29 protein-coding genes, 1 tRNA gene and 1 rRNA gene are annotated in these 46,576 nt (G+C 35.6%); 17 read left to right on the top strand and 14 right to left on the bottom strand.

What is annotated here, in order from left to right; genetic code table 11:
- The 15 genes from rrf to FDM27_RS15845 form a co-directional block, all read left to right on the top strand.
- A 5S ribosomal RNA gene (rrf, locus tag FDM27_RS15775) occupies window positions 1-87 on the top strand; the annotation flags it as partial.
- A gap of 635 nt (window positions 88-722) precedes the next feature.
- Window positions 723-5,003, top strand: a complete 4,281-nt coding sequence (locus FDM27_RS15780) for a DUF4979 domain-containing protein (RefSeq protein WP_140487935.1) — start codon at window positions 723-725, stop codon at window positions 5,001-5,003.
- Between the two features lie 578 nt (window positions 5,004-5,581).
- On the top strand, window positions 5,582-8,371 hold the full coding sequence (locus tag FDM27_RS15785) for a heparinase II/III family protein (RefSeq protein WP_140487937.1): 2,790 nt from the start codon (window positions 5,582-5,584) through the stop codon (window positions 8,369-8,371).
- Between the two features lie 62 nt (window positions 8,372-8,433).
- A complete protein-coding gene (locus tag FDM27_RS15790) occupies window positions 8,434-10,305 on the top strand; it encodes an alpha/beta fold hydrolase (RefSeq protein WP_140487939.1) in 1,872 nt (623 codons plus the stop codon).
- 44 nt (window positions 10,306-10,349) lie between these two features.
- Entirely contained in the window at window positions 10,350-11,762 is a 1,413-nt protein-coding gene (locus FDM27_RS15795; RefSeq protein WP_140487976.1) for a glycosyl hydrolase family 28 protein, read from the top strand.
- An 8-nt stretch (window positions 11,763-11,770) separates the two neighbouring features.
- Complete coding sequence (locus FDM27_RS15800) at window positions 11,771-12,967, top strand: DUF4861 family protein (RefSeq protein ID WP_140487941.1); 1,197 nt, start codon at window positions 11,771-11,773, stop codon at window positions 12,965-12,967.
- Window positions 12,967-16,926, top strand: a complete 3,960-nt coding sequence (locus FDM27_RS15805) for a glycosyl hydrolase (RefSeq protein ID WP_140487943.1) — start codon at window positions 12,967-12,969, stop codon at window positions 16,924-16,926. The genes FDM27_RS15800 and FDM27_RS15805 overlap by 1 nt, the downstream gene beginning before the upstream one ends.
- Window positions 16,927-16,971: 45 nt before the next feature.
- A complete protein-coding gene (locus FDM27_RS15810) occupies window positions 16,972-18,633 on the top strand; it encodes a glycoside hydrolase 43 family protein (protein WP_140487946.1) in 1,662 nt (553 codons plus the stop codon).
- Window positions 18,634-18,642: 9 nt separating this feature from the next.
- A complete protein-coding gene (locus tag FDM27_RS15815) occupies window positions 18,643-20,592 on the top strand; it encodes a glycoside hydrolase family 97 protein (RefSeq protein WP_140487947.1) in 1,950 nt (649 codons plus the stop codon).
- Between the two features lie 11 nt (window positions 20,593-20,603).
- Window positions 20,604-22,205, top strand: a complete 1,602-nt coding sequence (locus FDM27_RS15820) for a hypothetical protein (protein WP_140487948.1) — start codon at window positions 20,604-20,606, stop codon at window positions 22,203-22,205.
- 492 nt (window positions 22,206-22,697) lie between these two features.
- The gene (locus FDM27_RS15825; RefSeq protein WP_140487950.1) at window positions 22,698-24,629 is read left to right on the top strand and encodes a glycoside hydrolase family 127 protein; all 1,932 of its coding nucleotides are present in this window, start codon (window positions 22,698-22,700) and stop codon (window positions 24,627-24,629) included.
- 20 nt (window positions 24,630-24,649) lie between these two features.
- The gene (locus FDM27_RS15830) at window positions 24,650-25,891 is read left to right on the top strand and encodes a glycoside hydrolase family 88 protein (protein ID WP_140487952.1); all 1,242 of its coding nucleotides are present in this window, start codon (window positions 24,650-24,652) and stop codon (window positions 25,889-25,891) included.
- 32 nt (window positions 25,892-25,923) lie between these two features.
- A complete protein-coding gene (locus FDM27_RS15835; RefSeq protein ID WP_140487954.1) occupies window positions 25,924-27,303 on the top strand; it encodes a sugar porter family MFS transporter in 1,380 nt (459 codons plus the stop codon).
- Window positions 27,290-28,072 (top strand): gluconate 5-dehydrogenase, encoded by a 783-nt coding sequence (locus tag FDM27_RS15840; protein ID WP_140487956.1) that lies wholly within the window; start codon window positions 27,290-27,292, stop codon window positions 28,070-28,072. Before FDM27_RS15835 ends, FDM27_RS15840 begins: the two co-directional genes overlap by 14 nt.
- A 23-nt stretch (window positions 28,073-28,095) precedes the next feature.
- Window positions 28,096-28,611: a phosphoheptose isomerase gene (locus tag FDM27_RS15845; RefSeq protein ID WP_140487959.1), complete on the top strand. Its 516-nt coding sequence runs from the start codon at window positions 28,096-28,098 to the stop codon at window positions 28,609-28,611.
- Between the two features lie 169 nt (window positions 28,612-28,780).
- On the opposite strand, the gene FDM27_RS15850 is transcribed toward FDM27_RS15845, so the two are convergent.
- The 14 genes from FDM27_RS15850 to FDM27_RS15915 form a co-directional block, all read right to left on the bottom strand.
- Window positions 28,781-28,978: a hypothetical protein gene (locus tag FDM27_RS15850; protein WP_071183243.1), complete on the bottom strand. Its 198-nt coding sequence runs from the start codon at window positions 28,976-28,978 to the stop codon at window positions 28,781-28,783.
- 122 nt (window positions 28,979-29,100) lie between these two features.
- Window positions 29,101-29,185: transfer RNA gene (locus FDM27_RS15855), tRNA-Ser, on the bottom strand.
- A 155-nt stretch (window positions 29,186-29,340) separates the two neighbouring features.
- The gene (gene ribB / locus FDM27_RS15860; protein ID WP_071186008.1) at window positions 29,341-30,474 is read right to left on the bottom strand and encodes a 3,4-dihydroxy-2-butanone-4-phosphate synthase; all 1,134 of its coding nucleotides are present in this window, start codon (window positions 30,472-30,474) and stop codon (window positions 29,341-29,343) included.
- Between the two features lies 1 nt (window position 30,475).
- Window positions 30,476-31,945: an LptF/LptG family permease gene (locus FDM27_RS15865; RefSeq protein ID WP_140487961.1), complete on the bottom strand. Its 1,470-nt coding sequence runs from the start codon at window positions 31,943-31,945 to the stop codon at window positions 30,476-30,478.
- A gap of 8 nt (window positions 31,946-31,953) precedes the next feature.
- Window positions 31,954-32,595, bottom strand: coding sequence for a LolA family protein (locus FDM27_RS15870; RefSeq protein WP_140487963.1), 642 nt, complete (start codon window positions 32,593-32,595; stop codon window positions 31,954-31,956).
- A gap of 5 nt (window positions 32,596-32,600) precedes the next feature.
- Window positions 32,601-35,045 carry a DNA translocase FtsK gene (locus FDM27_RS15875; protein WP_140487966.1) on the bottom strand — a complete coding sequence of 815 codons (2,445 nt, stop codon included), beginning with the start codon at window positions 35,043-35,045 and terminating at the stop codon, window positions 32,601-32,603.
- A gap of 20 nt (window positions 35,046-35,065) precedes the next feature.
- A complete protein-coding gene (locus tag FDM27_RS15880) occupies window positions 35,066-35,440 on the bottom strand; it encodes a diacylglycerol kinase family protein (protein WP_071186004.1) in 375 nt (124 codons plus the stop codon).
- A 1-nt stretch (window position 35,441) separates the two neighbouring features.
- A complete protein-coding gene (gene tpx, locus FDM27_RS15885; protein ID WP_140487968.1) occupies window positions 35,442-35,939 on the bottom strand; it encodes a thiol peroxidase in 498 nt (165 codons plus the stop codon).
- 180 nt (window positions 35,940-36,119) lie between these two features.
- Window positions 36,120-36,377, bottom strand: coding sequence for a DUF6952 family protein (locus tag FDM27_RS15890; protein ID WP_071186002.1), 258 nt, complete (start codon window positions 36,375-36,377; stop codon window positions 36,120-36,122).
- 48 nt (window positions 36,378-36,425) lie between these two features.
- Window positions 36,426-36,734, bottom strand: coding sequence for a thioredoxin family protein (locus tag FDM27_RS15895; RefSeq protein WP_071186001.1), 309 nt, complete (start codon window positions 36,732-36,734; stop codon window positions 36,426-36,428).
- Window positions 36,735-36,883: 149 nt separating this feature from the next.
- Window positions 36,884-37,522 carry a peroxiredoxin gene (locus tag FDM27_RS15900; RefSeq protein ID WP_071186000.1) on the bottom strand — a complete coding sequence of 213 codons (639 nt, stop codon included), beginning with the start codon at window positions 37,520-37,522 and terminating at the stop codon, window positions 36,884-36,886.
- Between the two features lie 134 nt (window positions 37,523-37,656).
- Window positions 37,657-39,252, bottom strand: a complete 1,596-nt coding sequence (locus FDM27_RS15905) for a glycoside hydrolase family 3 protein (RefSeq protein WP_140487970.1) — start codon at window positions 39,250-39,252, stop codon at window positions 37,657-37,659.
- A 131-nt stretch (window positions 39,253-39,383) separates the two neighbouring features.
- On the bottom strand, window positions 39,384-40,658 hold the full coding sequence (locus FDM27_RS15910) for an MFS transporter (protein ID WP_140487972.1): 1,275 nt from the start codon (window positions 40,656-40,658) through the stop codon (window positions 39,384-39,386).
- A complete protein-coding gene (locus tag FDM27_RS15915) occupies window positions 40,645-42,207 on the bottom strand; it encodes a glycoside hydrolase family 10 protein (protein WP_140487974.1) in 1,563 nt (520 codons plus the stop codon). Before FDM27_RS15915 ends, FDM27_RS15910 begins: the two co-directional genes overlap by 14 nt.
- 450 nt (window positions 42,208-42,657) lie before the next feature.
- On the opposite strand from FDM27_RS15915, the gene FDM27_RS15920 reads away from it, so the two are divergent.
- Together FDM27_RS15920 and FDM27_RS15925 are read left to right on the top strand one after the other, a co-directional pair.
- Window positions 42,658-45,573, top strand: coding sequence for an FAD-binding and (Fe-S)-binding domain-containing protein (locus FDM27_RS15920; RefSeq protein WP_140487975.1), 2,916 nt, complete (start codon window positions 42,658-42,660; stop codon window positions 45,571-45,573).
- Between the two features lie 261 nt (window positions 45,574-45,834).
- A complete protein-coding gene (locus FDM27_RS15925; RefSeq protein ID WP_181161692.1) occupies window positions 45,835-46,329 on the top strand; it encodes a DUF4304 domain-containing protein in 495 nt (164 codons plus the stop codon).
- The last annotated feature ends 247 nt before the right edge of the window (window positions 46,330-46,576 follow it).

Consider the following 46,576-nt stretch of genomic DNA (forward strand, 5'->3'; position numbering starts at 1 on the left):
TCACCTCTTCCCATCCCGAACAGAGTAGTTAAGCCCGCCTGCGCAGATGGTACTGCAGTTTTGTGGGAGAGTATGTCGTCGCCTTTCTTTGAAAACCCTATCCTAATCAGATAGGGTTTTTTGTTTTATACTGTCTTGTCCTGATACAGAATGTTGAAATTGAGAATTTCAAAATTAAAGGAGAAGTTATTCAAAAGGACAAAGACCATAATTATATTATAAAATATTTTGTCCAAAATATTAACCTTAAATAAGGTAAGAGTAAAATTTATCTAAACCATTACCAATTTTTATAAGCCAAGATTGCGTTTTCTTAAGCGCAATCTTGGCTTTGTTTTTTATAATTATTGGTGAGTTTATTTCTGTTGTAAATGGTTTTAATTAAGTGTTTTACAGTGGAAAAATAAATTGTAAAATTTAACTGTGTTTTTAATGAAATAAATTTAAAAATGGGTGATAGTTTATGCAGAATGGTTGATAATTAGTATTCAGGGAGAATTCATGTAGGTATTTTTGATTGTAGATAAATAAAGAGAATTGAATTCTATTAATCAAATTAAAAGCCTATGGGGAAACAAAAAAAGATTAAGTGATATGTAATTCCTATTGATTGCATATCAAAATGGGATGATTAAAAACAAATTCAATTCAATCACAATGATTTGGAAAATAACCGAAACCACAAAAAAATAAATTATGAATTTATATTTAAAAACCAACCAATGAAAAATTCTAATCTAATAAATATTGACAAAAACTTTACTTTACCCCTGCCTGTTGAGATTGTCGCTACAGATGAAACAGCGAATGAAAAAATATATAATTTGTTCAATGCTATAGTCGTTATTCTGTTACTGTTTTTTCCTTTTATAAAAGCTGAGGCCCAAACAGGATTGATAAATGATGATTTTTCCACCGGAGCTACCTACAACTGGGTTGCAGCCACAGCAGGATCTACCGGGCAAATTGTAAATGGAAAATATAATGTGAACTTTCCGGCACCAGCAGGAGGAAAATACCGTGCAGACTTCAAAAAAAATGGAGGTATAACTTTTCATGCCGGAAGTTACCCTATTATTGCCATTAAGATTAATAAACCACCGCGTTGTAATTATTTCTTTGATACTAATTTAGGATCTTATAATGGTGTTAATAACAATGGGACTAAGATTATTACTGAAACCGGTAACGTTTTTTATTGGGATCTTTCAACCGGTAAATTGGGTAACACCACGATTTCAACTTCGCAGCCAACTACCTTGTCTTCATTTCAACTTAAAATTGCGGATATTGTCTTAACAGATGAAGAAATTGCTGCAAATAAAACTAATTATCAGGTGGACTGGGTCAAGAGTTTTGCTTCGGTAGATGCACTCCGTGCTTTTTTAAATCCTTCCGGAACGACTAATCCTCAATTTGAATTCAGCGGTACTTTTGTTCATCCCGGTTTGCTTCATAATGCGGCTGACCTTAACAGGATTAAGGATTTAGTAGCTCAGCAGGCGGGTCGTCCGTACCAGAGTTTTCAGGCTTTGGTTGCTTCGGGTAAAGCCTCTGCTACTTATGTTGTGAAAGGTCCTTATACTGCGCTTACAAGAGACCCTTCTATCACAGTTGGTGGGGTAGTGGGAGGAACAGTTAAAAATAATGTAGAAAGCGATTTTCTGGCGGCCTATTACAATGCATTAATGTATAAAATTAATGGTAATGAGGCACATGCTTTAAAAGCCATTCAGATATTAGATGCTTATTCTGCTACCACAACATCAATCGTTGGTGGTGATGCTGAGCTGAATGGCTTGTACGGATTTATGTTTGTTAATGCGGCTGAGATCATGCGTTCTGTTTATCCATCATGGCCGGCAGCCAAAGTTTTGCAGTGTCAAAATATGCTGAAGTCTGTTTTTTATCCTGTAATAGGGAATTTTAAGCCTTGTGCTCATGGTAATTGGGACATCATTTGTATGAAAGCCTTAATGGGAATTGCCATTTTTACCGAAGATGTTGCTATGTTCAATAAAACGGTAAACTACTATTATTACGGAGAAGGTAATGGAAGTATTAAAAACTATGTACTTACCGATACAGGTCAATTACAGGAAAGTAATCGAGATCAGCCTCATACGATGCTGGCTTTAGGTTCTCTTGCTGAATTGGCAGAAATGGCCTTAAAACAAGGTGTGGATTTATACTCTGCTAATAATAATGCCATTATGAGAGGTTACGAATACACTTCTCAATATAATTTAGGACAGGATGTTCCTTATCAAACCAGTTATGATTATTGCGAAAAAAATTACCAGGACTATACTCCAACCGCTATTTCTGCAAATGGTCGTGGTCAGTTAAGACCTGTGTTTGAAATTGCTTATAATCATTATGTGTATCGAAAAGGTTTGACTATGCCTCAAACAATGGCTGTATTAGGAAGAATGGGAGCTGAAGGAGCACCTGTTGGAGCGGATAACCCGGGTTATGGATCTTTATTGTTTTATTTGAATTCGTCCAATGATTATCCATTTGTAAATCAGGGATTAATTGATGATAATTTTACCACTTCAACAGGAACGTGGAAAGCGGTAACGACAGGATCAGTTGCTACTGCTGAAGACGGGCAATTAAAGATTACTACAGTAATTCAATCGAATGGAAAAGGAAGGGGAGATATGCAGAATAACATTACAACGGTTCATTCTGGTAATTATCCAATTTTAGCCATCAAGATGAAGAAACCTGTTAGTTGCAATTTTACTTTTGATACTAATTTAGGTAGTTATGGTAATGCTGCTAACAAATGGACAGGGAAAGTAGGAGATGAGATTTATTATTATGATATTTCTAAAACAGGTTTTGGTGCAACGCCTACTATGTTGTCAGCTACTGCTGCTACAACATTTTCAACTTTTCAATTTAAAGTAGCCGATATTGCCTCTGGTGAAACAAGCTATACTGTGGATTGGGTTAAAACGGTTAAAACAGTAGCAGAGCTTACAGCCTTTGATCCTACAACTGGTCTGATTAATGATAATTTTTCGACAACAACAGATGGATGGAACGTTGCTACCAGTGGTGCTAATTCCTTTGCCGATAACGGCCATTTACGAGTAGGTCTTGTCAAACAAACCAATGGATCTTATCGTGGAGATATCAAACGTACCGCTGGTGCAACATTGTATCCTGCCAATTATCCTATTGTAGCCATTAAATTGAAAAAGCCAATAGTTGCCAATATTATTTTAGATTCTAATTTAGGTTCTTTCGGTAATGGTAGTAACAAATGGACAGGCAAAGTGGGGAATGATATTTATTACTTTGATCTTTCTAAAACGGGTTTTGGTTCAAGTGGTATATTAACTACTCCAACCGCTTTAACAACTTTTCAATTTAAAATAGCTGATATTACATCAGGCGAAACGGATTATCAGGTGGATTGGGTTAAATCCGTGAAAACTGTGGCAGAGTTGCAGGCTTTGGTTGCTCCGGCTTATCAAACAATAACTTTTGCTGCTATAGACGTTATGAAAGTGGGAATGGCCGATTTTGGCTCAGCTGTATCCAGCTCAGGACTACCAGTAACTTTGTTAAGTTCTAATTCAGCTGTAGCAACTATAGTAAATGGAAAAATACATATTGTAGGATCGGGAACTTCCGAGATCTCAGCTACCCAAGCCGGAGATGCTAATTATTATGCTGCCGATGTAGTGAAACGAAATCTTGTTGTGGTTAAAAACGATCAGAATATTACGTTTAATAGCTTATCTGCAAAAACAATAGGGGATGCAGATTTTGATGGTGGTGCTATTGCAAGTTCAGGATTATTATTGAATTATACCAGTTCTAATCCGGCTGTAGCAACTATTGTTGATGGAAAAATACATCTTGTTGGAGTTGGAACAGCAACAATTACAGCTTCACAGACAGGAAATGAAATCTACAATGCTGCAATTTCAGTTACACAACCGCTAACTGTAAATAAGACATTTTATGTAGATGCAGATAAGGATGGTTTTGGATCAACTATAACTGCTTTGCTTGCTGTTAATGATGCTCCTGAAGGATATGCTACTAACAATACCGACTGTAATGATAACGATGCGACTGTTCATCAGCCAATTCAATATTATGTAGATGCTGATAAGGATGGATTTGGTTCAACTACAACGGTAATGTTATGTTCATCAATAGCACCTGAAGGATATGCAATTAATAATACTGATTGTGATGATACTAAAATATTGTATGCTGATGATGATGGTGACGGACTCGGAGCTGGATTTCCAACTGCTTGCGGTGTAGAAAACAATAATGACTGTGATGACACTAATCCGGTTCAATTGACCGCAACGATTCCTGATGTGTATGCGCTTAATTCGGCGGTAGATGAGAAGAATACTATTTATATTGGTTATGGAACCCCGTCGCTTACTATTGCTGCAACTCCATCCGGAGGTACAGCACCTTATACATATCAATGGAATGTAAGTACAAACCAAAACAAGCAAAGTGTTTCAGTGTCAGCAGCGGGAACCTATACTGTGGTAATAACTGATGCTAAAGATTGTCAGACAACAGCTTCTATTGTTATTAAAACACTCAATGTACAATGTGGCAATTCGGGTGACAAAGTGATGGTTTGCCATAATAACCAAGCAATTTGTGTGAGTTCAAGCTCAGTTCAGGCACATTTGAATCACGGAGATAAGTTAGGTTCATGCACAGTTGCCGGTAAACAAACCAGTAAAAATTTAATTACTGATGAAGATATAACAGAAGCTGTTGTAGTTTACCCTAATCCTGTTAGTAGTGATTTGAATATAAAAGTAAACGAAGTGCATACTGCTGCAAAATTAGAGTTGTTCAATGCCTTAGGAATTAAGCTTCGTTCTCAAGCTTTGATAAATACTTTGGAAGTAATGCCTTTGGAAGGATTAGCTACGGGAATTTATTCATTGTATATTACAAATGGAACTGAAATTACCGTGAAGAAAATTATTAAAGAATAACGTTATTTATTAAGTTATAAGCCGGCTACTTTTTTACAGAGTAGCCGGCTTTATTATTTATAGAAATTGATTTTTTAAAATAATGATTTGTTGAATTTTGTTAAGATTATGTATTTAATATAAAAAGGCAACAAAACAGAGGGTTTTCGATTGTTTATGGTTTATAATTTATAGAAAATGAACCATAATTTATCTTTAAAAACAGAGATTCTTAGTAATATTGAAAAACGGTTCAAGCTGTTTTATCCTATTCTAAAGACGGTGTATGCAGAGTGAATTTATAATAGAAATACAGGTTTGGTTGACTTGTAATTAGTGTGTTTATGATGTCAAAAACAGTTGCTGAATTGGTTACTCAGTAACTGTTTTTTAGAATTAAATAAGAACACAAATTGAAACTTAGATAAATGATTCTTGTATTTTTAGAACGAATTTAAACGTTTCAAAAATAGGGATGAAACAATACAAATTTTGGTTAGTTTGTAATTAGTTTGATTACTGTAGTATAGTTGCCAAAAATTACTTTGGCAACTGCTAATCAAATTTTCTGTAACTTGATAAAATAAAAAGAAATTAATATGCAAAATAAAATTCTGGTACTTCTTTTTCTATTGCTTTCAATAAGTAATGTGAAATCTCAAAATCTGCCTGTACCTCAAAATGTTGGGACACAGCATCCGCGTGTTTTTGGGAAAGAGATGTCTTTGAACCAGGTGAAACAATTGGTGCAAAAAGAAGATTGGGCTGCAGCTATTATTACAAAAACCAAAAATAATTTAGCACCTTATATTACTCATTACAAAACAGATAAAAGCTGGTTAGTTTCCCGACTTCAGATGTATTGGAAAACTAAAGCAACTCAGGTTTATATAAAAGGAGGAATTTATGATCATGCTGACGGGGAAGCACCAGTACCTACTGTTAAATTTATAGGAGGACGAGGAACACCTACAAATTATAAACATCCTAAATTAGTGGATGTTAAACCCTATATGGACGATCCAAGAGGATTGTATCTCCAAAACAAATCGACAAATGTATGGGAATGGGCACCAATACCTGCTACAAGTGGAATTTTAGGGGCTATTAACAGAGAGATTATGAGTATTGCCAGAGATGCTGCATTTATGTATTGGTTTACTGGCGAACAAGTGTATGGTGATTTGGCCTATTCCGTTTTGGATACTTATTTAGAAGGAATTTATTATCGTAAAGAACCAATCGATTTGAGTCGTGGTCACCATCAAACCTTGGTAGGTTATGCAGGTTTTGAAGTTATTCAAGAGCATATTTTGAATGAAATTAGTCAGGGGTACGATTTTCTTTATGGGTATATCGAAAAACAGCACCCTGAAAGATTGGATTTGTATGCTCAAACTTTGCAAAAATGGGCCGATTTAATCATCAAGAACGGAGTGAGTTTCAATAATTGGAATTTACTCGAGGCAGCTCACATTTCCCACATTGCATTGGTTTTAGAAAATAATTCGGTTTATAAAAACGCTAAAGGAGCCCAATATTATTTAGATCAAATCATGAATCAAACTTCTACCAGACAATGGTCGATGAATAAATTAATTGATTATGGTTATGATAAAAAAACGGGAGTCTGGAATGAAAGTCCGGGATATTCAATGAACGTTCTCGCTGATTTTATCTCTTTCGCTGAGTTTTATGACCGCAATTTTGATATCGATTTGTTAAAAGAAATGCCAATATTGAAACAAGCGGTAAAGTCAAGTGTACAATACCTTTATCCTAATAAATACATGGTTTCTTTTGGTGATGGACATTATAAAAAATTGCGTAGCGAACCCATTCTTTACATGATTGAAAATGCTCAAAAATATGGCAAAAAAGAAGACGAGGAGTATTTTACCCGAATGTATAAAACCATTTATGATGATAGTGCAACCGAAGGGAAATTTATAGGTAAAAATATTCAGGATCTTTTTGCAGAGAAAGCATTGACATTTGACAAAAATTGTGTTGCCGGAAAATTAACAGATTATACGAATCCGTTGTTTTATGTACCTCATAACAGTTGGTTGGTACAGCGTCAGGGCGAAGGAGATTCTGCTTTAATGATTAGTCAGATTGGTTCATTGGGAAATCACATGCACTCTAACGGAATTGCAATGGAATTGTATGGTAAGGGATTACCATTAGCTCCGGAAATGGGACACGGTTCCAGTTATTTCTCGATAGAGTATGCCGAATATTACACGCAATTTCCAGCCCATAATACTGTGATTGTAAATGGGAAATCCAAATATCCGGAGATGAAAAGCAATCATGCTTTTGAAGTAAATGCGGCTTATCCTAAAAGTGGAGCGAATGAAGGATTTGTTTCTGGAATCACTTTTTCGGATGTTTCTTTTTTGGAGCCGGAAACCAATAGCAATCAACGGAGAATAATGGGAATAGTAAAGAATGGTACTGAAGAAGGCTATTATATAGACATTTTTCGTTCTACGCAAAATAAAGGAGATAATGTAAAAAATGAATATTTCTATCACAATCTGGGGCAAAATTTAGAATTGACAACATCAGATGAAACTCCATTAGATTTAAAACCTACTACAAAATTAGCCTTTGGTGATGGCGATTTGATGGCTTATGATTATATGTGGGATAAAAAATCAATCGAAACCAGTCAGGATTTTAAAGGGAAATTTAATCTAGCCTTAAAAGACAAAACAGTAAACATGAACCTGTGGATGCAGGGTCAGGCAGATAGAGAAATATTCTCGGTTCTTTCACCAAAATCAACTGCTTTGAGTCATGGTTTGTTACCGGATGATATTAATAATAGTCCAATACCAACATTGGTTGTAAGGCAAAATGGAGAAGCATGGAATCGACCATTTGTGGCTGTTTATGAGCCTGCTTTGAATAATGCAACGAATATTCAATCGGTGGATTATTTTGGAAAAAATGAGTTTGTGGGGATTCATGTGACCAATAAATCTGGCAAAGAAGATTTTATTTTTTCGAATACTAATGCTGATACAAAATTAACAGAACAACAATTTTCGGTAACGGGAACTTATGCTGTCATCAGTAAAAAAGCGGCTGATTTCACACTCTTCTTAGGTAATGGAAAAAATATTTCAAATGGAAATTATACCGTTGATTTAGGAAACGAAATTGCTTCATCAGTATTAAAAAGCGAAAATGGAACAATCTCTTTCAGTGCTGATACACCATCAACGCTGACAGTTTCAGTAGAAGAAAGAATCAAGAACGTTACTTTGACCGATGCAGCAGGAGTTATATACAAAGGGAATTACAACAAGAAAGAAAAAACGCTAAGTTTTAAATTGCCGGCAATGAGCTATCAAACGATTAAAATAGCCGTGAAATAATGAAGGTGTTTGTTAATACATATTTCAGATTTTATGTAATTCTGATATTGTGTGGGTTGACAATGGGGTGCAGTAATTTATCCAAACAAACCCAACAACGCAAAAATAATAGCGGATATGATTTTTCAGTTGTTGAGCATAAGATTCAAACTTGGATGGACAGCAGTTATTATTCTGGGGCATCAATTATAATTGTGAAAAATGATACTGTTGTTTATGAAAATATTTTTGGAAATTATAATAAAGATACCCAGGTGTTTATTGCCTCAGCTGGCAAATGGTTAGCTGCAGCTACGATAGCCTCAGTTGTTGAAAAAACAAGTCTTTCATGGGATGATAAGGTGAAAAAATGGCTTCCGGAATTTAAGGATGTAAAAGGAGAAGCCACTTTAAGACAGCTTTTTTCGCATACTTCCGGTTTTCCGGATTATCAACCTAAAGATTCGGTTACAGATAATTATCAAACATTGGAAGAATCGGTAAAACACATCGTTAATTTACCGGCCGATGCACAACCAGGAACTTCTTTTCATTATGGAGGATTAGCAATGCAGCTAGCCGGAAGAATGGCTGAATTGGCAACTGGGAAAGATTTTGAAACTATTTTTCAGGAGAATATTGCTATGCCTTTGGGGATGAAAAACACCCATTTTGTGCCAGTGGATGATAGTGGCGGGCATAGTCCCATGCTTGGAGGTGGTGCTAAAAGTACACTTTATGATTATGCTCATTTTTTGGAAATGATTAGTCATGATGGAAATTACAAATGGAAACAAATTTTAAAAAAAGAGTCAGTAGCAGCAATGCAAACAGACCAAGTGGGAAATGCCAAAATTGTTGATCCTGAATATGTAAAAAAGGTGCGAGTCGAAAACCATAATGGTGTTTATGGACTCGGTGAATGGAGAGAAGAATTGGACGCAATAGGCAATGCAGTATTAATTAGTAGTCCAAGTTGGGCGGGTGCTTATCCCTGGATTGATAAAACAACCAATACCTATGGCTTTTTTTTGACTCATGTAAATGTAGAAAAGGCTAATAAAGCCGGTTTTTCATCTTTCTATAACAGTCCAGTTTTGCCGATAATGGTTCGGGATGTGTATAAAAATAAGGCTTTGCCTAAGGAGGTAAAGACTGGCTTTATAAATGTTGGAGGTGCAAAATTGTATTATGAGGAATTGGGAAAAGGAGAGCCCCTAATTTTTATTCATGGTCATTCTTTCGATCATAGTGAATGGGATCCTCAGTTTTTTGAATTTGCAAAAAAGTACAGGGTTATCCGATATGATTGTAGAGGATATGGTTATTCGGATAAACCCAAAGAAGATTTAGCCTTTTTGCATGCAGAGGATCTTTTAAAGTTAATGAACAAGCTTAAAATTAAAAAAGCACATTTGGTCGGACTGTCGATGGGAGGTTTTATCGCTACAGATTTTCTGGCTTTACATCAAAACCGACTTTTATCAGTAACAGCAGCTAGTGGTGATATTTTTCCGGTTTCCGGACCATCTGAACCTTGGACAAAAGAACAATTGGCTGTTCGAAGAGCAGAAATAGAAAAAGTGAAGCAAAAAGGAACGATGAATCAAAAATGGGATTGGTTAAATGCTTTGATGCGTAACGGAGGAACTAATTTAGAAGGAATAAGAAGAGCTGTTTGGGATATGATTTACAAATGGGATCAATGGCAACCACTTCATGCAGAGCCTCGTCTGGTTTTAGGTAATGATGCAGTTTCCATTTTAAAGAAACAAAAAATAACCGTTCCGGTAATGGTTCTAACAGCTGAAGCCGATAAAAATCGTGTCAATCAATTATTGGCTTGTGTCCCAACTGCTGTACAAGTTTTGGTTCCAAATGCGGGGCATGTTAGTAATCTTGAAAATCCGGTTGATTTTAATCGATTGGTTATAGAATTTTTAAAAAACAAATAAAAGAAACAATGGTATTTAAAGAAAAATTTTGGTCACTAATTACAATGCTACTATTTGTATTTTGTGGAACATTTAAAATGTTAGCTCAGGAATTAGTGGTTTATAAAACAACTGAGGATATTTTAAAAAGCATGCACAATGATGATTTTTCAGTAAAAGTAAGAAAGCCGGGTGGAGAATGGAAAGACTTATTTGAGTATGGTGTAAAAGTGGATCAGGTATTAGGAACTGGACATTCGGTACAAAAAGCTTCGATGGCTTCTTTTGATTTTTCAGGAACTGTGGAAGTTTCGGTGACTTCGAATAAAGGGGCAATAAACAAAGCCAGAATAAGACCCTTGTCTTATGGGATAGAACCACAAATAAATGGGAACACCTTGAGTTTTTCGTTATCCAATCCTGCAAATTTATCAGTAGAAATCAACGATGATATTTTTCATAACCTCCATTTATTTGCAAACCCAATTGAAAAAAATGCTCCTAAGCCAAAAGATCGCAATGTGATTTATTTTGGCCCCGGAATTCATGAAATACCCAATCAAAAATTAAAAGTAGCTTCTAATAAAACCATCTATTTGGCTGGTGGAGCTGTTTTGAAAGGACAAATTGCATTAGATAGTGTTTCCAATGTAAATATATTAGGCAGAGGAATGGTGGATCAGGAAATCAGACTTGGAATACATATAGCCAATTCTAAAAATGTGAATGTTGAAGGCGTTTTTGCTTCACAGTGTTTAGCCGGCGGATCTGACGGCGTAAAAATCAACAATGTTAAAACCATTAGTTTTTTTGGCTGGGGAGATGGCATGAACGTAATGGCAAGTAACAATGTTTTTTATGATAGTGTTTTTATCCGCTCTTCTGATGACTGTACCACGGTGTATGGGACTCGAAAAGGATTTTTAGGTGGGTGTAGGAATATTGCAATGCAAAATTCAACACTTTGGGCAGATGTCGGCCATCCTATTTTGATAGGTACACATGGAAATAGTGAAAAACCGGATGTTCTTGAAAATTTGAAATATACTAACATTGATATTTTAGATCAAAAAGAGATGCAGGTGGATTATCAGGGCTGTCTGGGCATTAATGTGGGAGATAATAATCTGGCTAAAAATGTACTCTTTGAAAATATAAGGGTAGAAGATTTCAGGGAAGGGCAATTGCTTAACTTGAGAGTATATTATAATACTAAATATTGTACTGCACCGGGTTTAGGTATCGAAGACGTGGTTTTTCGTAATGTAAAGTACAATGGTAAAAATGCCAACTTATCTATAATAGCAGGCTATAATGAACAAAGGAAAATTAAGAATGTAAGCTTTGAAAACCTGATGATAAATGGCGTTTTGATATATGATGAAATGAATGGAAAACCCAAATGGTATAAAACGGCAGACATGGCTCGATTCTTTGTCGGAGAACATGTAGAGGGCGTTTCTTTTAAAATTAAATAAATAAGATAATGAAAATACGTTCCAAATTAAGTGTTATTCTAGGCAGTTTTTTTGTTCTGGGATATGCCTCCGGATGTTCAGTAAAAAACAAATTCAAGGGAATTAATATTGAGGTGAAAAATAATCTGGATTTCAACCGTAAGGAAATTGTAGGTATTCCAAGCGGTAAATTAGCGGGTTTATTAAAAAATACTTCAGAGAAAAATGTTCGTATTAAAATTCAGGGAGCTAAAGATTATTTAAGAACCCAATGGATTGATTATAATAATGATGGCGTAGGAGATGAATTGCTTTTTGAAGTGGATGTTAAAGCCAATAGTGTAGCAAATTATTCGATAGTTTCCGATACTGCGAAAGTTCCTGAAAGTAAGGTAAGAACTTATTCCCGTTTTGTTCCGGAGCGTATTGATGATTATGCCTGGGAGAACAACAAAGTAGCTTTTAGGGCTTATGGACCTACAGCACAGCAATTGGTAGAGCAACACAAAGAAGGTGGTACACTTTCCAGTGGTATTGATCTTTGGCTTAAAAAAGTAGATTATTCTATTATTGATAGCTGGTACAAAAAAAATGTAGAAAGTCCGGGATATTACCACATCGAACACGGTGAGGGCTATGATCCCTATCATGTAGGAGCCAGCCGGGGTAACGGTGGAGCAGGAATTTGGGAAAATGACAGTTTACAGGTAGCTAAAAATTATATCAGTTATAAAACAATTGCAACAGGACCACTACGTACGGTTTTTGAATTGACTTATGCACCCTGGAGTAGTTATGGAGTTCAGGAAACCAAAAGGATTTCATTGGATTTGGATTCCAATTTTTCAAAATTTGAAATTAGCCTTCGTTCAGATAAAAAGATACCAAATTATACACTGGGAATTACGCTGCATGAGAAGAAAGGCGAAGTCAATATCAACAAAATTAACGGATGGTTTCGTCATTGGGAACCCATAGATAGTTCTTTTGTAGGCGAAGGTATCGTTGTTAATCCTGAAGTGGTAAACACAGCTTTTGCTAATGATTCTAAAACGCCGGACCAAAGTAATTTGTTAATAGTCACTAATCCTGCAGCTAAACTGACTTATTATGCCGGTTTTGCATGGACAGGAAGCGGACAGGTTTCAGATGTTACCCAATGGGACGAAATGCTTGCCAAGCAGGCAAAAATTATTGCTAATCCTTTATCAGTTATAATTAAATAATGAAAAGAAGAGCATTTATAGAACAAATTAGTTTAGGAGGAGCAGCAATGATGTTGCTTCCTTCTGGATTTTCTTTTGCCTCTACTAAGCCATTAGATTCAGCTGAATTGGCTGAATTTGATATGTTCTTTAAAAATCCACCTAATTCTTCTAAACCATGGGTTTTTTGGCAATGGATGAACGGAAACATTTCCAAAGAAGGTATTACGCTCGATTTGGAGGCCATGCAGCGTATGGGAATTGGTGGTGCTTTGTGTTTCAATAATGCAGTAGGAATTCCTCGTGGAGCTGTAGATTATGCCAGCGAAGAATGGTTAGAAATGGTGCATTATGCTACAGCCGAATGCCAACGATTAGGAATGTTGTTGATGCTTCACAATGGAGCAGGATATTCCGGTTCAGGAGGTCCTTGGATAACTCCAGAAATGAGCATGCAACAATTGGTCTGGACAGAAAAACAAGTTAAAGACAGTAAAAATATAGCGGTTGATCTTTTGCAACCTCAGGCCAAAGAAGGGTATTATTGTGATGCCTATGTTTTAGCTTATCCATCATTATCTGTTGAAAATGGTACCATGCGGGAGCAATTGAACAAAATGTTTTTGGATGGAAAACAAATAGATAAAACTATTTTATTAGATCAGGATTCGAATTCTAAAATTAGAATGGAGCCTACTAAACAGGAATCAGCTGTTTTACTGTTGGAATTTAAGAGTCCGTTTGAAGCCAGATCGATAACGATTACCCGTAAACCGGAAGAACCCAAAGATTTATTTGATGGACCTAGGGATTATCCTCCGAAATTTATTTTGGAAGCTTCTGTGGATGGGATTTTGTATACTGAAGTTTGTACTTTTAATACACCTGAATTAAGGGAAATGGATACGCCTGCTATGCAGAATTTTGAGGCAGTAAAGGCAAAATATTTCAGATTGTTGACTAAAGAAGCTACTTGGTTGTCCTCAATTGAATTGAGTTCAGGGCCAAGATTAGCCGGGTGGCCGGGTAAAGCCAATTGGACACATGGAAGTCCAGTAGCCAATCAACCTGAAGTTGAGCAGGGATTACTGATTCATCCCGAACAGGTAATTGATGTAACCTCTTTTCTGACGAAAGAAGGGCGTTTGCATTGGAATGCACCAAAAAAGACCAATTGGACTCTTGTCAGAATCGGACACACCACAACGGGGGAAATGCCTGCGGCTCATCCGGATTCAGCTGCCGGATTGGAAGTGGATAAATTTAGTATAGACGCGGTGAATTTTCATTATGAAAAATTTCTGTCCAAAATTATTAAAAAATTAGACCCTTATACAGGAAAGGCTTTTCAAGGTTTTACCACTGATTCATGGGAGGCAGGGAAACAAAACTGGTCGTTACAATTGCCGGAAGAGTTCCACAAAAAACGCGGCTATGAAATAGGAGCTTGGCTATTGACGATGACAGGAAGAATTGTAGGTTCTGTTGAAGAAAGTGAACGTTTCCTTTGGGATATGAATAAAACACAGGCAGAACTGCTTTCTGAAAATTATTATGGTCACATGCAAAAGCTATGTCATCAGCATAATCTACAGTACCATGCGGAATCTTATGGGGACGGAAATTTAGACAGTTTGCAGGCGGGACAGTATTTGGATGTTCCCATGGCAGAGTTTTGGACGCGATATATTTACGGAAGTGAAATGACTTCTAAACAGGCTGCTTCTATCGGACATGCTTATGGCAAAAAAGTTGTTGCTGCCGAGGCTTTCACAGGAATGCCGTTGACTAGTAAATGGACAGAATATCCGTATTCGCTTAAAGCGGAAGGGGATTTTTTCTATACGTTGGGAATTAACCGATTGGTTTTTCATGTTTTTGTGCATCAACCCTATACCACTGGATTTCCGGGGATGACCATGGGACCTTTCGGAACCCATTTCGACCGAAATAATACCTGGACAGAACAGGCTTATGGCTGGATTAACCATGTGAGAAGAGCACAGTATTTATTGCAACAAGGACTGTCCGTTGTAGATGTGTGCTATTTTAAGGGTGATGAAGCTGTTTCAGGAATTCCTGATTTGTATGCCAATGGTTATTTACCGGCAGGGTATCGAGGGGATGTAATTGGAAGAGATGCTTTGTTGACCCGATTTATGATTGACAACGGCAAAATAGTACTGCCTGATGGCATGCAATATAAAGTTTGCATACTCGCTAGTGTTAAAGGCTTAATGCCTGAAACAGCCCAAAGAATAAAGGAGTTGGTCGCTCAGGGAATGGTATTGATCGTACAGAATAAACCTGAAAAGTCTTTGGGACTTTTGAAAGGGGATTTAGTAGTACAAAATACCATAAATGAATTGTACGGTACACTTGATGGTGTTGCTGTGAAAAGAAGCACTTTTGGCAAAGGGAAATTGTTCTGGGGAATTCCGCTTAACGAAGTGTTCCAGGAATTAAATATAGAACAGGATTTTTATTATACCGCAGCACAACAAGATGCTACGATTCATTATACGCATAAAAAATTGGAGGACAAGGAGTTTTTCTTTGTGTCTAATCATAAACGAAGAAAAGAAGTAGTATCCTGCTCTTTTAGGATTTCAGGATTTGCTCCGGAACTTTGGGACAGTGAAACAGGAGATATTATTCAAGCGCCATTGTATGAGATAAAGGATGGACGAACCCATTTAACTTTAGAGTTTGAACCAGCCGGAGCTTATTTTGTGGTTTTCAGAAAGAAAATAACTGCATCAGGATTTGATGCTATTGCAAAAGATGGCCAGCTTTTATTATCTACTAAAGCTTTCGAAAAACCACAAGCGGGCAAATATAAAGAGGTAATTAACGATTTTGCCATCAGCTTCTGGGCCAAACCGGATACCTATGCCCACAATGGAAAGAGTATGTTTTTTCATCCTTTGGAAGGAGAAAAAGTATTTGGTAAAGGACATGCCACTTGCGGAATTAGTCTTGGCCAAAATGGAGTGAAAGTATATGAATGTGCTTCGGGTAAATCAACATTGGTTTTAGAATCACTAATGCCTATTGCAGGATGGACACATTTTGCATTGGCTTATAAAAATGGAAAACCACAGTTGTATATCAATGGAATTTTTGATAAAGAAGGAACAGCTTCACTGTATAAAGTACATCCAGGCATTGAGTCCATTCCGAATCCGAACCAATTTAGCAGTTATTTTGAAGGAAATGGCACCAAACCGGTTTTGCATCTAAGTAATGTTGAAAATAAAATACAATCAGAATATCAAAAAGGATTGCCCGATTTGGATTTAATCTCGCCGTTGATTTTTACCAATAAATCCAATACGTTCTTATTTACTCAAAATGGGGAATATGAATTTTCAGGAAAAAAGACAGCAAAAATTGTAATTAAGGATTGTAAACAACAACCCATTGAAACTAAATGGCAGGTTCAATTTTCAGGAAAAGCGGGAATCCCGAATCCTATTGAGTTGGATAAATTAAAATCATTGCGCTTTCATGATGATTTTGAAGTGAAGCATTTCTCGGGAACGGCGACCTATTTTAATTCGATACACTTGAAAAAAGCCGATTTTATCGAAGGAAGAAAATTGCTATTGGATTTAGGTAGAGTAGAGGTAATTGCCAAACTTTTTGTGAATGGGAAAGAAGTGTCTTTATTATGGAAAGAGCCTTATTGGGCTGACATTACCGCATTTGTGAAATCGGGAGAAAACGAGATAAGAATTGAGGTAACCAACTTATGGAGCAATCGATTAATCGGTGATGAATGGTTGCCAGCTGAAAATAAGTTTAGCAAACATAAATTCATAGAGAAATTACCAGATTGGTATGTTCATAATGGTAAGAAACCGGGAGACCGAAAAGCTTTTTCGGTCTGGAAAAATTTTGAAAGAACAGAGCCTTTATTAGAATCAGGACTTTTGGGGCCAGTGAAATTAAATTACGCAATGGAAAAAAAGATATGACATTCAGTAGGCTTTTAATGATGTTTAAATAGAATAAAAATATAGATGATTGATAAAAAATTTTTTTTTAGCGTTGGTATTTTAATTATTAGTGGATGTAGTTCTATTGATAAGAAGAATAGACTTGACATTTATCAAAATAAAAAAGGCTATTATATTTCCAAAGTTTGGCAATCAGACCGAGGTGATGGAACTTATACTAATCCCATTTTGTATACCGATTATTCCGATCCCGATGTGATTCGGGTAGGGAATGACTATTACATGACTGCCAGTAGTTTCAATTGTACTCCGGGTTTACCCATTTTGCATTCTAAAGATTTAGTGAATTGGCAGATTATCAATTATGCTTTGGACAAACAAATTCCTGAAGCAGTGTTTGATATTCCTCAACACAGTAAAGGAGTTTGGGCACCGGCGATACGTTTTCACAAAGGCGAATTTTATATTTATTGGGGCGATCCTGATTTTGGGGTTTACATGATTAAAACCAAAGATATTTATGGAAAATGGTCAAAACCAGTATTGGTAATGGCCGGAAAGGGAATCATTGATCCCTGTCCGTTTTGGGAGGGAGAGAATGCCTACTTGGTTCATGCCTGGGCTGGAAGTCGGGCAGGGATTAACAGCGTGCTTACTATTAATAAAATGAATCACGAAGGGACAGCTGTGTTGGATGAAGGGCAAAATGTATTTAATGCACACGATAAACATCATACCATGGAAGGGCCTAAATTGTATAAAAAAGAGGGCTATTATTACATTTTTGCTCCTGCTGGCGGAGTGGAAACAGGATGGCAGGTAGTTATGCGTTCCAAAAATATATACGGCCCTTATGAAGACAAAATTGTTTTGGAACAAGGCAGTACTGCTATCAATGGTCCGCATCAGGGAGCCTGGGTAACCACTCCGGATGATAATTCATGGTTTATTCATTTTCAGGATCAGGGAATTTACGGCCGTGTATTGCATTTGCAGCCTGTGCAGTGGAAAGATAATTGGCCTCTAATAGGGAAAGATTTAGACGGTAATGGAGTAGGTGAGCCAATACTTTCTGGTGCAAAACCCGTAATAGGGAAAAATTTACCGATAATACATCCGGTGGAAAGTGACGAATTTACAAACGGAAAACCGGGTTTACAATGGCAATGGTATGCTAATTCTTCTGTAAAATGGAGTGCCCAAATCCCGGGAACAGATTATTTGAGACTTTTTGCCATCAGTCAGAAAGAAGAACCTAATTTGTGGAACGTGCCTAATTTATTATTACAAAAATTACCGGCACCAAATTTTACTGCTACAACTAAAGTAAAATTGACAACCGAATGGCAAACTTCAGGCAAGAAAGCAGGCTTGTTGTTAATGGGAAAAACCTATACTTATTTGGCAATTGCTTTTCATGATAACCAATATTGGGTGCAACAAATAAGTTGTACCAATGCGAATAAAGGAACAGCAGAAAAAATAATAGCCGAAAAAGCTTTGGTTTCAAACGAAGTGCAGCTGCGTATGAAAATTACAGCTCCTAATGCTGGTTGCCGATTCAGTTACAGTGAAAATGGGACTGATTTTTTTGAAATAGGAGAAGAAGCTAAAGCTGAAAAAGATTTATGGATTTCGGCCAAAATAGGAATTTTTGCCATCAGTGAGCCCAATGTTAGAATGGGAGGTTATGCTGATTTTGACTGGTTTAGAATAACGAAATAAAAAACAAAAATGAAGACAAACAAATTTTATCACTTACTGGGATTATTCCTTTGTACGTTAGCTACTCAGGCGCAATTTATTCTTGAGGAAACTGTTCAAAAATTGAAGTCACCGGATGGGGCTTACGAGTTTACTTTTTATCAAAAAAAGAATCATTCCAATGATAAACAAATGTACTATACGCTTTCTTACAAAGGAAAATCGGTTGTATTGGAATCAGAATTGGGTGTTTTGATAGAAAATCAGACTTTCGAATCAGCTCTTGCAATACCCAATGATAGCTGTAAGGTTTGGGGAGAGAATTTGAATTTTATCGATGCTAAACGAAATACTACTAATGAAAGCTGGAGGCCGGTTTATGGTGAAAATTCGACTATTCGAAATAATTACAATGAGATGACCATCTCGTTTCGAAAAGGAGAAACTGTAAAGCAAGTTTCAACAGATGGTTACGATAAGAATAAAAGTTATTTTATGAACGTGATTGTTCGTTCTTACAATGAAGGAGTTGCTGTTCGATACCATTTTCCGGAACCAACGAATGGTTTGTTTCTTCATATTATAGGAGAACAAACGCAGTTTACCATGCCCGAAGGGACTTTGGCTTATTATGAACCTTGGGCACAGGGACCAATTTCATTACTTCCTTTAAAAGATTGGAAAGGGCAGAGCGAACGTCCGCTTACAATGAAATTAACCAATGGTTTAACTGTAGCCATTGCCGAAGCACAGATGACCGACTATGCCCGTATGAAATTCAGTCTCAATGCTGTAAAACCCAATACACTTCAGGCAACGCTTTACGGTAGTGTAGATGTAATTCCTGCTTATTTTACGCCTTGGCGTGTCATTATGGCTGCTGATAAAGGAACTGATTTAATCCTAAATAAAGATATTATTCTGAATTTGAATCCCGAAAATCAATTGAAGGATGTGTCATGGATTAAGCCGGGAAAAGTAATTCGAGTGGCCAAATTGACGCAGGCAGATGCCAAAAAATGTGTTGATTTTGCTACTGAACGCGGTTTGCAATACATTCATCTCGATGCGGGCTGGTATGGACCTGAAATGAAAATGAGTTCTGATGCTACTAAGGTTTCAGAAACAAAAGATATCAATATAGCTGAACTATCGGCTTATGCGGCTTCAAAAGGCATTGGGCTTTGGGTGTATGTAAACCAACGTGCTTTGATACAACAATTGGATTCCATTTTGCCTTTGTATAAAAAATGGGGGATTAAAGGAATTAAATTTGGTTTTGTGCAGGTAGGAAATCAACGCTGGTCGACCTGGTTGCATGAGGCGGTTAAAAAATGTGCAGAATATAATTTGATGGTGGATATTCATGATGAGTATCGCCCAACAGGTTTTAGCAGAACTTACCCTAATTTGATGACGCAGGAAGGAATTCGTGGCAACGAAGAAATGCCTGATGCCGATCATAATGCTATTTTACCTTTTACGCGTTTTTTGGCCGGAGCTGCCGATTATACCATTGCTTATTATAATAATCGTATTCAAAATACGCATGCGCATCAATTGGCTTTGTCGGTGGTTTATTATAGTCCAATTCAGTTTTTGTATTGGTACGACCAACCGTCAGCTTATCAGGGAGAACCGGAAATCGAATTTTTTGATAAGGTTAAAACAGTTTGGGATGAAACAAAAGTACTTAATGGAGAAGTGGGAGAATATGCAACTGTAGCGCGTAGAAGTGGTGCCGATTGGTTTGTGGGAGCGATTACCAATAAGCAAGCCCGAAAAGTAAGTATTCCAACCGCTTTTCTTGTAAAAGGGAAGAAATATATTGTGAAGTCTTTTCAAGATAATAATGCGATTCAAACCCGTACTAAGGTAGCGGTTTCAGAGCAAAAAATAAAAGGAGGACAAGTATTGACTTTTGATTTAAAAGCCAGTGGTGGTATAGCATTAATCATTTCTGAAGTTCCTAAAAACTAGCTTAGTTTAAGATGAAAAAGATAAATTATATACTTCTTTGTTTTAGTTTTTTTTGTCTCAGCAGTTATGCTCAGGTTTGGCAATGGAGCGTAAAGTTGAATAATACGATTTCTCCGGAAACCAATGATAATCCGCAAGCTTTTTTGTGGGTGCCAGAAAATTGTAAGCAAATTAAAGGGGTAGTGTTTGGACAACACAACATGATAGAAGAAGGGATGCTAGAAAATTCCTATTTCAGAAAAGTAATGACTGAACTTGGTTTTGCTGAGGTTTGGGTAACTCCTGTAGTTAGTTGGACTTATGATACCAGCAAAAATGAAGAAAAGATCATTGATGCAATGTTCAAATCATTGGCTGAGGTTTCGGGTTATCAGGAGTTGGCTTACGCACCGGTTGTTCCTATTGGGCATTCGGCAATGGCGAGTTTTCCCTGGAATTTTGCGGCTTTTAATCCGGATAGAACCCTTGCCTTGGTTTCTGTACACGGAGATGCACCCCAAAGTAATTTGACAGGAAGTGGTAAACCCAATCCTGATTGGGGCAATCGAAATATTGACGGAATTCCGTCGTTGTTTGTAATGGGAGAGTACGAATGGTGGGAGAAAAGGATACAGCCTGCTTATGCTTATATTGCAAAACATCCTGAGAGTGTAATTACCCTATTTGCCGATGCAGGACATGGTCATTTTGATTATTCGGATGGAATGGTTAAATATGTTGCAGATTACATTCGTGAAGCTGCTAAAAGGCGACTTCCTGCTAAAATGCCTTTGGCAAATTATCCAAATCTTAAAAAAGTAAAACCGGATTCGGGTTGGTTAATGGATAAATGGAGAAAGGATTCGGTTCCAAAATTCAAGCCTGCCCCTTTTAACCAATTTGTTGGTGATAGAAATACAGCTTCCTGGGTTTTTGATGAAAAAATAGCAAATGCAACCGAAGTTTTTTATGCTCAGGCCCGTGGAAAGAAAAAGCAGTATATTGGCTTTAAACAAAATGAGAAAATAGTAACGCCCGAAAAAACGCATGCTAATTTTCAGCTGAATTTCAAACCTTTAAATGACGGAATAAGTTTTGTAGTAGTCCCTTTTTTCTCGGATAGTTTAAGATTAAAACCAGTTAGTGATTTTGCCCAAACTAAACTTCTGATTGATCGGATTTGTGGTCCGGTGAAAAAAATAAACGATACCACTTTTCAAATTAGATTTGATAAACTGGGTTTCAATAATACAAAACGCAGTAATGATATTTGGCTTTTGACTCACAATAATGGCGATGTCATTTATAAAAGTGCTGTCCAACAACTGCATTTGCGATTTCCTATCGTTAACAAAGAAGGAAAACCACAAACGATTGATTTTTCTCCAATAGTTAATGTAAAAGCAGACGTAAGGACAATTGTGTTGAATGCCAAATCGAGTGCCGGAGCTAAAGTAAGTTATTATGTAAAAGAAGGACCTGCTTATGTGAAAGACAATAAACTGCATTTTACTAAAATTCCGCCAAGGTCAAAATTCCCGGTAAAAGTTTCTATCGTGGCTTGGCAATATGGAGTAGCAGGAACATTACAGTCAGCTCAGCCAGTCGAACAAAGCTTTTTTATTGTAAAATAACCGAATCCGAAATGATTTAAAGGAGCAGTTAATCTTAGTCAGATTAGCTGCTTTTTTGTTTTTAGGGACAATATTCTTTCTGTTTTAAAAGTCAATTAACGGTATTATGAGTTCATTTTAAATGGAACTTTTCATTTAAAATTTTGATGCTGTTTTTTCAGAATAGAATAACTCATAAAATAAGACAGAAAATAGTTGTTTTTACTCATGTATTTGATAGCCAAAAGATAAAAAATCTGTTAAGAGTAGCATTCCTTAGTTTTTTGTCTCATAAGAACTATAATTTATAGTGTTTGCATCATAATTTATCTATTAAGTTTTTAATTCTGACTAACATTGAATGTTTTTATGATGCTAATAAAACAGCGTATAAATCAAGGGAGAAAATCATTCGGCTGAATGAATTTTAGAGGGAGAAAATTTCGAAACAAAAATTAATAAATGTTACTATTTAGAGCTTAAAATTAGAACTAAAATAATTTAAAAAAATATATGAAATACGGTACAATTAAATGTTTAGTTCTTGTTGTTGGATTGTCAATAAATATGAATGGGCAATCGCACTATCCCGGACAACACGAGGGGAAATTAAAACTGGATGATACCAAAAATGCAAAGGTTTTGGGATTTAACCTCCAAGATGTAAAATTACTGGACAGTCCATTTAAGGATAATATGCTGTGCGAAAGTAAATGGATTTTGAGTATCGATGCCAGGCGATTGTTACACAGTTTTAAAACCAATGCAGGTGTATTTAGTGATTTGGAAGGAGGTTATTTTAAGGTTGATAAATTAGGCGGTTGGGAATCTTTGGATTGTGATCTTAGGGGGCATAGTACCGGGCATATCCTTTCCGGTCTGGCTTTATTATATGCTGCTACGGGAGAGAACAAGTATAAAATTAAGAGTGACAGCTTAGTTACAGGATTAGTTGAGGTACAAAAAGTGCTGAATCAAAAAGGTTATTTAAGTGCGTTTCCTCAAAACTTAATAGATCGAGCTATTGCAGGAAAAAGTGTTTGGGCGCCATGGTACACCCAGCACAAACTTTTTTCGGGTTTAATGGATCAATATCTTTATTGTGATAGTAAACCAGCATTGGAAATCGTTAAAGGAATGGCTGATTGGGCTTATGAAAAGCTGAAGCCCTTGACTGATGAAGAGCGTAAAAGAATGCTTAAAAATGAGTTTGGAGGAATGAATGACTCTTTTTATACTCTATATGAAATTACGGGTGACAACAAATATAAATTTCTTGCTGAATTTTTTTATCATGAAGAGGCACTGGATCCGCTTTTGAGTAAAGTAGACAATCTCAATAAAAAACACGCCAATACTTACATTCCTAAATTGATAGGGCTTTCCCGTAATTATGAACTAGAAGGGGGTGACAAAAATCGTGAGATTCCTGAATTCTTCTGGAATACGGTTGTTAATCATCACTCATTTATTACGGGTAGCAATAGTGATAAGGAGAAATTTTTTGAACCGGATCATCTTTCTGAACATCTAAGCGGTTATACGGGAGAGTCTTGTAATGTGTATAATATGTTAAAACTTACCCGCCATTTATATGGCTATAACCCACAAATAAAATATGTGGATTATTATGAAAAAGCACTTTACAATCACATCTTAGGGCAACAGGATCCTAAAACGGGAATGATTGCTTATTTCCTGCCTATGAAACCCGGTGCACATAAAGTTTACAGTACGCCCGAAAATTCATTTTGGTGTTGTGTGGGAAGTGGTTTTGAAAATCAGGCAAAATATGGGGAATTTATCTATTACCATGATAACAAAGGTTTGTATGTAAATCTTTTTATTCCGTCAGAATTGAACTGGAAAGAAAAAGGAATTGTCGTAAAACAGCAAACCAATTTTCCAAATTTAGGCAATACCCAACTCACTCTTAGTACTGCTAATCCGGTTAGTATGCCAATTAGTATTAGATATCCATCATGGGCAGCTAATGCTGAAGTGAAAATAAACGGAAAAAAGCAAACCATTAAAGCTAAGCCGGGGAATTATATGGTATTAGACCGTAAATGGGATAATGGAGATGCCATTGAAGTTTCATTTGATATGCAAATCAAAGTCAATCCAACATCCGATAATCCCAAAGTTGCGGCTGTAACCTATGGACCTATAGTGTTGGCTGGTGCAATGGGAACAGAAGGCATGCTTGAACCAGCACCTTATAGTAATCCAAAGCTATATAATGATTATTATACCTATGATTACCATGTTCCTGGAAGTGTTTCTAATCAGTTGAATCTGGATGGAAAAAAATTAGAAAAAAGCATCATTAAAGAAAATGACAATACTCTAAAGTTTAAAATAAAAGGAACAGCGAATACTTTGAAACCAATTTATGATATACACCGTGAAAGGTACATCGTTTATTGGAATTTAAATAAATAAGGATTTATATATAATTTACTATGAATATTAAACAACAAATTTTAGGTTCCATTGTTGCAACTTTAATGCTGGTGGGCTGTGGAAGTACTATTACTAATACTAAATTGGATGATAAATTGGATGTGGATGCACAATTAGCTTATTGTGTGAAACAATCGTCGAATGCCTTAAAATTAATACCCAATGATGGTTCGATTCCAAGGAGTATTCCATCTGAAAGTAAACAATGGAAATTTGTAGATTATAAGGATTGGACAAGTGGTTTTTGGCCGGGTCAACTTTGGTATTTATATGAATCTACGGCGGACCATAAATGGGAAACCGCTGCAGATAAATTCACCAATTATTTAGCACCACTTGCTGTCACTCCTGCATTAGATCACGATTTAGGTTTTCAGGTTTTCAATAGTTATGGGAATGGTTATCGTTTGACAAAAAATCCGGAATACAAAAAAGTGATTTTAAAAACAGCCGATACTCTGGCTACACTTTTCAATCCAAAAGTGGGTACAATCTTGTCCTGGCCTCGTGAAGTCCCTAATATGGAATGGCCACAACATAATACGATCATGGACAACATGATTAATCTGGAACTATTGTTTTGGGCATCTAAAAATGGAGGTAGTAAATCATTGTATGATATGGCCGTTAGTCATGCTACAGTTACGATGAAGAATCATTTCAGGCCTGATTATACTTCCTACCATGTAGTAGTTTATGATAAAGAAACAGGCAAAAAAATAAAGGGGGTAACACATCAGGGCTATAGTGATAGCAGTATGTGGGCTCGCGGTCAATCCTGGGCTATATACGGTTATACGATGGTTTACAGAGAAACAAAAGATCCTAAATTTTTAGATTTTGCGCATAAGGTTAGCCGTGTTTATTTAGACCGATTGCCAAAGGATTTGATTCCGTATTGGGATTTTGATGATCCAACGATTCCAAATGCGCCAAGAGATGCTTCGGCAGCTGCAGTTGTAGCTTCGGCTCTTTTGGAATTGTCAACTTATACCCAGGATAGCGTGTTGGCCAAAGAATATTTGGATAAGGCCGAAGGAATGCTAAAAGAGCTTTCGGATAATTACCAAAGTAGAAATACGAATACCGCACTTTTACTACATTCAACAGGACACAAACCTGCCGGTTCAGAAATTGATGCTTCCATCATTTATGGCGATTACTATTATGTAGAAGCTTTGTTAAGGTATAAAAAACTGAAAGCAGGTGAGAAACCATTATTGACTTATAAATTCAATTAGAAAGAATAAAAATTAACCAAATAAAAATTAAAATGAAAAACAAAAAAATAATATACTGGTCTATTGTTGTAGCATTGGCCGGATTTTTATTCGGTTTTGATACCGTAGTAATTTCGGGAGCCGACAAACAATTGCAGCAATTATGGGGATCTTCAGATTTGTACCATGGATTGGTGGTTATGTCTTCGGCACTTTGGGGAACAGTAATTGGAGCTATTTTTGGAGCTATTCCTACCAATATTTTAGGAAGAAAGAAAACATTAGTATTAATAGGTGTTTTGTTCTTTCTTTCGGCTGTAGGAACTGCTTTTGCAAATGATGCTGTTGTTTTTTCAATTTTCCGATTTTTAGGAGGACTTGGAATTGGAGCTTCAACTATTGCAGCACCAACTTATGTTTCTGAGATTGCTCCGGCAAAAGACAGAGGGAAATTAGTTGCATTGTATCAGTTCAATATCGTATTTGGTATTTTGATAGCTTTTCTATCGAATTATTTATTACAGGATATTGGCGAAAATTCCTGGCGATGGATGTTAGGAGTACAATCTGCTCCGGCTTTAATATATACTTTATTGGTTTTCGGAATTCCGGAAAGTCCGCGTTGGATTTTTGAGTATAAAAAAGACCGTGAAAAAGCGATTGCTATTTTAAAACAAGTCAATTCAGATGAAGAAGTAGCATCAGAAATTGCAGCAATGGAAAATGAAAAACAGCATGAAGTACTCGATGAGTCTATTTTTATGAAAAAATATAGAAAGCCATTGTTATTAGCTTTCTTTATTGCCTTATTCAATCAGTTTTCAGGAATTAATGCTTTCTTATACTATGCGCCGCGTATTTTTGAATTGGCGGGTCTTGAAAAATCGGCTTCTTTTTTCAGTAGCATCGGAATTGGCGTAGTAAACCTAATTTTTACGCTGATTGGAATTTCATTGATTGACAAATATGGAAGAAAGACCCTGATGTATTTAGGTTCTGTTGGATATGTGATTTCTTTAGGATTAGTAACTATGGCTTTTTATTTTGAATGGAAAGGGATGGCTGTACCGTTATTTTTCTTTTTATTCATAGCATCACATGCTGTAGGTCAGGGGTCAGTAATTTGGGTATTTATTTCCGAATTATTTCCTAACAAACTCAGAGCAGCAGGAACTTCTTTTGGAACATCCGTTCATTGGGTTTTGGCAGCCTTGATTCCTTCTTTTATTCCGTTTTTGTTTAAAGAAATTGGAGCAACAACCGTTTTTAGTATTTTTTGTCTGATGATGGTTTGGCAATTGCTTTGGGTTTTCTTTAAAATGCCGGAAACCAGAGGAAGAACCCTGGAAGAATTATCAGAAAGTCTTTCGACACAAAGTGAATTAAATCGTAATCAAAATAATTTTAAAGTAGAACAAAATGAATTTATTTAACCTTGAAGGTAAAACAGCGTTAATAACAGGAGGAATTCACGGATTAGGAATGGCAATGGCTGAAGGATTAGCCAAAGCCGGAGCAGAATTAATCATTACCAATAATGTTCAGGAAACTTTGGATGTGGCTATTGAGCACTATAGAAAATCAGGTTTTACAGCTACAGGCTATGTTTTTGATGTAACTGATGAGGTAGAAGCCGAAAAGCAAGTGGCTGCCATGGTAGCCAATCATGGTAAAATTGATATTTTGGTTAACAATGCCGGAATTATTTTACGTGTTTTAGCTATCGATATGCCGGTTTCTGATTTCCGTAAAGTAATTGACGTAGATTTAGTGGGACCATTTATCATGTCTAAATTGGTTGCCAAAGGAATGATTGCGCGTCAGTCGGGTAAGATAATCAATATCTGTTCAATGATGAGTGAATTAGGTCGTGATAATGTGAGTGCTTATGCTTCGGCCAAAGGAGGATTAAAAATGCTAACCAGAAATTTAGCTACTGAATGGGCAAAACATAATATTCAGGTAAATGCTATTGGACCAGGCTATTTTGCTACGTCACAAACAGCGCCAATTCGCGTGGATGGTCATCCGTTTAACGATTTTATCATTAGCAGGACACCAGCAGGACGTTGGGGAAATCCGGAAGATTTAGCCGGAACAGCAGTTTTCTTAGCATCTGAAGCCAGCAATTTTGTGAACGGTCAGGTAATTTATGTAGATGGAGGAATTTTGGCGACTATTGGAAAACCCTCTAACGAATAATAGTTGTTTTAAAGAAATTAAAAATGAATTTGAATATATCTAATACTATTGATAAAAAAGTAATTTTCGAACAGATTGCAGCAGAATTAAAGAAGCAGAATTTTACTATTGTTCAACAAGATGCAACAAGACTCTGGGGCGGTTTTTTCGTAATTGATGAAAATCAGGCAGCTGTTTTTGCCGCAAAATTTTTTCCTCATCTTGAAATGGATAAAATAAAGATAACAAATAAGCTAAGCCCTAAAATATTAGTTGTTGCTCCAGATAAGCGATTGTCATGGCAATATCATTTTCGCAGGGCTGAAATCTGGAAAATTGTAGCCGGTATTGTGGGTGTAAAAACAAGTTCAACAGATGAAGAAGGAGAAATTCAACAGCTTACCCCCGGAGATTTTATTCAAATGAATAAAGGAGAACGCCATCGTCTAATTGGTTTAGATTCATGGGGAGTTGTTGCTGAAATCTGGCAGCACACCGATCGAGAAAATCCTTCCGATGAAGAGGATATCGTTCGTTTACAGGATGATTTTGGGAGGTAGTAAATGGTAAAATAAGTTTAATTGAAATCAAATAAATGTCTAATCATTATTATAAGAGATCGTGAGTTATTAAATTTATAAAAAAGAATACAAGTTTTTTAATGAGCTTTGGTACGGCTTTTCCAATATTAATAAGACTTGCGTAAAAACCACCTTCGATAGGGTAGATTTAAGTCCAGTAGCTTGTTAGATATATATCTTTTAGTTTTGGAAAAGGAAAGTCTAATTCATCGTCTAAATAATCTTTATCGTAAAGAAAATCAATGATAGGTTGGTATTCTTTCTTGTCTTTAAACAAGTCTTTTAATTGATTTTTAAGGTAAATGAAATCAATAACTATATGTTTTACGGATACTTGAGTTTTCATAATTACTGTTTTAATGTAAAATTAGTAATTATTTTTCATGAAAATTGTGGGGATAATGTGAGGATATATTGTAAATAAAAAACCCTAACCAACTGATTTGTAGTTGTTAGGGTTTGATTCCGCGGAGAAAGAGGGATTCGAACCCCCGGACCTGTTACAGTCAACAGTTTTCAAGACTGCCGCATTCGACCGCTCTGCCATTTCTCCAGTATGTTGCTATCATTTTGTGATTGCGAGTGCAAATATAGGAGGTTTTTATTGATAAAAAAATATATTTGAACAAAAAAATCAGCTATTTTTTATAGCTGATTTAACTGTTTTATTCTGTGGGAGTTAATTTTTTAGTTTTTTGAAATAATTCTTTAGTAGTGTACATATTCTGTGATTTCTAAACCATAACCAATCATTCCGACACGTTTGGTTTGTGTACTATTAGATACCAATCGTATTTTTGAAATATCGATATCGTGTAATATTTGGGCTCCAATTCCGTAATCTTTAATGTCAATGACTACTTTAGGAGCTTTCATTGTTCCTTCGGCCTGAAGTGTTTTTAATTCTGTAATACGATTAAGGAGATTTACTGCCGACATATCCTGATTGATAAAAATTACTGCACCACGCCCGTTTTCGTTGATTATTTTAAACATATCGTCTAATTGCTGGTCAACGTTATTGGTTAAAGTACCTAATAAATCATTATTTACCTGAGAGGAGTGAATACGTGTCAAAATAGGTTCTCCGGTATTCCAGGTTCCTTTTGTTAAAGCAATATGAATTTGTTTATTAGTAATTTGCTCGTAAGCTCTTAGGCGGAAAGTTCCAAAGCGGGTATTGATATCAAAATCTTCTTTTTTGACAATGATACTATCGTGTTGCATTCTGTAAGCAACAAGCGCTTCGATAGAAACTACTTTGATATCGAATTTTTTTGCAATTTTCACCAATTGAGGTAAACGAGCCATAGTACCGTCTTCGTTCATTACTTCGACAATAACTCCTGCCGGTTTAAAGCCTGCTAATCTGGCAAAATCTATCGCAGCTTCAGTATGCCCCGTTCTTCTTAAAACACCACCTTCTTTAGCAATTAAAGGGAAGATATGTCCAGGTCGGGCTAAATCCTGTGGTTTTGTTTTAGAATCAATTAAAGAAAGTACGGTTCTTGCTCTATCTGCAGCAGAAATACCTGTGGTAACTCCGTTTCCTTTTAAATCGACTGATACGGTGAAAGCTGTTTCCATGTGGTCAGTATTATTTGTGACCATTGGTTTTAAGTCTAATTCTTTACAACGTTTTTCGGTCAGTGGAGTACAAATTAATCCACGACCATGTGTTGCCATAAAGTTGATCATTTCAGGTGTTACTTTTTCAGCCGCAGCTAAAAAATCCCCTTCGTTTTCTCGGTCTTCATCATCAACAACTAAGATTATTTTTCCCTGACGAATATCCTCGATTGCTTCTTCAATTGTGTGGAGTTGTATTTTATCTGTGACCATTTTAGGTTGTTGTTTTTTTGTTAGTGGTAAATTTTTGTGCTATTTTTTGTAGTGTTTTTTGAAATGGAGCCAGTATAACATCCATATTGATTAAACCAATATCATTTGTAGCTCTATAGGTTAATAATATAGCAAGAGGGGATAGGATAAATGAAGACATCCAGGCTCCTAAGAATGGACTTATTCCGTTTTCTTGCGCAAATCTTTTTCCAAAAGTATTGATAAAATGGAAGCTAATAAATATTAGTACAGCAAAAATAATTGGTAGTCCAAGTCCTCCTTTTCTAATAATTGCTCCCAGTGGTGCTCCTATAAAAAACATCATAATACAAGCAAAAGCGATTACAAATTTATCATAAAATGCCAATAGGTGATTATTGATGTTTTTTTGTTTCGCCTGCAAATTGATTTTGCTACCGTCAATGCTGTATCCGATACTGCTCAGATTGCTGCTGGCTGTTCGCAAAATTTCCGATTTTTTCTTGTTGTCATACAAAGAAAGTATGTCCGAAGGAAGTGGTTTTCTCTTTTTGACCATTTCTTTGTTAGCTATATCATTGAAAGTTTTGTTTTCAATAACAGTTCTTAAATTAATGTTTTCAGAATAAGAGGCGACTTCAGTTTTGAAGTTTTTGTTTAAAGAATCTAAGGTATAATTTAATTCGTTTACCGTTAACATGGTATTTGTATTGGCTACTTTTTCTTTATCTACATCAACTTCGTTTAGTTGTGATAAGTCAATGTTAATAGTATATTTTTTAAAGGAACTTTTGGCAAAAGGAATTTTGTTTCGGTCAGAGAATTTTTTAGGAGTAATATCTTCATAGTAATTTCCGTCATTTAAAATCATTTGAAGAACACTTGAACTTTCGCTACTTATTAGTTCTCCTTTTTTAGCTTTTATGACTGTTTTGCTACCGTCGGCGTTCATTGATTTTTTGTGAATGGTAATTCCGGTTAGTTTATTACCATTTTCTCCCGACTTTTTATTGACTTTGATGTTATAGTATCCTACATCGCTAAATTGTCCCTCAGTTATAGCCATTGCAGGTTTTAATTGGGCAATACTTTTTCTGAAATTAATGAATTTGTATTCGGCAAACGGAATTACGTTATTGGCAAAAAAGAAAGCTACAATACTCAATAACAGAATGAATAAGGTAAGGCTTCTCATGGCTCTTTGCAAAGAGATTCCTGAGGATTTCATGGCGGCAAATTCATAGTTTTCAGCCAAATTACCAAAAGTCATAATCGATGCTAACAAGATGGATAATGGCAATACCAATGGTATGATACGCGGCATTGAAAAGAGTAAGAATTTGATAATTAACCCAAAGTCTAAATCTTTTCCTGCCAGTTCAGCTATAAAAAGCCAGATAGTTTGGAGTATGAATATAAAAAACAAGATTACAAATACCGTAGTAAATGTAATCAGGAATGTTTTTAACAAGTATTTGTCAAGGATTTTCACGAAATGGATTAATCTAATTTATTGATGTAGTAATTTGGATATTTGCTAGCTACAAAGGTAAATTGATTTTTTGACAAAGGCTGATTGGTTTTAAAAGAATTAACGGTTAAAGTTGTTTTTGTTCCTTTTTTACCGGTTTCAATCAAGTTGTAAATGTGTTTGGTTTGCACATCAATTCCTAACAGGATTTCTTTTCTTTGATCCTTAGGGTTTGTTGGAATTAATTTTACATACTGTATTTTTCGACCTCTTACATTTTGTAAAATATCCATCGAATATTTGTAACCACTATTGAAAAAAGTTAGCATTTTTGATGGTGTAACAGCACTGTCATCTTTTTCGTTAACTGTCGAAATGTTTATTTCTTCATCTTCAGGAACAATGGTATAAGTTTTTTTTCCGTCAAATATTTTAGTCATTCCCATGAAATTCAAAACATACTGATTACCTTTTAAGGTAACATTGCCTTTACTATCCTGATTGATATTTTCTTTACTGTTGTTAAGGGAGTATTTAAAATCGATTACAATGTTATTGTAGCTTTTTACTTTAGCTGTAACTTGGTCTAAAAGGGTTTTTGCTTTTTTGTCTTGTGCCTCTGCAGAAAAACAAATTAGTAAGATAAATGCAATTTGGATAAACTTTTTCATTGTAATTAATTATTTTCTTCATTATTAAAAAATTGATCGAGAGCGTGCATGTCCAGAATGTTTACGCTACGGGCTTTACTGCCTTCAAAAGGACCTACAATTCCTGCGGCCTCTAATTGATCAATTAATCGTCCGGCTCTGTTATAACCTAGTTTTAGTTTTCGTTGTAATAAGGATGCCGAACCTTGTTGTGCGTTAACAATAATTTCAGCAGCTTCTCTAAACAGGCTGTCTCTTTCGGAAATATCCATATCAAGATTGATGCCATTTTCTTCTCCACCGGTGTATTCAGGTAGTAAGTATGCAGTTGCGTAGGCTTTTTGTGAACCAACAAAATCAGTAATTTTTTCTACTTCAGGAGTATCGATAAAAGCACATTGTACACGCACTACATCATTTCCGTTTGTATATAATAAATCTCCTCGTCCAATTAATTGGTCAGCTCCCTGAGTGTCTAAAATCGTTCTGGAATCAATTTTAGATGTTACCCTAAAAGCAATTCTTGCAGGGAAATTAGCCTTAATCAAACCTGTAATTACATTTACCGAAGGTCTTTGGGTTGCAATAATCAAATGAATACCAATAGCACGAGCTAATTGAGCCAAACGCGCAATAGGAACTTCTACTTCTTTTCCTGCAGTCATAATTAAGTCGGCAAATTCATCGACTACTAATACGATATAGGGTAAAAAGCGGTGTCCGTTTTCAGGATTTAATTTTCGGGATTTAAATTTTTCATTGTATTCTTTGATGTTACGTACCATGGCATCTTTTAACAAAGAATAACGGTTGTCCATTTCCACACAAAGTGAATTCAGAGTATTCACAACCTTGGCATTATCAGTAATGATAGCATCTTCAACATCAGGTAGTTTTGCCAGATAATGTCTCTCAATTTTATTAAAAAGAGTCAATTCTACTTTTTTAGGGTCAACCAAAACAAATTTTACTTCGGCCGGGTGTTTTTTGTACAAAAGCGAAGTTAAAACAGCATTTAATCCAACCGATTTTCCTTGTCCGGTAGCACCTGCCATTAATAAGTGAGGCATTTTGGCTAAATCAACAACAAAAGTTTCGTTTGAAATGGTTTTTCCAAGAGCAATTGGCAATTCCATTTCAGCTTCTTGAAATTTGGTAGAACCAATAACACTTTTCATTGAAACCATAGTAGGATTCTTGTTTGGAACTTCAATACCAATGGTTCCTTTTCCCGGAATAGGAGCGATGATACGGATTCCAAGTGCCGAAAGTGATAAGGCAATATCGTCTTCTAAGCTTTTAATTTTTGATATTCTGATTCCGGCTTCCGGAACTATTTCGTATAAGGTTACTGATGGACCTACGGTCGCTTTAATTTGGGCAATTTCAATTTTATAATTGCGAAGTGTATCAACAATTTTATTTTTGTTTTCCTCTAATTCTTCCTGATTAATGGTAATTCCTCCTGTTGAATATTCTTTTAGTAAATCAAGGGTTGGGAATTTATAATTAGATAAATCCAGTGTTGGGTCAAATAATCCAAAATCAGCAACTAAGCGGGCAGCCAGATTTTCTTCGATTACTTCCTCTTCAGGGGAAGCTTCGATTACAAAATCATCATTAGCAACAGCCATTGCTACTGCTGCAGTTTTTTCAACAGCAAGTGGCTTCGAAATAGGATCTAAATTGATTTCGGATGGATTATTAATTGTTGGTTTTAAAGCTTCTTTATTGATTTCGAATTGAGAAGGTTTAAATTCAGGGATTTTTTCAGTTTCAGGCTCTTCTTCAGTTACTGCAAATTCCTCTAAGTTATAAGCACTATCGGTTTTTGGGGCAAAAGTAGCGTTGGTGTCTGAGATGTTTTCTTTTTTGCTGTTTTCAAAAAAGGACTGTACTTTTTCAGTAGATAATCTTAGTTTGAAAATAACATAAATTAGAATCCCAAAGATAAGCAACAATAAGGCACCTGTTTTTCCGATGTAATCCTGTAGAAATAAATTTAATTCGTAGCCTATTGTTCCGCCTAATTCAGGTAGTGAAGTGGCAAAAAATCCAAATAATACTGATAAATTAATCATGGCAAATAAATCCCAAAACCAAATGTTTTTGAGTTTTCGGCTGGAAAGACCAAGTATTAAAAAGATTCCTGTTAAGAAAAATAATCGAACAAATAGGAAAGAAGCCAATCCGAAACCTTGATAAACAATTAAATCAGCCAGGAAAGCACCAAACTTTCCCAGCCAATTTTTTACAGTTTCTGTTCTGTCAGCTAATTCTAAAACAGCACTTTGATCTTCTTGTCCATATACATAGAAAGAAACAAAAGCAACTAATAAAGCAACAGAAAATAATATTAAAAGACAGCCTAAAATGGTTTTATGCTGCTTTGATATTTCCCATGATTTTAAGACTTTAGGGTTAGAATTATTTTTCGGGTCTAAAGGTTCTTTTTTTGTTGTTTTTGCCATTCTATAATGTAGCTAAACCTCTAAATAAAATGAGGTACGTATATGATTAAACCAATAATTATTGCCGTAATTGCTGCAAAAAACACAGATCCGGCAGCAATATCTTTTATAAAACCAATTCTTTCGTGGTAATCCGGATGAATAAAATCGGCTACTTTTTCAATAGCGGTATTGAGTCCTTCGATGCTTAATACTAAACCGATAGCAAAAGTTTGGAAAAGCCATTCAGTGGCTGTTATTCCTATAAAAAAACCAGCTATACTTAATAGTATCCCAATGGAGAACTGAACCATTATGCTATGTTCAGTAGTGATAAGTTTAACAGCACCTTTTAAGGCGTAGTTAACACTTTTTAATCGTCCGCTTAAAAAAGAATTGTCTTTTTGAAAAGCCATATTAAAGCACTGCTAAAGCAGCTTCGTAATTTGGTTCGTTTGCAATTTCAGCCACTTGTTCTGTGTGCAAAATGGTTCCGTCAGCATCAGTGACAATTAAAACTCTGGAGTGTAATCCTGCTAAAGGACCATCAATAATTTCTAATCCGTTTGTTTTTCCAAAGCTTCCTTCCTGAAAGTCTGATAAATTAACTACATTTTCGATTCCTTCAGCTCCACAAAAACGTTTTTGAGCAAATGGTAAATCTCTTGAGATACATAAAACAGTTGTGTTTTCTAATTTGGCAGCAGCCTCATTGAATTTTCTAACTGATGTAGCACAAGTTCCGGTATCGATACTTGGAAAAATATTTAAAACTAATTTCTTTCCGTTAAAATCGCTTAAAGAAGCAACCGAAAGATCGTTTTTTACTAATTTAAAATCGGCAAGTTTTGAACCTACTTTTGGTAATTCTCCCGCAGTGTTTATTGGATTTCCTCCTAATGTAATTGAAGCCATAATTGATTTTTTTAATGAGCTTCAAAAGTATGAAAATTATTTAAGATTTAGGATTTCTGATTTAAGATTTTAAATCTTTGCGGAATCATTTTTTAACATAATGTCTATTTGAGGAATAGCCGTAAATGCAAAAAAAATGCAACTTTAAAAGGTGCATTTTATTTTTATAAAATCAAAGTTTTATTTGTCGATAGAGCCTAATACTCTTTTCATAAAAGTATTCAATGCTTCTTTTTTATCGGTTCCGTTTTTGATTAGTTTATGAACTTCGAGAGCACCATACATATTCGAAATTAATTCGCCAATAACATCTAATTCTTCATCTTTAAGTGAAGAAATCTCAGTCATTGCTTCCAGAACTTCTATAGTTTCAATGATGTAATCCTGGTCGTTTTCTTCGATAAACTGAGTCAGTTGTTTTATTACGGGTAGTTTCATAAAGTTAGAAATTAGAGGTTGGAAGTCAGAAGTGTTTTGTCGCTATTTTTATACGATTTCGTTAACCAATTCGATTAAGACTTCTTGTTTGTTCGTTTGGGTTTCGTTTACCAATTTTCCATTTACAAAAGTAGCAAAGGTTGGTAAATTGCTCACATTCGCTAATTTTCTGGATTCCGGAAAATTTTCAGCGTCAACTAGAGCAAAAGTGATCGATTCATTTTCGGTAGCCAGTTTTTTGAATTTTGGTTTCATAATACGGCAATTACCACACCATGATGCCGAAAACTGAACTACTACTTTTTCGTTTTCATTAACTAAATTGGCTAATGTATCTTCGTTTAATTCTATTAACATTTTTTTAGAGGTTCTAAGTCGCTAAGGTTCTAAGTTTTGATTCTTAGAACCTTATGACTTGTTATTAAATATTTAATTTAAAAGTTTTTATTTATTCTGGTATAAATCTTAGAGACTTTGTAACTCAGAATCTTAGCAATTTTAAAAAATTAGTTAGCGCTTAAGTAAGCAGCAGTACTGATTCTGTCAGCAGACATTGCTTCTTTACCTTCTTCCCAGTTAGCTGGACAAACTTCACCTTTAGTTTGTACGTGCGTGTAAGCATCTACTAAACGTAAATATTCGTTTACGTTACGACCTAATGGCATATCGTTTACACTTTCGTGGAAAATTTTTCCAGTTTCGTCCACTAAATAAGTAGCTCTGTAAGTTACGTTTGAACCTTCTACTAAATAAGTATCAGCATCTTCGTTGTAAGCACCAGCTTCAGCATCTAAGATTCCTAAAGCAGCAGATAAATTTCTTGTAGTATCAGCCAAAAGTGGGTAAGTTACACCTTCAATTCCACCATTGTTTTTTGCAGTGTTTAACCAGGCAAAGTGTACTTCGTTAGTATCACAAGAAGCACCAATTACAATAGTATTTCTTTTTTCAAATTCCGGTAAAGCAGCTTGAAAAGCGTGTAATTCAGTTGGGCAAACAAAAGTAAAATCTTTTGGATACCAAAACAAAAGTACTTTTTTGTTGTTGTTTACTGCTTCTTCAAAGATGTTGATTTTTAAATTATCACCCATTTCAGAAATGGCGTCAACTGTAATGCTTGGGAATTTTTTTCCTACTAAAGACATATTATTTATTTTTAAAGTTATTATTTGTTGGTGCAAAAATAAGTTATAAAAAAGGTTTGTAGTAATAGTAGTTGATTATTAATGTTTATTTAATAATAAGTTTTAGTTATGTTAAGGTTGTTTTTGGTTTTAAATTATTGAATATCAATAAAAACCGGAAGTTTTCCTGTGCATTTCGAATCAGATAAAAATTGTTCTGCTGCGTTAATTTGGAATTCTTCAAAATCCTGATATACCTGAATAAGTCTGGAAGCCTTGCTTAAATTAGGAATTAAAGACAAGACATAAGGATTTCCGAAAACGTAAATCAGGCATTTTTTTGTGGTCAATAATTTTTCTAATAATTTAAAAATAGCATCGTCAATTTCAAATTGATTTAAAGGTTTTGCTTTGGGAACAAACAACGAAATAATGAGGTAATTAAATGATGCTGCTATTTTTTCGAAAGCTTCAAAATCAAAATCTACAATAGACTCAATTGCAAATTGAGGACAATGTAATTTGGAATTAATGGTTTTTGAAAATTTATTTTCCGCATTTTTATAAATTGACAATTGTGCTGTTTTTTTCTCGCTATTCGCTTTTTGAATGCTTTCAAAATCAATAGTATCAATGATTTTTGTAATGCTGAATTGAGCAATTTCAGCATTTAACGCTGCGGCTTTTTCAAAATCTAAATTTCCTTTTGGTTGGTTAGCAGTAATAATACCTACTTTTTCCTTGCATTTTAGAATTCGATTATAGCTTTCCTCAATGCGCTCTTCAGAGGCATTTTCTAAAATGGCTTGGATTCCTTCGGGAACATTTTCGGCAAAACACAATACATCATTTCCGGCATTAAAAGCTTCCCATTCGAGTTGCCCTTTAATATCGTATAATTTCGAAACACTGTGCATATTCAAGGCATCAGAAATTACTAAACCATCATAACCCAATTGCTCTCTTAAAAGTGTTTGGATAATATTTTTAGACAAGGTTGCCGAAGTGTTTTTTCCTTCATTCAAAGCCGGAACAGCCAAATGTCCAATCATAATTGAATCGACATCATTCTCGATTCCTTTGATAAACGGATACAATTCGTTTGCCAATAATTGTTCCAGGTTTTCTTCTAAAACAGGCAACCCTAAATGTGAATCAACATTGGTGTTTCCATGTCCAGGAAAATGTTTCAAACAGCCTAAAACACCAGCGTCACTCATTCCTCGTAAATATTCTAGAGCAAAATTGGCAACTTTATTTTTGTCTTCTCCAAAAGAACGATAACCAATTACCGGATTATTTGGATTATTATTGATATCAGCCAAAGGAGCCAAATTATAATGAATCCCCGCTGATTTTAAGTCCAATGCAATTTGTTTCCCAACTTCGTACACCAAGTCTTTTTGCTCTTCCGGTAAGGCTCCTAAAGTAATCGCATAAGGATATTGAGGTGTTTTTTCGACACGCATCGCTAAACCCCATTCAGCATCAATACTCATCAAAAGTGGAGTGGAAGCACATTTTTGATAACGGACAATTAATTCTTTTAATCGAAGGTAGCTGTCATCGTTGAATTCAATTTTTTTCTTCGATTCATAATTCGTCGCAGCACTGGCACGACTGTGAAAAAAAGTCAATCCGCCAATATTGTATTTTCTGATTAATTCTTCGGTTGCCTGGATGTTTTCTTCGCTGTCATTGATAAAAACAGCCGGAAAAAAGAATTGTCCTATTTTTTGTGCTTGTGTCATTATTGAGAATTTTATGCTTTTTTGGTATACGGATAAAACGGATTTACTTCGTAAAGACGCGGATGAAAACAGATTTTTTAAAATCCGTTAGTATCTGTGTTTTCGCTTTGCGAATCCGTGAAATCCGTGTGCTATTGGTTGATTGCTTCTTCGGTTTTCTTCCCAAAATCCTTCGGAAAAACTAAAAATCGGGATAAAATGATTCCAGGAATTGTAGCTAAGAAAACCCAGATAAAGAAATTTCCATAACCTAAATATTCCTGAATGTATCCGCTAAGCATTCCCGGAAGCATCATGCCTAATGCCATAAAACCAGTAGCAATAGCGTAGTGGGATGTTTTTGATTCGCCTTCGGCAACATAAATTAAGTACATCATAAAAGCGGCAAAACCAAAGCCGTAACCAAATTGCTCCAAAATAACTACCACATAGATATAATAAACCGAAGCGGGATGAAAATGTGCTAGCAATACAAATCCAATAATAGGCAAGTGCATAATTAAAATCATAGGCAACATCCATTTTCCTAACCCTTGTTTAGAAATTGCGATTCCGCCTAATATTCCTCCAACAGTAAGTGCTATTAATCCGAATGTTCCATATATTAATCCAACATCTTCGGTTGCTAATCCCATTCCTCCTACATCTGTTTTATCGACTAAAAAAGGAGTCAGCATCTTGAGTAATTGTGATTCTCCTAAACGGAATAAAAGGATGAAAGCAAGGATTAATCTAATTTGTTTCTTTTTGAAAAAACTTGCAAAAACAGTGGCAAAATTTTTCTCTTCGGTTTCTCCTGCTTTAATTGGCAATTCTGCTTTTGGAGTAGCAAAATAGTTGTAGATAGTTAAAAAAGTCATTACCAATCCAACGAAAATCATGGTGTACGACCAGGCTTTTTGATTGTCACCATACAAATGTTCCAAATAACCGGCTAATAAAATAATTAATCCATTTCCTGTTAGCATTGATGCTCTGTAAAAAGTGCTTCGGATTCCTAAAAAGAAGGATTGTTGGTCTTTGGTTAACGCTAATAAATAAAATCCGTCACTGGCTACATCATTGGAAGCAGAAGCAAAGGCGGCTACCCAAAAAATAGCCAAACTCATCATGAAAAACTGAGTTGTTGGAATAATAAATCCCACAAGCAAGAAGGCAATCGAAATGAATAATTGCATGGCTAAAAACCATTTTCGTTTGGTACCATGCAAGTCAATAAACGGACTCCATAAGGGTTTAATTACCCATGGTAAGTATAATAAACTGGTGTATAATCCAATGTCTTCATTGCTGATTCCGAGGTTCTTGTACATTAATACCGAAACGGAAATGATTATTACATACGGAAAACCTGAAGCAAAATTTAATAATGGAATCCAATACCAAGGGTTATTATCTGTCTTCATTTGTTTTTAGGTTTTTATTGTTTGCTTTTAATAAAGTGGCCTGACTTTCATTTCCAAAATAATCGATAAAGGTCAATGCGCAGTTATTGTGTTTTTCCAGATATAATTTTGGTATTTTGATGCTGATGCTGTCATTAGTTTCTTTAAAAGCTATTTTGTCAATAATCTGACTTGGATCATTAACATTAATCAGGTTTTTATTGGTAACTCCATAAACCACAACATAACGTATCTTACTTTGGGTTGGAAAACTCAGGCTAATTACAGTATTATCGCTTTGATGGTTGATGTTCATTACATTTGGCACATCTTTAACTTCTTGTCTCGAATTAGGAACTACATAAGGCAAGGCAGGATATTGGTATTGATTGTCTTGCAGTAATTGGGTTACAGCTTTGTTTTTGTTCACAAACCATTTGGCACTAAAAAAAGCATTTCCGTTAACGTTAGGGTAGCTGCGGGTCAAATCAATTTGGTTTGGAATTTCGTTAGGATTGAACCATTTTTTATCCGAATCATTATTGATTTTGTATGTTCCGTTTCCAATGTAAAGAGCAGTGTTTGTATTAGTGTTTTCAGACCACCATTTTAATAATTTAGCATATGAAGCAGTTTTGTGCTCAATGCTCCAGTACAACTGAGGTAAAAGGTAATCAATGTAATTACCTTCCATCCAGGCCATTGGGTCGGCATACAAATCGTCATAATTCGTTTGTCCGGCCTGTGTGTCAGAACCTTTTGGATCAACTGATTTGTTTCTCCAGACCCCAAAAGGACTGATGCCAAATTGCACCCAAGGTTTTAGTTTTTTGATAGCATCATAAGTGTTTTTTAGATAATTGTTCACATTGTCTCTGCGCCAATCTTCCACACTCATGCCTTTTCCGTATTTTCTATAGGAAGCGGTATCGTTAAATGCTTCTCCTTGTATTCTGTACGGATAAAAATAATCATCAAAATGAATGGCATCCACATCATATTTAGTAACTACTTCGTTAACTACATTAATTAAATGTGCCTGAACTTCAGGTAATGCCGGATTGTAATAATATTTTCCGCCATATTTAATCATCCATTCAGGGTGTTTGATTACATCATGACTTCTGCTTAATTCGGATGTGTTCAAATCCATAGTCGCTCTGTAAGGATTGAGCCAGGCATGAAATTCAAATCCACGATTGTGCGCTTCAGTAATCATCCAATCTAAGGGATCGTAAAAAGGATAAGGTGCTAACCCTTGTTTTCCAGTCAGGTATTTTGACCAAGGCGCTAAATTTGTTGGATACATAGCATCACCGGCGCTGCGTATTTGTACTATAACTACATTGTAATTCAGTTTTTTATAAGTATCTAGAATCTCAATAAAATCGGCTTTTTGTTTGGCTACCGAATCGGTATTTTTTACAGGCCAGTCAATATTGGCAACCGTTGCAATCCACACGGCTCTGAATTCGTTTTTGGGATTAGCGGTTTTATTTTGTGCCTGGCTGTAGCCAAAAGACAGCAACAAAACGGAGATAAATAAGCAGATTTGGTTTTTATGATTCATTGAATGCGATGTTTTAACAGTTACCAAAAATAGTTTTTTTAGCGAAGTTTATCAGATAATTTAGGATTAATTTTCCTTATGTTTTTTAGTCATACAATTTTTTTGCCAAAACAAAAAAACTTGGTGTTTTCGAGATTTCACTGTCCTTAGCTTCCGCAGTCGAGTATCAAATGTTTGAAGAATGCTTAAAAAGAAAAGCTGTTTGAGCGTTAGCGAGTTCTTTTCTTTTAGCATTCGAAAACTAATTTGACCGACGAGGAAGCGTAAGACTTGAAATCGAAGATTCATGAATACCAAAAAACAATAAGAACGCATGAATATTTTTTTGTTTCTTTTTTGATCAAGCAAAAAAGAAAAAAAATAATTAAAAAACACTTTCAACCAACAGGTATATTATATTTGTCAAATAATTTTTAGAACTGTATTAAATACACAAAAGATATTCTATTTATGTCTCATTCACACTCGTTAAAGCAATTGTCCGATTCTTTAGAAGGAAGCCTTTTATATGATGATCTTCATAAAACTTTATATGCCACTGATGCTTCGGCGTACCGAATTGTTCCTTTGGCAGTAGCTTTGCCAAAAAGTACTGAGGATATTGTAAAATTAGTGCGTTATGCCATTGAAAATAAAACGACATTAATCCCAAGAACTGCCGGAACGTCTTTGGCAGGACAAACTATTGGTGACGGAATTGTGGTAGATGTATCGAAACATTTTACAAAAATTGTCGCTTTCGATGCCGAGAAAAAGACCGTTACGGTACAACCGGGTGTTATTAGAGATGAATTAAATTTGTATTTAAAACCACACGGGGTATTTTTTGGACCTAATACCTCTACTTCTAATCGTTGTATGATAGGAGGAATGGTGGGGAATAACTCTTCTGGGACTACTTCTATTCGTTACGGAGTTACCCGTGATAAGATTGTTGAAATCAAAACAGTGCTGGCCGATGGTTCTATAGCTATTTTTAATACAATTACTTCGGCTGAATTTGTAGAAAAAACCAAAGGAGATTCTTTAGAAAGTGCCATTTACAGAAAGCTTTATGAAGAATTGTCTAATGAAGCCAACCAGCAAGAGATAAAAAACGAATTTCCAAAACCGGAAATCCACAGACGAAATACCGGTTATGCGGTTGATGTGTTGTTGAAATCGGATTTGTTTGGAGGTACTGAACCAACAATAAATGTAGGTAAACTACTTTGTGGTAGCGAAGGAACTTTGGCTTTTACAACTGAAGTTACTTTGCAATTAGACGATTTACCGCCAACGAATAACATCATGGTGGTGACTCATTTTACCAGTATTCAGGAAAGTTTAGAGGCGGTAATGATTGCCATGAAGCATCATTTGTACACCTGCGAAATGATTGACGATACTATCTTAGATTGTACGAAACACAATAAAGAACAAAGTAAAAACCGCTTTTTTATTCAGGGCGAACCCAAAGCGATTATGATGTTTGAGGTAGGTTCGTACATCAGCATGGAAGAAGCCGAAAAGCAGGCCGATGTCCTGATTAAAGAATTAGAAGACAATAATTTTGGTTATGCTTCGGTAAAATTATACGGTGCCGATATTGAAAAAGTAAACGAACTCCGCAAAGCGGGTCTTGGACTTTTAGGAAGCATTGTGGGCGATGATAAAGCAGCCGATTCTATTGAAGATACTGCGGTGGAATTGAGCGATTTGCCTAATTATATTGCTGATTTTTCGGCTATGATGAAACGTCACGGACAGGAAGCCATTTATTATGCTCATGCCGGTGCGGGCGAATTGCACCTGCGTCCGGTGTTGAATTTAAAGACTAAGGAAGGTGTTTACCAATTTAGAAATATCGCTACCGAAGTCGCTATTTTGGTTAAAAAATATAGAGGTTCCTTAAGTGGAGAACACGGAGACGGAATTGTAAGAGGTGAATTTTTACCTTTTATGATTGGTGAAAAGAATTACGAATTATTGAAACGCATCAAATTAGCATTCGACCCGAATTCGGTTTTGAATATGGGCAAAATTGTTAATGCCTTAAAAATGGATGAGAATTTCCGTTTTGAAACCGATAGGGTAGAACCGGATATTCAAACCATTCAGGATTTCTCAGACAGTATGGGGATTTTGAGAGCTGCCGAAAAATGCAATGGTTCGGGCGATTGTAGAAAATTGCCTTCGGCGGGAGGGACTTTATGCCCAAGTTATCGCGCTACCCGCAATGAAAAAGACACAACTCGTGCCCGTGCCAACGCTTTACGCGAATATTTAACGCATTCTGAAAAAGACAATAAATTTGATCACAAGGAATTATACGAAGTTTTTGAATTGTGTGTGAGTTGTAAAGCCTGTGCCAGCGAATGCCCGTCTAATGTGGATGTGGCGACTTTAAAAGCGGAATTTTTATACCAATACCAAAAAGCAAATGGTTTTTCGTTTCGAAATAAAATCTTTGCTAATAATGCCAAGATGAATAAGATGGGAAGTCTTTTTCCTGCCCTGACTAATTTTGTTTCCAATCTTTCCATTGTAAAAAAAGGAATGGGAGTGGCACAGAAACGTGAAGTTCCGCTATTGGCCAAACAGACTTTTAGAAAATGGCTTAGCAATAACAATGTCAATAGCAATAAGGAATATCCAAATGGTAAAGTGGTGTTGTTTTGCGATGAATTCACTAATTATTATGATGTAAATGTAGGGATTGATGCTTTCGAATTGTTGACAAAATTAGGCTACGAAGTGGTAGTTGTGGAGCATGAAGAAAGTGGAAGAGCTTATATTTCGAAAGGATTTCTGGAAGAAGCTAAAATGATTGCGATAAAAAACGTTGCTACTTTTGCACCTATTATTTCAGATGATTGTCAGTTAATAGGAATTGAACCTTCGGCAATATTGACTTTCAGGGATGAATATTTAAGATTGGCAGAAGATAAAACTGCTGCCGAAAAATTAGCTAAAAACGTTTTGACTATCGAAGAGTTTTTCAAGAAAGAAATTGGAGCAGGGAAAATTCATTCAGGACAATTTTCGACCAGCGAAAAGCAGATTAAAATTCACGGACATTGCCACCAAAAATCATTGAGTGCTGTCGAAGCTACTTTTGCGATGTTGAATGTGCCTAAAAACAATTCGGTTACTATTTACAACTCCGGTTGTTGTGGAATGGCGGGTTCTTTTGGTTATGAAGAAGAGCACTACGAAATAAGCATGCAAATGGGTGAAGATACCTTGTTCCCAAAAATCAGGGCTACCGATGAAAATGTGTCTATTGCCGCAGCAGGAACTTCTTGCCGTCATCAAATTTATGATGGTACCAGCCGAAAAGCCCAGCATCCGGTTTCAATACTAAAAAGTTGTTTGATTAATTAAATTGCAATAGCAATAACAATTTCAAAAATCAATAGGAAAAAGAGCTATTCTTCGATAAGGAGGGTAGCTCTTTTTTTGTTTTGCTTTAAAAATAAATAATACTTTGTATGTAAGAAATATTTTTAAATTTGTGTTTATGTATTAAAAAAAATATGTAATAATGTAAGTTGAAAATTTACGGATATTATATATGATTTGAAGAAAATAGGATGGAGTTATATGTTTATAAACTAGTTACCTGCAACTGTAAAGATGGGCCAAATGATGTCAAAAGACTATAAAAAAGTAATCTTAGATAAACTGACAAGAGAACTTAAAGAACAACATTTTAAGAAAAAGGGAAATTTATTTAGCTTTTCAAATGGGGACTTGACCTATTTCATTGGAGTACAAAGTAGTCAAAGCTCGACAGCTAGCATTCTTAAATTGACAGTAAATACTGAAATCGCCAGTGTATCTATTTCAAAACTTGACGATACAAGTTTACCGATAGAACATCAACGTCATTATAATCGAAGAATTGGTTTTTACCTTGATGATAAACAAGACAAGTGGTGGACCGTGGAAAGTATTGATTCAGCTATAAAAGCAGCAAATGAAATTGCTGAAATTATTGGAGAAAAAGTAATACCGAATTTTGAGACTATTAGGAGTACAAGTGACTTAGTGACACTTTGGAGAAATGGAGGTTGGTTAGGAATTACTGAAGGACAACGAAAACACTATCTTTCTTTATTAGAAAATTTTGAAAAGTAGAAACCCTACTGCGCTGATTTACCACAATAGTTAGCGCAGAATTATATTCTGTGCCCGCAAAGATTTTCAAAACAACCTTTAACAAGCAATGAAAAAGCTATTCCCCCAGCTAGCGCGAGCACAATGTCATTAAGTTAAGAGTTTTTTGCTGAATTAGCAAGTGTTTTTAATTGTTTTTTAATACTATTTTTCGTATTTTTATTATCAAATAATAACACCTGAATTTTGAAAAAAAACGAGTACTTTT

Origin of the sequence: Flavobacterium sp. GSA192, from assembly GCF_006386525.1 — a bacterium.
Lineage (GTDB): Bacteria > Bacteroidota > Bacteroidia > Flavobacteriales > Flavobacteriaceae > Flavobacterium > Flavobacterium commune.

What these genes read in the sequence shown, in the direction of transcription:
- FDM27_RS15780 (WP_140487935.1), top strand. Translation starts at nt 723, where the DNA reads ATGAAAAATTCTAATCTAATAAATATTGACAAAAACTTTACTTTACCC.
- FDM27_RS15785 (WP_140487937.1), top strand. Translation starts at nt 5,582, where the DNA reads ATGCAAAATAAAATTCTGGTACTTCTTTTTCTATTGCTTTCAATAAGT.
- FDM27_RS15790 (WP_140487939.1), top strand. Translation starts at nt 8,434, where the DNA reads ATGGGGTGCAGTAATTTATCCAAACAAACCCAACAACGCAAAAATAAT.
- FDM27_RS15795 (WP_140487976.1), top strand. Translation starts at nt 10,350, where the DNA reads ATGCTACTATTTGTATTTTGTGGAACATTTAAAATGTTAGCTCAGGAA.
- FDM27_RS15800 (WP_140487941.1), top strand. Translation starts at nt 11,771, where the DNA reads ATGAAAATACGTTCCAAATTAAGTGTTATTCTAGGCAGTTTTTTTGTT.
- FDM27_RS15805 (WP_140487943.1), top strand. Translation starts at nt 12,967, where the DNA reads ATGAAAAGAAGAGCATTTATAGAACAAATTAGTTTAGGAGGAGCAGCA.
- FDM27_RS15810 (WP_140487946.1), top strand. Translation starts at nt 16,972, where the DNA reads ATGATTGATAAAAAATTTTTTTTTAGCGTTGGTATTTTAATTATTAGT.
- FDM27_RS15815 (WP_140487947.1), top strand. Translation starts at nt 18,643, where the DNA reads ATGAAGACAAACAAATTTTATCACTTACTGGGATTATTCCTTTGTACG.
- FDM27_RS15820 (WP_140487948.1), top strand. Translation starts at nt 20,604, where the DNA reads ATGAAAAAGATAAATTATATACTTCTTTGTTTTAGTTTTTTTTGTCTC.
- FDM27_RS15825 (WP_140487950.1), top strand. Translation starts at nt 22,698, where the DNA reads ATGAAATACGGTACAATTAAATGTTTAGTTCTTGTTGTTGGATTGTCA.
- FDM27_RS15830 (WP_140487952.1), top strand. Translation starts at nt 24,650, where the DNA reads ATGAATATTAAACAACAAATTTTAGGTTCCATTGTTGCAACTTTAATG.
- FDM27_RS15835 (WP_140487954.1), top strand. Translation starts at nt 25,924, where the DNA reads ATGAAAAACAAAAAAATAATATACTGGTCTATTGTTGTAGCATTGGCC.
- FDM27_RS15840 (WP_140487956.1), top strand. Translation starts at nt 27,290, where the DNA reads ATGAATTTATTTAACCTTGAAGGTAAAACAGCGTTAATAACAGGAGGA.
- FDM27_RS15845 (WP_140487959.1), top strand. Translation starts at nt 28,096, where the DNA reads ATGAATTTGAATATATCTAATACTATTGATAAAAAAGTAATTTTCGAA.
- FDM27_RS15850 (WP_071183243.1), bottom strand. Translation starts at nt 28,978, where the DNA reads ATGAAAACTCAAGTATCCGTAAAACATATAGTTATTGATTTCATTTAC.
- ribB (WP_071186008.1), bottom strand. Translation starts at nt 30,474, where the DNA reads ATGGTCACAGATAAAATACAACTCCACACAATTGAAGAAGCAATCGAG.
- FDM27_RS15870 (WP_140487963.1), bottom strand. Translation starts at nt 32,595, where the DNA reads ATGAAAAAGTTTATCCAAATTGCATTTATCTTACTAATTTGTTTTTCT.
- FDM27_RS15875 (WP_140487966.1), bottom strand. Translation starts at nt 35,045, where the DNA reads ATGGCAAAAACAACAAAAAAAGAACCTTTAGACCCGAAAAATAATTCT.
- FDM27_RS15880 (WP_071186004.1), bottom strand. Translation starts at nt 35,440, where the DNA reads ATGGCTTTTCAAAAAGACAATTCTTTTTTAAGCGGACGATTAAAAAGT.
- tpx (WP_140487968.1), bottom strand. Translation starts at nt 35,939, where the DNA reads ATGGCTTCAATTACATTAGGAGGAAATCCAATAAACACTGCGGGAGAA.
- FDM27_RS15890 (WP_071186002.1), bottom strand. Translation starts at nt 36,377, where the DNA reads ATGAAACTACCCGTAATAAAACAACTGACTCAGTTTATCGAAGAAAAC.
- FDM27_RS15895 (WP_071186001.1), bottom strand. Translation starts at nt 36,734, where the DNA reads ATGTTAATAGAATTAAACGAAGATACATTAGCCAATTTAGTTAATGAA.
- FDM27_RS15900 (WP_071186000.1), bottom strand. Translation starts at nt 37,522, where the DNA reads ATGTCTTTAGTAGGAAAAAAATTCCCAAGCATTACAGTTGACGCCATT.
- FDM27_RS15905 (WP_140487970.1), bottom strand. Translation starts at nt 39,252, where the DNA reads ATGACACAAGCACAAAAAATAGGACAATTCTTTTTTCCGGCTGTTTTT.
- FDM27_RS15910 (WP_140487972.1), bottom strand. Translation starts at nt 40,658, where the DNA reads ATGAAGACAGATAATAACCCTTGGTATTGGATTCCATTATTAAATTTT.
- FDM27_RS15915 (WP_140487974.1), bottom strand. Translation starts at nt 42,207, where the DNA reads ATGAATCATAAAAACCAAATCTGCTTATTTATCTCCGTTTTGTTGCTG.
- FDM27_RS15920 (WP_140487975.1), top strand. Translation starts at nt 42,658, where the DNA reads ATGTCTCATTCACACTCGTTAAAGCAATTGTCCGATTCTTTAGAAGGA.
- FDM27_RS15925 (WP_181161692.1), top strand. Translation starts at nt 45,835, where the DNA reads ATGATGTCAAAAGACTATAAAAAAGTAATCTTAGATAAACTGACAAGA.